We start from the raw sequence: 55,612 nt of genomic DNA on the forward strand, positions 1-55,612 counted from the left end.
CGTGCGCTTCACGCCGCCGCGTTTCTTGAAGCCGGGCGACGTGGTCGAGGTGGAAGTGGCCGGCATTGGCGTGTTGTCCAACCCCGTGGCCGACGAAGTCGCCGCGCACTGATCAGGAGCCTTCCATGCTTAACGACGAAGACCGCGCCCGCGCGGCCAGCCTGCTGCTTGAAGCCGAGCGCAGCGGCGTGCCCACCACGCAGTTGGACCAGGCGTTTCCCGGCATTGAGATTGCCGATGCGTATGCCATCCAGCAACGCAATATCGACCAGAAGATTGCCGACGGCGCGAAGCTGCGCGGCCACAAGATCGGCCTGACATCCAAGGCCATGCAAAGCACCGTGGGCATTGATGAGCCCGACTACGGCCATTTGCTGGACACGATGTTCTTTCAAGATGGGCAGACCATCCCCACCGACAAGCTGATCGTGCCGCGCGTGGAGGTCGAGCTGGCTTTCGTGCTGGGCAAGCCCTTGCGCGGCCCGGATGTGAGCCTGTTCGACGTGCTGGATGCCACGGACTACGTGGTGCCCGCGCTGGAACTGATCGACGGCCGCAGCAAGTACCCGCGCCGCATCGTCGACAACATTGCCGATAACGCTGCGTGCGCCGGCATCGTGCTGGGCGGTCGCCCGGTGCGGCCGATGGATATCGATCTGCGCTGGGTCGCGGCCTTGCTGTTGAAGAATGGCGTGATTGAAGAGTCTGGCGTGTCGGCCGCGGTGCTGGGGCATCCCGCGCTGGGCATCGCCTGGCTGGCGAACAAGCTTGCCCAGCACGACGCCGCGCTGGAAGCCGGGCACATCGTGCTGGCGGGATCTTTCACGCGCACTGTTGCGGTGAAGCGCGGCGATACGCTACATGCTGACTACGGCAAGCTGGGCAGCATCTCGGTGCATTTTTCATAAGGCGGCGCGCATGGAACTCCCCATCAATACGTTTAAACGCGCGCTGCGTGAACAGCGCCATCAGACCGGGCTGTGGGTCACGCTTGGGGCTGCGAACAGTACCGAACTGGTGGCGGCCAGCGGCTTCGATTGGCTGCTGCTGGATACCGAGCACACGCCCGTGGTGCTGCCAACCGTGATGGCGCAGTTGCAGGCGGCAAGCGCGTATAAGAGCCATCCGGTGGTGCGGCCATCGTGGAATGACAAGGTACAGATCAAGCAGTATTTGGATATTGGCGCGCAGACCTTGCTGCTGCCGTATGTGCAAAACGCGGATGAAGCGCAAAGCGCAGTGGCAGGCATGCGCTATGCACCGCGAGGGGTGCGAGGCGTCAGCGGCACGATGCGCGCGACGCGGTATGGGCGCGTGGCGGATTACATGCGGCGCTGCGAAGAGGAACTGTGTTTGCTGGTGCAGGCCGAGACTGGCGAAGCGCTGGAGAACCTGGACGCCATGATTGCGGTGGATGGCGTGGATGGGGTTTTCATTGGCCCTGCGGATCTTGCCGCCAGCCTGGGTTATCCCGGTGAGCCGCAGCATCCGAAGGTGGTTGCCGAGGTCGAACGCGCCATCCAGCGCATACGCGCGGCGGGCAAGGCGCCGGGGGTGTTGACGACGGATGAGACGCTGGCGCGCCGGTATATCGAGGCGGGGAGTTTGTTTACGGCAGTGGGCGTGGATGCGGCGATTCTGGTGCGGCACTGCGATCAGTTGGCGGGGCGGTTTGCGGGGGTTTGACGCTGCATTGAAAGTCCAAACTCACACAGATCCCGATAACTCCTCCAGCACCTTCGGGTCGTAATCCCAACGATGAAGAGAATTCTCTTTGCATTGGATAATGGCTTTCGTCTGTTTGCCGTCTTTGATCTTTCTGAGTCCTAGCGAACCACAGCAAATCGGACATTCGCCGCCAATTTGGGTGAGAAAAACATGACCAGACTTATTCGCTTCCACAGTCAACATTGACGCAACGCGATGGACTCGTTTGTCTCTCAACCCCGTGCCCACGTTGATCGAAAAAAGGCTAGGTAAAAGCAGAACGAGCCACCAAGCCGAAGGGGCGAACATGAAACCAACTACCGAGAAAACCGTTATCGCGACACCATACTCGCGAAACTCTGAAATCCTGGCTGGCCTTCCGCGGAATGTGGCGGCGTAAACGTGTGTCCTCTCGATCCCACCCGCATACAGCCCTCCCTTGGCTCCAAGCGGCTGATCTAGCGGTGCCACGCCGCCTTTKGCAATACCAAATCCACTTTCACCGGCGTTGAATAGGCTGGGGGTCGACGCACCCCGCAACACGCGCTGGCATTCAAGACACAGCCGCTGATTGCCATTGTGCTCAGCCCCACATTGTTGGCAATGCAATTCTTCGTCCTTGAAGTGGGTATCGAAATAAGGGAAGTGATCTGGTAGCAGTCAACGGCTTAACCACAAAGGGCATAGCTATCCGCTGAATGGGTTTGAATACTACACGACTGTTCGCAGGCTCAGAACCGATAAGACAGGTGCCGTGATTTTGGATCTTCCGTGTTTATGAGTCCTTGCGATCCCTGTATTCTCATTGCTCCTCATTGTGCTGCAACTACCCCCATGGCCAACCGTTCGTATCTCTACAGCTTAAGCAACCGCCCCAGCTCCTACGCAGACCGTCCGGACACCGTCTCCGGACTTTCTGAATGGCCATACGACGTGCCGTTCATGTACCGGCTTCTGATGTCAGGTGATCCGCAGCTGTGCGCGTCGTTAATCGCCGACGGCTTCGATAGCGACGAACCCGAGAGCAAGACAGCGCTGTACGCGATCAGCAGTCACTTCGATACGGGTTTTGCGCGCGTCAAACGATTCACGGAAATCATCCGGGCGGCGACGGCGGATTTGCCTTCCGCCGTTGAACCCGCTGCTGCCGCTGCGCCGCACTCTGCTTCCCTGATAAATCGGCTGAAGCACATATTCGCGCCTCGGCTAGACGCGTCTTCAAGCGCTGTGTCTTCAAACGCCGACGCGCAAGCCCCATCGCTATCCGCTCGCGCATCCGCCGACGAACTGCTTGCCAATCTGGACGAAACCATCGAGTTTCTTGAATCGCATCGCGATACGTATCTGCTGCTGGAAACGATTGAGCTAGACACGATGTCCGAATCCGAAGAAGCCGAATTGAAGGCGTGCGTAGAGCAAGAGATTGCGCGATGCGTGCAGGCGGGCGCTGCGGTTGATGCGTTATCGGCTGACTTGGAACAAGCGGGCAAAGCGCTTAGATTGGCCACGCAGCGATCCGGCGCTGCGCCCATGGACGCGTTTTTCGGGCTGCGGCTGGACAACGATTGCGACAGCACGCGAACCGGGGACACGGAGTATCCATTGGGCCTGGTGTGGTACGACACGCTGTACTTCGACGTGATGAATCGAAGCGAGTTTGACGCGCAGCAGAACTAGGCGCCGATGCCCCGCGTTGCTCGCGCTCCGAACCGCGGTGGTTCCTTCCCTGACGTTGCGAGCCCTGCGATGCCACTGAAACGCAGGTTCCTTCCCTGACGTTGCGAGGCCTGCCACGCCACTGAAATAGCGCCACATTTGTTACTCCCGGTTCCCGGCCTCCGGTGCAACACTATCCCTCAGCACATTTACAGCGGGCTGCCACGCAACCCGCCGTTCATCCCAGCCGAGAAGGAATCACCATCGGAGGCATCACCATGACCACCCCCACCCCACCCACCGGCCGCATGCGCACGCCGCCCGTCGTCACCGCCGACGAATGGCAAGCTGCCCGCCAGCAGCTCTTGCTGAAAGAAAAAGCCCAAACCCGCGCCCGAGACGCCCTGGCCGCCGAGCGCCGCCGCATGCCTTGGACGCCCGTCGACAAGGACTACACGTTCGACGGCCCGAACGGCAAGCGAACGCTCCGCGACCTTTTCGACAAGCGCCGCCAGCTAATCGTCTATCGCGCCGTCTTCGAACCCGACGTCTACGGCTGGCCCGAGCACGCGTGCCGAGGCTGTTCAATGGTGGCCGATCAGGTCGCGCATCTGGCGCACTTGAACGCCCGAGACACCACGCTGGTGTTTGCCTCGCGCGCTCCGCAAGCCGACATCGCCCGCTTGAAAGCCAGCATGGGTTGGACGATGCCGTGGTTCACGCTCACCGACAGCTTCGATGCGGACTTTGGCGTGGATGAATGGCACGGAACAAACGTGTTCTTTCGCGATGGCGACCGCATCTTCCGCACGTACTTTCTGAATAATCGTGGTGACGAGCTGATGGGCGGCACGTGGAACTACCTGGACATCACGCCGCTGGGCAGGCAGGAAGCCTGGGAGGATTCCCCCGAAGGGTATCCGCAAACGCCGACGTATAAGTGCTGGAACTGGCACGACAGCTATGTCGCAGACGCACCGCCCGATCAGAAATGGGTGGAGGTGTCTGACGCCGGGGAGAAGGCGTTCAGGGAGCATTGCGACGGGGCGAAACCGTCGGCGTAGCCGTTACACAGTCACTCGGGAAGGACGTTCAGCGTAAACCGAGGGCGCCCTTGACCCACTTGAACGACCGCTAGCGTAATGAGTACGTTCCGCTTGAGCCAGTCTCTGAGAATCACGTCAGGATCTTCAATCGAAGAACCTATCCGGCCTTTGATCAGCCCATCTACGGTCTGAAACTCAAACGTTCGCGAGTTGGGCAGAATGCCCACGAACTCCCCCGCATAGCATTCCGACGCTTCTTTTATGTTCTCTTCGCCAAGCCGGCTAGCGGAGTGAGTCAACTGGTCGAAGCCCTCATATCTAAATATCCTGCCCTTGAATTCCAGCCCGCACCAGGCTTGGTATTGAGACAAGACGGAGAGAAACTCAGAAATTTTCTTTACGGCTCGAGGATGAATGGCATCAACAAATTCCGCCACATCGTCATCACTTCCCGTTGCCGATGCTTCAAGCAAAGACTGCATCTTCTGCAAGGCTTCCTCGGTCTTTTCCTGCTCGGGAAACAGACCACCTGCAGGCAGTTCAAACTCGAATCCAAACGAACCTACCGCCGTACCGGTGATCAAAAGTTGATTCTTCTCGCGATCAGGAATCGGCCCCATAAATTGAAGGTTTTCGTTGAGACCTGCCACCACTGCGGCGAAGGCATCGGCAAACGCGATGGTGGCTTTACCCCCGAAGTCAGCAGCGATTCCGTGGCTGCCGATTGTTGGGCGGCCTCGAAAGGTTAGCTTTAAGCGAGAAGGCTTTGGAGAGGCAAGCTCGCGGTCGAGCGCTACACGAACGGTTTTCAACCGGTTCTGAATCGAGATTCGTTGTATCGCCGCTGACTCGGGAATACCCTCCAGCATCCGCTCCAACTCTCGGATTTCAGAGGCGAGAAACTCGTCGCGTTTAATCATGGCTCGGCTCCAAGATCGGCCTTGGCTTGGGCTAACCCTTGAACAGCGACCACATCTTCGGCCGGTTCCAGTCCCACTTGGATAAAGCCCTTCCACATGCCGTCTCTTCTGTGGGACCACATGCTGTACCAATAGGAGACGGATTGCACCGCCTCTGCTTTCAGCGGGCGCCCCAGAACTTCCCAATAGGCATCCACTTGAAATGCATCTTTCACGTACGCTTGATCAAAAAGACGAGGGTTCCTAGCGACGAGCGCCTCTTGATCCAGCCCCTTGGGAAGTTCCAAAAACGTCACTACATCCACATCACGTGGGTCTCGCGCCTCAACGACCTCGACATTTTCAGAGAAGCTGCCATTCAGCCATTGAAATCCTGTATCGATTCCAATGGTGTGGATCTCAGCGCGAAATTTAAGAAGCCCTTCAAGAATTTGCAATCGAGCACATGATGTCCCCATCGCGCCGACCAGCGATTGAAGGGATGCCTGATACGGAGAACGATCTGGATCGTGACCATGCGCACCTGGACGCACTGGCGGAATAACGCCTTGAAGGTTCCACGCAGGAATCATAAGTATTGCCTTTGGGCCTTATCAAAAGTCACACAGCTGTTCGATACGAACATCGATCATAGACCGTAGGCAAGCGGGAGCATGATCAAAAGCGGCAAACAAAGACAGTGAATGAGTCCTACATTTATAGCGCTGCAACAGCCAGGGGAATTGCCGAGTGCTTTGCCAGAGGCTGCCACAGGCTTTGCAAGAGGCTGCCACGGCGAACCAAGCGTTTAGGCGATACGCCCTATCACCGAAACCTTAACTGCCGTCTCCCCAACTCCCCCACCGTCCTACACCCCATCAACTTCATCGCCCGCTCAATTTCCACGCGCATCTGTTCAAGCGCCCTTTCCACCCCCGGCCGCCCCGCCGCAGCTAGCGGAAACAAGTAATACCGCCCTAACCCCACCGCTTTCGCCCCCAGCGCCAACGCCTTCAGCACATGCGTGCCGCGCTGTACGCCGCCGTCCATCATCACGTCGATGCGGTCCCCGACTGCATCAACGATCTCCGCCAGCTGATCAAACGCACTGCGCGATCCATCCAATTGCCGGCCGCCGTGGTTCGACAGCACGATGCCGGTGCAGCCGATATCCACCGCGCGCTTGGCGTCGTCGACTGACATGATGCCCTTCAGGCAGAACTGGCCGCCCCATTCCTGCACCATGGCTGCGACGTCATCCCAGGTCATGGCTGGGTCGAGCATGTCGGTAAAGTAGCGGCTGATAGACATTGCGCCGCCGCCCATGTCGACGTGGGTGTCCAGCTGCGGCAGCCGGAAGCGTTCGTGCGTCAGGTAGTTGATGGCCCAGGCGGGTTTCGCGGCGAATTGGGCGATGCCGGCCAGGTTCAGCCTGAACGGGATGGCGAAGCCGGTGCGTTTGTCGCGCTCGCGGTTGCCGCCGGTGATGCTGTCGACTGTCAGCATCATGACCTGGACGCCGGCCGTCTTGGCGCGGGCCATCATCTCGCGGTTCAGGCCGCGGTCTTTGTGGAAATAGAACTGGTAAACCTGGGGGCCGCCGCTGATCTGGCGGGCTTCTTCCAGGCTGACGGTGCCTAGCGACGACACGCCGAACATCGTGCCGAACTTGCCCGCGGCGGCGGCCACGGCGCGTTCGCCGTCGTGGTGGAACAGGCGCTGCAAGGCGGTGGGCGAGCAGTACACGGGCAGCGCCAATTTTTGGCCCATGACGGTGACGGACATGTCCACGTTTTCGACGCCGCGCAGCACGTCGGGCACCAGGTCGCAGGACTCGAAGGCGTCGGTATTGCGGCGGTAGGTGGTTTCATCGTCGGCGGCGCCGTCGATGTAATTAAAGATGGGGCCAGGCAGGCGCTGTTGCGCCATGCGGCGAAAGTCGTGGAAATTCTGGCACTGGTTCAGACGCATCGGAAGACCTCTATCAACGTCATACGTACACACTGGATACCGATAGCCGAGTCGTTGAATGACCCAACGCAATGGCCAAAGGGCGAACGCCTGCCCTTACCCGAGAAAAGATGCAGTCTGACACTTTTTATGCAGTCTGACTGCAATATTTACTGCAATATTTATGCTGTCAGACTGCAATATTTCCATCGGCTCGTGCTAAAAAAATGCAGTCTGATTCCKAACTAGGATGCCGATGACAACAATATCGAAACGGTGTGGTGCGGTTAGGCTGACTCACGTGAGGAGCCGGAGAACATGAGCTCGGCCCCCACCCTTGAGCCCGCCCGCTGCGCGTTGTTGGTGATGCATTATCAGACCGACATCATCAACCTGTTCCCCTCGGTCGCGCCCACTTTGCTGGCGAATACGCGCACGCTCTGCGACGCGGCACGGCGTCAAGGGATCAAGATTTATTTCGCGCAGATTCGGTTCAGCCCGGGCTATCCCGAAGTCAGCCCGTTCAATAAAAACGGGCAAGGCATCAAACAACTGGGATTATTCATCGACGATCAGATCTCGCCGGAATTGGGCCGGCAGTCTGATGAGCCGATCATCACCGCCCATCGCGCCAGCGTGTTTTTTGGTACGGACCTTGAACTGCGGCTGTCGGCGCAAAGCATCGATACGCTGCTGATGGTGGGCATTGCGTCCACCGGCGTCATGCTGTCGTCAATTGCTCATGCAAGCGATGCGGACTACCGATTGTTTACCGTCAAAGACTGCTGCTACGACCCGGATTCGATCGTGCACGAGCACCTGTTTTCGACGGCGTTTGCGTCCCGCACCACCRTGCTGTCGCTTGCCGACGCGTTGGCATTGCTGGCGTAGCGCGCGGCCGCACTCGCCGAACCCACGACGCGCCGATCACTTCGGTGGCGCAAATATCACCTTGACTGGGTTATCCGCCTTGTACGAAGCCGAACGCGGCCCGGACTTCGGATCAAACCCGGGATGCCAAGCCCGCAGCTCCGCCTCCGAGAGCCATTCCAGTTGCAGTTGGTCGTCGGGCGAATACGACTGGAACTGCGCCAACGCATTCACCGCAGACTGGCAGTTTTCTGACGTGCCGGACTTCAGGACTGAGACCTGGGTCTGCGCGGTCGATGACATGGAGCCCGGCTGAGGGCATTTGCGGACTTCGACGTGGTATTGGCCTTGGGGCGAAGGCAGATCCACAATGATTTTGTTTGGGCCGCATCCCGTCAAGAGTGCGGTCGTCAGTGCTAGGAGTGCAGTATTTTTTATCATCAAGCCACCTTGTGACTGCCCCGGCAGTCGGACTGTGAACACTTATCCAAGGATTCAGACTGCAATTAACCCGGTTGACTCAACGCCCGGCTGATGCGGTTTCTGGATACCGTCGTCTTTGGCACCTTGAACGGGAACCACGTTCGCACGTCTTCTTCCAGCCCGATGCCGTGCATGTAGTTGTAGATGGCCTTTTTCAGCGCGCGGCCCAGCGCGTCGTGGTCAACGCCCGTCGGGTCATGAAAGCCGATGTCGTTCTTGGCAAACGTAACTTCCGGCAGCGGCTGCAAGGTCACGCCGTATTCCTCAGGGTTCTTTCCCACCGGCGAATGCACCGTACAGGCAAAGCGGTGAAAGAACCCGCTTTGAATACAGCCGTTTTCGAACAGTTGCCGCACGTACTCCAGCGCGTCGACGGTGTCTTGCACGGTCTGCGTGGGAAAGCCGTACATCAGATACGCGTGCACCAGAATGCCGGCGTCGGTGAAGGCGCGCGTGACGCGGGCCACTTGATCCACCGACACGCCTTTTTTCATCAAGCTCAGCAAGCGGTCCGACGCCACTTCCAGGCCGCCCGATACGGCGATGCAGCCGCTGTCGGCCAGCAGTTCGCACAACTCCGGCGTGAAGGTTTTTTCAAAGCGGATATTGCCCCACCAGGAAATGCCCGCGTTGCGGTCGATGAGCTCTGTGGCCAGCGCCTTCAGCGATTTAGGCGGCGCGGCTTCGTCGACAAAGTGGAAACCGGTTTGCCCGGTCTCGCGCACGATGGCTTCGATGCGGTCGGCCAGCACGGTTGCCGATGCGCCTTCGTAGCGGCCGATGTAGTCCAGGCTGACGTCGCAGAAGCTGCACTTCTTCCAATAGCAGCCGTGGGCCACGGTGAGCTTGTTCCAGCGGCCGTCGCTCCAAAGGCGGTGCATGGGGTTCAGCATGTCCAGCAGCGACAGATAGCGGTCCAGCGGCAGGCCGTCCCAGGTGGGCGTGCCCACTTCCGCGAAGGCGACATCGGGTTCGACCAGGTTGACGTACTGGACGGCGCCCGTGTCCTTGTCGCGCAGGAAAGTGCGCACCAGGCGTTGGCGCGAGCGCTTGCCTTGCACGTGATCCAGCAGGGCCAGCAAGGGGCGCTCGCCAGCGTCTAGCGTGACGAAGTCAAAGTAGTCGAAGACCCGCGGGTCTTTCAGTTCGCGCAGTTCGGTGTTGACGAAGCCGCCACCCAGCACGGTGATGATGCTGGGGTCGTGCGCCTTGATGGCCTGAGCGATGCGGAAGGCGGCGTAGACGGCGCCGGGAAATGGCACCGACAGCAGCACCATGGTGGGCGTGTGACGCGCCAGCGCGTCCATCGTCAGCTCGCGCAGCGTCTCGTCGATCAGGTTCAGCGGCGCGGCAAGAGACGCCGCCAAGGGGTCGAACGTGGGCTGGCTGCCCGCCAACGATTCCGCGTAGCGAACGAATTCGAAGCGCGAGTCGATGGCGTCGCGCAGCACGTCGGCCAGGTCATTCAGATACAGCGTGGCCAGATGCTTGGCGCGGTCGTGCAAGCCCAACGCGCCGAACGCCCACCCCAAGGGATCGCCGCCGTCTTCGTCCATATAGACGTCCAGCGAGCTGAAACGCGGACCTTCGGGCAGGAAGTGGCGGCCGACGATGCGGTGCGCCAGCGTCGAATCGCGGCCTTGCAGGAAGGCGATGGCGGGTCCGATGGTGGACAAATACCGCGGCTCCATCGCCACGAAGGCCTGGATGGCGGGGGTGTGCTTTTCAAGCGGCAGCGTGGCGATTTTGTCCGCCACGGCGCGCAGGCCATCGGCAGACAGCAGACGCAGCACCAGCGCCAGCGCCAGATCCTCCTGAAAGGACGTCACCTCGCGCGAGCGCAGGAAGCCCGTCAGATAAGCGGTGGACGGGTAAGGAGTATTCAGCTGCGTCATCGGCGGGATGACCGACAGCACGCGTAGGGGCGAGGTAGACATGAGGCACGGCAGGGTTGCCGTCAAAGCGAAGATTGGGGGAAATACGGGGGAATTATAGGCAGTGTGGCGGCAGGCCCCTGCCGCGCCCTCAAGTATGGCGGTGGCTGCACACCATTGGCTGCCCGGTCAGGTCGCCAATCAGCGTCGCCAGCCCTTCGGCGCTTTCCCGGTCCAGCCCCTCGGCGCGGAGGGTGCGAAACCCCATCGCCAGACTGAAACCCCAATCCAATTCCAGAATCCGATAGCTGCGTCCATTCTGCGCGCAGTGCCATTGGGCGGCGGGGTTCTCATAGGCTTCGCCAATAAAATCCACGTGCGACTCAAAGGGAGGCATGGATTCCAATGGCTCGTCCGTACCCGGCAAACAGGGTTCCGACAGATTCTCGCCCACCGCGACGTGCGGATTTGGCCCGTGATAGGCCAGCAGCATCAGCGCGAAGTGCCTGGGGTCCGCATCATAATCCGCGCGCGACGCGGCGCTAAGGCAAGACCTGGCTGCCGGACCCAGGCAGTATTGGGGGCTGCGCCAATCACTGGATTCATCATCGTTGTACAGCGCGTCGGGTGTGATCCCGTGGCTGGCCAACAGGGCCAGCGTCTCGTCGATGGACGCGTCATGCTGGATCGGCAAATCGGCGGGCAGATAACCCGCCTGCACATATTGCGCAATGACGTCGCCCGCCGTGGCGGTCGAATCTGCATATTGATATGAGCCTTCGTTCAGCGCGGCCAAGCCAAAACTCAGATTCCGCAATGCGCGATACGGAATTTGATTGCCGCGCGGGGGCAGCACAAAGCCGCCGTCCAACAGGCGCGCTTCTAGTGCGGGCCAATCGGGCGGCGCCAGATGAAAATCGCGTGGGCAGATGAATTGGTAGTGTTCGGACATGGGGGGTGGGTGTGGTCAGGACGGCCAAGAGACAATCGGAAACGGCTCGAAGAGTCTAAATGAAAATCTCGGTATGAACGACGCGTCGCCATCCGCCTAAAATGCCCTTCATGCGCAATCCGTCAGATCCTTTCGCCCCGCCCAACAAGCAGCGCCCTGCCCGCCTGAACTCGCTGCTATGGATTCTTGAACCCTTGGAACGTGACGCCGGTTATACGCGCCGCAAAATGTTCGGGTGCGACGCCGCCTATCTGGACGGCCTGCTGTATCTGGTCGTGGCGGATCGTGAAGCGCCATGGAATGGCGTGATGGTGTGCACTTCGCACGAGCGGCAAGCGGCGTTGATGGATGACATGCCCAGCTTGCAGCCGCATCCCGAATTGCCTAAGTGGTTGTACTTGCCGCAAACCGATGAGGCGTTTGAGACGTCGGCGGAAGAGCTGGTGACGCTGGCGCTGGCGCGCGATCCGCGGATGGGCGTGGCGCCCAAGCCGAAGGCATCGCGCCGGACGTCTTGGCGATCAGCAGATTAATCCTCCCAAGCCCGACTCAACACCCGCGCCTCATCGGCCAAGACATACTGCGGCGCGCCCTGCGCCATGGCGGCGAACAACAGCGCGTCGCAGGCTTGTTGCCACAGTGGCGACAGCACTTGTTCTGTTTCGCCGTCTTCTTCTATCAGCACGAACGCATCGTTGCCATCAATGGCTTGGGCGCGTTGCCACAGCTGGGTGTGAATCAGCACAAAACCGGAATGAAGCGGCGACCGCTCCTTGTCGCGCCCACGGGACGCGGCTAGCGTGCCGTGCCATTCGTCGGGGTCGGTAGACCGGGTGTCTCCGCCCGCTTGCGCCCACCGTATCCACGCGTGGCCGTAGGCAGCCGCTGCATTCGGGTCAACATTTTGAGCCAGCGCTTCGGCTTGCGCGCGGGTCAGACCGTTGATGCGCGTCAGGATATTGAGCACGGCGTCCCCATGCGCGCCGAACAACGTCGACAGCGGCAAGGCTTCAAGCAGCTCGATCGCTGCGGCGCGCCAGTAGCCGGGCTGCGCCACCAGCCCCGACATGTCACCCAGTTCCTGCACACGCACCCGCCACAGTTGCCCGGGCCAGCGGCTGCCGATGGTGATAGAGGCAAGCGCTTGATCAACCACCATCCACGGCGGCGCGGCGGTCGCCAGCCTGACGTGATTGCCGTTTCTGATCAGCGTGTCGGACGCGTCAGGAAGGTCGAACCAATAGCCTTCCATGGGGGATGCGGTGGAATGCGGTGATGTCGGCATGAGCCTGTATGAAGTGAAGTCGCCGGGCAGTATAGCGAGGCCGGGCCAGATTTGACCCGAGTGGGCCAAAATTGACTCGACCTAAGTCGTTGATATCGCGGCGTTAATTTTTTATCGGGTCAAATCTGGCTCGATTCTTCGCTGAAACACCGCGTTTTCAAGAATTTATCGCGGGAAGGTTGACGCAGCGGCCGCGTCAAAAATCGCTAAGCCCTTGATAGCACGACGATATTTTTTCTTCTCCCACACATGGCACGGATTTTGCATTAGTCGTGATAGCGCCTCTTTTTAAGATGCCGCCGATCTTTCGGCCCGCTATCGCAACCAGGAATCCGTCATGTTCAAGCCCGCTTCAGTCCGCTGCGGCACCCAGCAAGTTCAGGCGCCACGATGACCACGTACGCGGCGCTATTGAGCCGGTCCCGAATCGCGGACCAGAACTTCTTTCTGCTGATCGATCCCTTGGCGGATTGCGATGACGACCTGCCCGTTCACCCCGACGCCTTGTTGCAGCGGTTTCCATCCGACGCCGTCGAGACCGTCTTGCGCGCCGATCTGGCCTATGCGCCGTCAATCTGCCCGAAGCTGATCACACTAGCCGACGCCGGACACCCCTTTGACGAGGATCTTGTCCGCTTGACGGTGGACGCAGCGCTGGCAGAACCCATCGGCGCGAAACGTTTGATCTGCGGCTGGCTAAGCAGCCCGTCGCCGTTGGACGAACTGGCGCACGATCTGGCCCAACGCTGCCTCGTGCCCGGCGCGCAAGGGCCACGCTTCATCCCGCTGTTCGAGCCCCTGCGTCTGGAACTGCTGGCCACTTGTCTGCAAGACCGCGTTGCGCCTTGGCTGTGGCCCGTCAGCCAATGGATATTGCCCAGCTGCGGCGGCTTGCTGCAACTGTGCGGCAACGCCGCAAGACCCGCCGCGCCGCTGAACGCTCCGGACATTGCGACGCAACACCTTGCGCCACTGGTGGCTAGCGTACTGTCCGCGTGGCAGCGCTTGGCGGCGCAGCCCATGCCGCATGCTGTGCGCGGGTTCGCACCGCGGCTGCGCGACGACGGCGGTCCCGCCAACCTGGCCGTAGCAAAGGTCTTGTCGTCATTGCAGCGCAGCCATGCGCTTGGGCTACGCAACGCGCAGGACCGCATGACGTTTGCGCTACAGCACCTGACCGTGCACGCGCGCCTGGAAACGCACCCGCACATACAGCAGCGCATACACGACGCCGTATCCGGCAAGACGTCGCTTGAAGCTTCGCTTGCACGCATGAGCGATGGGGAATGGCACTACATCCTGAACACCTTAGCCCGCGAGCGGAGTTGAACGATGGGTTCCTTTGCCAATCAGATCAGGCTGGCCGCTCGCGAAACGTCCTCGGTGCCGGCGGGCGCTTGCCGCACTTGTGAGCGAGGCGGCATGCCCGTGCTGTTGCTGCGTCAAGCGCCGTTGCCTCCATCAGCCGACTTCAACCCCGATCGCGACCGCCATCACATCGACGTCCAGCCAGACCGGCATCGCATGCTGCGAGAAGGCTATGTGTATGTGCTGCTGGATCAGGAAATCTGGCACGCCTATCAGGTCAATGCCCAAGGCCATCTGCGGCAATACGATCCCTACGGCATGCCCAAGGGCCCGGCCAAGCCGCTGTCCAAGGCCTGCACCACAGAAGGCCACGACATTCGCGCGTCGTTCATCCACGTTGATACGAAGCAGCACAAGCAAGCGTGGATCGCGTTCTCGCACGACCGTTGGCCGGCGCCCGTGCTGGACGCCTACAAGTCGCAACGCGCACCCTCCTCGCGTTTCTTGAAAGTGGATCTGGCCACGTTGCGCGACACGCCCAATACGCTGGGCCACGGGCTGACGTACGCGGATGGTTATCTGACGGACCAAGTCTGGGAATATCGCTACGACGCGCGCGACTTCGGCAGCCGGCATGGCCTGCACCTGCGGACGAACCGCATCGTGCCGCTGAATGACTACGTCGATAACGCCGCCCGCGCGCACGCGCTCCCGCAAGGCGTGCCCGTCCTGGTGTTGCCCGATCCGGTAGGCACCGTGCTGGAACTGAACCAGCAACGCCAGATTCTGATTCAAGATCGCCTGGCCTGGGCCGGCAATGCCGAACGCCAGTACCTGTTGTTCACGTCGGCCGCGCTGCTGCAAATCAAGGCGCTTGAGAAATCCTGGGCGCAGGCGGAAGCGCAGATCGAGGTAGAAAAAGAAACCGAATATCGCAAGCAGCACAACGATCATCCGGTGCTGGGTACGCGTACACACTTGCCACCCGTAGACGTCGCGCGCGAAACCGAGATCGTCGCCCGGCGCATCACCACCGAATATCACGAGCGTCTTGAACAACGCTACAACGAACCGCTGCGCTTGYGGTTTCAACAAGAGCACGACAAGGAATGGCAACGCCGGCAAGCGCTGATTGATACGGTGGGCAAGCGCTATGCCGAGTGGCTGCATTCTGACAGCTGGCAGCGCATTGCTGAACACGACTACTCGGCCGCAGATTCGTATTCCGCTGCCAGCTTCACGAAGATGGTGGCGGCTTGCCTGGATGGCGGGCCAAGCGAAGCGCCCGTGGCGAACGATGCCACCGAACTGGGCCCCACGCAAAAACTATGGCAAGCGCTGCTCGAGAACCCGGACAGCGTTTTGTACAAAGCCATGTTGGCCAAGAACGACAGCCTGCTCGCCGGGCTGAAGCCGAGTTTCACGCAGGGGTTTCAGGCGAATGATTCCGGCAAGCTCTATGCGGCGGCAAAAGACGTGCTGGGTTCGGCAGAAGGCCAGATATACCTTCGCGCGTCCGTGTCGGAAGCCATCGGCCTGTTGCAGGGCGCGTTGAACAACGCCTTCAACGGCCTGGAAGCGCAGGTGAAGGAACAGCTCCGGCCAGTCGTGACATCTCTGCATCAGGTCGCCTTGTTGTTAGGTAGCCAGATGCAGCTGATCCGGGTCGAAATTGAGCTGACGCTGGGTGAATACCAGCAATTGCTGACACAGCAGATGCGCGAAGAGTTCGATAAGGCCGCGCAACAGGCCAGCAAGAAAGTGCGCGCGATGATCTTCAGCGGAATGATCGCGCTGCCTGGGCCAGCGCAGAAGCAGATATTCAAAGCGTCGTTCTGGGTTTCGGATACGGCTGGGGGGTTGAAGAACAAGCTTGCTGCGATGGCCGCAGGTGCAGGCGCCACGGTGGATGGCGGCTGGCGCAGGATCGTCGTTGGAATAGAGAGTTTGGAGCCGCAGGCGCGCGCGATTGCGGGAGAGCTGCGCGCCACAGCGGCGGAAGCGAAACTGCGCGGCCATCAGGCGTTTGTGGGGTTACGGGGATTGGCCAGCTTGGATCTGGTGCTGTCGATGGGGGCGCTATTTTTTCAGCAGGACGGGCTGGAGCGCAGCTTGAAGGAGCTGGAGCAGACGATCGGAGCGAAGTATCCGGAGGCGGTCGCGGGGGTTGCGGCGAGTGCGGTTGGGGTGCTGGGAGTGGGGATTGAACTGACGGGAGTGGGGATCAAGGGCATGGCTTTGGCGCTTCAGAAAGCTGGCCTGGCGGAGGCGCGAGCGTTGAACGCGGTGGTGCTTGGCAAAGGGTTGATTCGGTATGGGGGAGTAACGAGCGCGCTGGCGGGGGTGATGGAAGGGGTGCAAAGTGGATTTGCTGCGAGTCGGACAGGAAGACAAGGCGATGCGACGGCAAGAAATTACCACTACGTAGCTATGAGCCTTTCGATCGCTTCAGCCGGTATAGCGGTATATGTCGCATATTTCGGCTTGGGGTCGCTTCTAGGCCCCCTCGGTTGGGCCATCGCGTTAGGTCTGCTTGCCTATACGACCTCTGAATACGCCAAGAAAAAACAGTCAACCTTGATCGAGCAATGGGCTCGCCGCTCCTATTTTGGAAAACATGACGAAACGCCACCTATTTGGTGGAATACCGCAAAGACCCTGCCGAGCGTTCCTGTACACGCCAATAGCTCGATAGGCATCGCCAGAAGCGGTGAGGCTAGTGCCGACACGGATGTCGCAATCGGGGCGCTGAACGCCGCGCTACTGGGGCTCGTGGTGGACTTCGACTTTTATTTTCGACCCCGGCTGGCTCTCACGGCAATTGATGGTGCGGGCATGCAGTGGGGGACCACGCTTGAATACAGCGTCGAGCTTCCAAGTTGGTGGCCGGAGCATTCGGGCTATGCCATGTCTGTTGCACTGCAAAGCTACTTGCCCGAACAAATCGTCATCGCCGAGCAGCACAACGCTTTAGCCATTGAGACGGTATCCGCCAGCCTGAAGCGCCCCGGCTTTTGCATTGACTCTGCTGCGAGTCAGCGCCCGACGAGTGAGCGGCCAGTCATCGCCGGATGCCTCCTGCTGGATATCGCAGAAGCAGATATTGAGTCCGCGACACTACATATTAAGTACTGGCCGAATATTCAGGACAAAGAGGGGTATGCGGAAATCACAACCGTCGCATCCCGTTAAACGCGCTCTGATCATTCCAGAACGCAGTCGATCTATTTCCTAAAGGCACAAATTGTCGTCCAACAACAAAAGCCCCCTCCCCCGCAGACCTAGTCTTATTCCCCCATATCGAGGATGGGCGCGCGATTTAAGCCATCCCACCACCGACCCTCCCGCTCTCGGATTTGATGTCCCACCAGCTATCAACGCGATGAATGACACCTATTTGGAGATTAGTCGCCGCCATAACAATATGCGTGGACTCTTGCTTCTCTTTGTGCCGTTTTTCGTCGCCACCCTCATATTCACTGCACCGATGTTTACGATTGGCGAGCTAGATATCGTCTTTCTCTTTCTGGCCATTCCGACCTATACAGGGATACTTTGGCTAACCGCATTGTTTATCCGCGTAGACATTTCAATCCCGCGCGACGAACCCATCCGCTTCAATCGTCTTCGCCGCAAGGTCTACGTCTATAGCTTCCACTTCAGCAAGTGGAACCCCTTCGCCCGCTGGTACGTCACCACCCACACCTACAACTGGGAAGACCTGCGTGCTGAGCTCTGGCGACAGCGTGGCGCCACCCCGCAAGGCGGGCTGCTCATCACGTGGGGAGTTTCCATCGCCGTCGTCAAACCCGGCACCAACGACGTCATCGACAGATTTCCGTTAAGCGTCGGCCAAGACGAGGGCAGTTCATGGGATTACGTTCGAGCCTACATGCAAGTAGGCCCGGAAGCCTTGCCACCGGTCGAAGCGTTCAATGATCCGAACGAGGTCTCGCCGTTGAATCTCGCGCTTCGTTTTGCGCCAAAAGTCGAATGGCCAGCCGCGATAGACCTGGAGTCGCGTAGCGGGAGGTAGCGTTGATGCTCATAATCGCTTCCCCACGCGGAACCCACGCCTCCTAATCCGACTCCCCCGCCCCGCTCAACGACTTCAACACCGTCCATCCCGACTCGATATGTTTGCGCATCGCCAGCATCGCAGCCGACGCGTCGCCTGACGCGAACGCTTGCAAGATCTCTTCGTGCTCTCTTACCGCGTCCTGCCCCCGGCCCGACGCCGAGTTGATCAAGTCGAACGGGTAGCGCGCCCACAGGATCTGCACGAAGTGCAGGGTCTGGGGCAGCTGCGCGATGTCGTAGAGCTGGCGGTGGAAGCGGTAGTTGATGCCGCGTGCGGTGGCGCGGTCGCCGGTTTCGAAGGACTTGGCGAAGTCGTTGGCCAGCACGCGCAGTTCGGTGATGTCTTGGGTGGTGATGCGTTCGATGGCGGCGCGGACCAGTTGCGATTCCAGCAGCAGGCGCAGCTGCAATATTTCGGCCGACGCGCCGGCGTCGAAGGGCACGACGCGCGCGCCGCGGTAGGAGTCGCCGCTGATGTAGCCTTCGGCTTCCAGCAGCTTGAGCGCTTCGCGCACGGGTGTGATGCTTAACTTAAGTTGCTCGGCAATCTCTGCCTGCTTCAAGCGCGACCCGCGCGGAAACACGCCCGAGATGATTCGCTCTCGCAAATAATCCGCGACTTGTTCCTCTTTCGTTCGGTATTCCATTTATTAAGCCTGATTGGCCCGGACTTGCCGGTTAAACCTTGGGTTAAACCCCCTTGGGTCAAACCCTGATTACAGGCCGCGAAGCCCCTGTGGGCCTGATTCTAACCGTTAAGCCATGGCGGCACCCCGGGATTCGGCGGCGATGCGGCGGGCGCGTTCGACGACCGGCTTGTCGATCATTTTTCCGTCCAGCGCGGTGGCCGCGCCGTGGCTGGCGTCAAAGGCGGCCAGCACGCGGCGTGCCCAGTCTTGCTCGTCGGCGGTGGGCAGAAAGGCGGCGTTGACGGCGCCGACTTGGCGGGGGTGGATGCAAAGTTTGCCGCCGAATCCTAGTTGCCGCGCGCGGCGGGCGTCCGCCTGCATCTGTTCCGGGTCGTTGAATTCCAGGCTGACGCCATCGATGGGCGCGGCCAAACCGGCGTGACGGCATGCCAGGACGATCTCGGTGCGGATGGCGGTCATGGCGTCGCCTTCGTCGGCGATGCCGCTGTCAACAGCGAAGTCCACGCTGCCAAAGGCGATGCGCGCCACGCCCGGCAGACGCGCCATCTTGTGCAGATCCATGTAGCCGCGCACGGTTTCCAGCAAGGCGATGATCGGGCGGCCGGGCAAGGCTTGCACGGTCTGCGCCACGGTGGCGGCGTCGGCCTTGGGCAGCATGACGGCCGCGCCGGGCGCCCCTTGCAGCGCTTGCAGTCCTTGCTGTCCTAGCTGCTCTTGCTGGCCTTGTAACCCGTGCAGCGCTCGCACGTCCTCCTGATACCACTCGGTGTCGGCCGCATTGATGCGGACGATGCCGTGGCCGCCTTGGGCCAGCCAGGCCGCGACCTCCGCCCTCGCCTGCGCTTTGGCGGCGGGCGCCACGGCGTCTTCCAGGTCCAGGATCACCGCGTGCGCGCCGCTCGCTACGGCGCGGGCGTAGCGGTCGGGGCGGTCTCCGGGAACGAACAACAGGCTGCGGGCAAGCGGATTCATGGGCGGCTCATTCGAAAACGACGTCTTGGGAATTGGTGATGCGGCAAAAGCGTTGCAGGCTCTTGATCGCGATGTCGTGCTCTTCGGTGGACAGGCCGCAGCAGCAGTCTTCCAGCACGACCATGTCGTAGTCGCGGTCGTGGCCCTCGCGCACGGTGGCTTGCACGACGGCGTTGGTCGAGATGCCCGAGCAATAGATGCGCTTGATGCCGTTGGCGCGCAGGATGGCTTCCAGGCTGGTGCTGTAGAAGGGGCTGACGCGGTGTTTGATGATGTCGAAGTCGCCCGGTTGCTGCCCCAGATCGGGATGCGTCTGCGTGCCCCACTCGCCCAGTTTGAAGATGCCGTTCTTGCGCGCGCCCGAGAAAATCGGCGAACTGGGCGGGCATTCGCGGTAGTCGGGGGAAAAACCCACGCGCACGAAACCGATGTGCAGACCAGCGGCGCGGGCCTTGTCCAGCGCGCGCCGGGTGTGTTCAAGGATGCCGCGGCTGCGCACTTGTTCGCCGTAGGCTGCGCGGCCGTTGGGGCCGTCGGCGTGGACCAGATCATTTTCCATGTCCAGCACCAGATAGATCGCGTCTTTCATCAGGGATTCCTTTGCGTGATGGGGTTGGGATGTCTGATTGCGCTCACAAGATCACCTCGCGCGCTTCGAGGTCGGCGCGTTGCGCCGTGCTCAAGCCCAGTAGTTGCCCGAACACATAATCCTCGTCCTGGCCCAAGGCGGGCGTCAAGCGCCGGATACCCACTTGATCCGACCCGCTGAAACGCGCAGGCGCGCCAACCGCCAGCCGCGGCGCAATGTCGGGCGCTTGCACCGGCGTGACTGCGCCGCGCGCTTGCAGATGCGGGTCCGAGGCGACGTCCTGCATCGTCCAGGACACGTGCGCGCACACCCCCGCCTGTTGCAAGCGCTGCGCCGTGGCTTCGGCGTCACACGTCTTCAGCCACTGGGTCAAGGCTTGGTCCAGCTCGGCGCGGTGCTCGCGGCGCAGAGCTGCCGTGGCGTAGCGTTCACCGCCGTTGCCCTGCCCCAAGGTGTGCGCCAGCGCGCGCCATTCGGTGTCGTCGCGCACGGCCAAGGTCAGCCACCGGTCGGGCTGCGCGGTGGGATAGACGCCATGCGGCGCCATGGCCAGATCGGCGTTGCCCGGGCGTTCGGGCGTGATGCCCAGGCTGGCCAGCACCAGCGCGTCGCCGATCATGGCGGACGCCACTTCGCGCGCTGCCAGGTCGACGTGCTGCGCCTGGCCCGTGCGGCGGCGCTGGTTCAATGCGGCCAAGGTGGCAAGCGCCGCGTGCACGCCCGCGGCGTGGTCCATGACGTGCCGCATTTCAACGGGGGGGCCGTCGCTGTATCCGCTCATCCAGCCCAGCCCGCCCCATGCGCCAAAGAGCGGCGCGTAGCCGGCGAAGTGGGAGTCGGGGCCGCTCTGGCCGCAGGATGACAAGGACAGCAGGACAAGGTCTGGCTTGGCTTCGCGCAGTGCATCGAAGCTCAAGCCCAGACGCGCCATGACGCCGGGGCGAAAGCTCTCGGCGGCCACTTCTGACAGCGCAACGATGCGCTTGGCCAACGCCACGGCTTCAGGCTGTTTCAGGTTCAGGCGCACCGACAGCTTGTTGGCCGACACCTGATCAAACGTTGCGGCCGACATGCGGCCATAGACCGCGTGCGGTTTACGAAACGCGTCGGGCCGGGTGGCGCTTTCAATCTTGATGCACTCGGCGCCCAGTTGGGACAGCAGGTGCGTGCAGAACGGGCCTGCTGCATGAATGGTGAAGTCCGCGATGCGCACGCCGGCAAGCGGCGCACGCAGCGGATCAGTCTGCGGGGAACGTGCCAGAGCCTGGCTCATGCGGTGGCCTCCTGTGCCATCTCGTTCAAGGCGGGCACGGCGCCCGCGCGCGGCAACGGGGTACAGCGGAACTGAAACGGCGCGACCAGAATCTGCGCCTCGCGGCCACTGGCCAGCACGGCGGGTGCGAAGAGGCCGCGTGCGCGCTCTTGTTCCCCTTGGACCACTTCAGCGGGCAAGCGGTATTTGGCGGCAGGCACGCCTAATTCCTGTGCGCGCTGGACGATGTCTTCAACCGTGTGGCGGGCCATCCACTCACGGATATGGCCGTTGATTTCATCGCCCCGGCGGCTGCGTTCCAGGGGGTCGCGCAAACCCGGGTCGGCCGCCCAGGCCGGTTGGCCCAGCAGATCTACCAGCGACCGCCACTGGCGGTCTTCCAGCGTCAGCAATTCAATGAAGCCGTCCTGCGCTTCGAACACGCCGCCATAACGGAAGCGGCGGCTGCTGCGGTGTTCCAGCGACCCGTCGCCCAGCCGTTGCAAAGCGAACGCGCCGACGGACAGCACAGCGTCTTGCACCGACACGTCCACGTATTGTCCGCCGCCGGATGGGGCGGCCCACCAGGCGGACAGCGCGCAAAGCGCCGCCATCGCCCCGCCTTGGTACCCGCCAAAGTGGCCATAGATTTTCAAGGGCGGCCGGTCAGGGAACAGCTCGTGCGACAAGCCGTTAGGCAGCAGGAACCCTTCACCGCCCGCGTGCAGCAGGTTGACCTCTTCGCCATCCCAATCCGCTTTGGGCCCCGTCGCCCCGAAAGGCAGGACGCTGACGTGGACCAGCGCGGGCCAGTCGCGGGCGATCTGCGCGGGCGACATGCCCTGCGCCTCGCGCTGGCGCACGGGCGTGTCGTCGATCAGGATGTCTGCGTCCGCCAGCTCGCGCACTAGCAAGGCGCGGCCGTCGGGCGATGTCAGGTCAGCTTCCAGGCTGCGCTTGCCCACCGCCAGATAGGCGAACAGCGCGCTTTCATCGCTGTCGCCAATCAACGGCGGCGCGCGCCGCAGCCGCGAGCCGCCAGGCGGCTCCAGCATGACGACCTGCGCGCCCATGACGGCCAGCATTCGTCCGGCGTAGGCGGCCGCGACCGTGTTCGAGCGCTCCAGCACACGGCAGCCGGACAAGGGCAGCATGGCGGTTTGTTGCGTATCGTTGGACTGCATAGGGGCTGTCTCACAAGGTTGCGGCCGCGGGCCGGTCAGCGGGTCACGGGCAGTTCAAGGTCCACGCCCGACCCATCCAGGAAGGCCGGCAGGCGCACGTCCCGCGAGGGCAAGGCTACGGTGGCGATCCCCGGCGTGGTCAGTTCACCGCGCTGGTTTTCGGCGGCCAGTTCGATGTCGACCAGCCCCGTGTTGTCTTTCACGTACTTGCGCAGGACTTTGCCTTTGCAGAACGTGGTGTCGCCCATGATGTTGAAGCGCCGCATTTCGGTACGCACGCGCTTGATGACGCCCGCGTCGCCCATCCAGTTGGTCACCAGCGAGCACATCCACGACGAACGCTGCGGGCCGTAGTCATAGGTGCCGGGCACGCCCACTTCCTTGGCGACCGATTCGCGGTGGTGGCCGATGCCGGTGTATTCCACGCCGCCGCCCGCCTCCGGGTTGCGAAAGAAGTGGCCGGGATGTTTGACCGCCGCTTGCAGCACCACGCCGTGCGTATGGCCGCGTCCGCAACCCACCAGAAAGCCCATCGTGTCCATCAGCGACAAGGGGCCGCGCGCAATCGTCGGCAGTTCTTCGCCTTCCTGCACCTCTTCCCAATAGCGCACGTTGGCGCCACGGATGTTCTTCGGCTCGTCCAGCACCATCTGGTCGATGCGGTCGCGTTCCTGATCGGCGTATTCGTGCTGCACGATTTCCTTGTACTTGCCGGTATCGCGCGCAGCCTTGCGTTCGTGGCGCGTGCACGTGCCCAGCGCGCGCGCAACGAGCTCACCGCGCTGGTTGTAGTAGCTGGCTTCCACGTACTGCAACACCAGGCGGCCCGAGAACTTGCTCTCTTTTTCTTCCACGCCCACCACGCGTTCGATGGCGGTAATGCGGTCGCCCGGACGCACGTGGCGGAACAGCTCCCAATCGTTGCCGGCATAAAAGCCGTGCACGCCCGGCAGGCCCCAGCGGGTGCGGCCCAGCCAGCCAAACGCCATCGGGAACATGGGATGGCCCAGCAGCGTGCCGTAACGCGTGCCCGAGGCGTAGCCGGCATCGCGGTACAGCGGGTTCAAGTCGCCAATGCCATTGCACCAATTGCGCAGCGTGTCCGCGGTGGCGTCTTGCAGGTACGGCCCTTCGGGACGCAGGTGCAAGCCGATCATGGCGCGCGCGGCGGCGACGGCTTCGTCGGTGATACGGCCTTCGGCGGGTGCGTTGCCGACATCGGCTTGGGGAAGATTCATGACATTGCTCACGGTTGCGACTCCTCTACCTATAAAGAGAATGCAGAATGCATTCTTTGAGAACGTAAAAAAACGCGTTGATCGCGGGGGTAATTCCAAACTGTCTATTCGATACGGATGCCTGCCGCCTGGATGATGGCGCCCCACTTCTGGCGCTCGTCTTTCACGAATGCATCCAGTTGCGCCGGCCCCATCACGAGCGGTTCCACGCCGATGTCCAGCATCTTGCGGCGCGTCTCGGGTTGCTCAAGCACGTAGCGCACGTGCTCGCTCATTTGTTGAATGATCTGCGGCGGCGTGCCGCGCGGCGCAAACAAGGCGTCCCAGGCCACGACGTCAAAGCCCGGCACGCCCTGCTCCGACACGGGCAGCACGCCGGGCAGCATGTCGCTGGCCTTCAATGACGTAATGCCCACGGCGCGCAACTTGCCGCTGGTCAGGTAGGGCCGCGCGGCGGTCACGGTGTCGATCACCAGCGGAATCTGCCCGCCCATCGTGTCGGTCAACGATTGGCCCGACGCCTTGTACTTCACGGCGAACAACGGCGCCTGCGCTGACTTCACGAATTCCGCGAACACCACTTGCGCCGTCGTGCTGGGCAGCCCGACGTTCAGCGTGTCGGGCCGGGCGCGCGCCCGCTTGACCAATTCGCCCACGCTGTTGGCGGGCAGGTCGGCCGCGGACGTGACGATCACCATCGGCAACAAGCCGACCATCGCCACGCCTGAAAAATCAGCGGTGGCGTCGTAGCCTTGGCTGGCGTACAGGAATTCGTTGGCGGCGTTGGTGGCGTTGGTGCCGAACAGAAAGGTGTAGCCGTCATTAGCGGATCGGGCGGCGGCAGACGAACCGATATTGCCGCCCGCGCCAGCGCGGTTTTCGATCACGATGGGCTGATTCAAACGCTTGGCCAATTCCTGCGACACCAGACGCGCGAGCAAGTCGGCGCCCTGCCCGGCCGCATACGGCACGATGATGCGCACGGGTTTGTCGGGCCAGCTGGCGGCCTGGGCCTGCGGCATGATGCCGATGCAGATGGCGATGGCGGCGCTGATGCCGGACCAAGCCACCCTTAACCCCCTACGCAACCCCGTGCGCAGTCCGATGGGCGACCCCGCGCGCAACCCCATTCGTAACCCCGAGCGCCAGGCGGGCATCGAGCCCGGGCGGGAAATCGTCAGCGTGTCATTCGTAGGCAGCGTCATGATGATCACCCGTTCAGCGCCAAGCCCGCACGCGGCCAGCGCGCCGCGAACAACTGCCCGTAGCCCGACAGCGTGATGTATGCCGTACGGCGGTCACTGCCGCCAAAGCAGAGGTTGGTGCAATAGCCTTCGGGCGCTTCGTGGAATTCAATGAGCTCGCCCTCGGGTGAAAACACGCTGATGCCGCCGCGCACCAAGGTGGCCACGCAGATGTTGCCGCCCGCCTCCACCGCCAAGGAATCAAAGCGTTGATACCCGGGCAAGCCGTGCACCAACTGCCCGCCGTTGGGCGACGGCCACGCCGCCAACTGCAATTCACCGGGCGCAGACGCAGGACGCGGGATCGGGTACGACCACAGCCGGCTGGTTTCCGTTTCAGACACATAGAGCCGCGAACCGTCGGGCGACAAGCCCACGCCGTTGGGCGTCAGCACCGGATGCGCCGCGCGGCGGATGGCGCTGCCGTCCGTGCGGGCGTAGTACAGCGCGCCGCGCAAGATCTTGTCTTCGAACGTCTTGCCGAAGTCCGTGAACCAGAAGCCGCCGTGCGCATCGAAGACGATGTCGTTCGGGCCGTGCAGCGGCACGCCGTCGCAGTGGGTATATAGCGTCTGCACGGCGCCGGTTGCGACATCCACGCGCTGGATGCTGCCGCCGTCGTAGCCGTCTGCCGGGCCAGTGGGCCGCGTGAAGCCCGCATCGGTGCGCCAGCTGAAGCCGCCGTTGTTGCAGACGTAGCAATGGCCGTCGGGCCCCAGCGCCGCGCCGTTGGGGCCACCGCCCAAGTCCGCTACGTTGCGCAGTTCGCCATTGGGCAGCACACGGGTCAGGCGGCCGCCTGCAATCTCCACGACCAGCACACTGCCGTCGGGCATCGCCACGGGGCCTTCGGGAAATTCCAGCCCGCTTGCCAAGACTTCACCTTGCAGCTTCAGTTGCTTCATGCCCAGGTTCCTTTTCTATGCGTGAATGGCGGAAGACGGCGCTTGCGCGGTCTGGCGGGCGCCCAGGTACGCGTCGATGGCTTGCTGCCGGCCTTCGCGGCTTCGCAGCGCCTGTTCATCGAGCTCGCCCACGATATGGCCGTGACGCAGCACCCACGCGTGCGCCGCCAACTTGGCCGCCACATGAAAACTCTGTTCGACCAGCAACGCCGCCAGTTGCTGTTCACGTTGAATCACCGCCAGCCGTTCGTACACCCGCGAGACCAGCAACGGCGCCAAGCCCAGCGACGGTTCATCCAGCAACAGCAGGCGCGGCGCGGACATCAGCCCCCGCCCGATCGCCAGCATCTGCTGTTCACCGCCACTGAGCAGACCGGCGGGCGCATTACGGCGCCCGGCGATCTCGGGGAAGAAATCCATCACCATCTGTTCGCGGCGCGCTCGCGTGCGCGCATCCACAAAGTACGAGCCCAGCACCAGGTTTTCAGCCACGGTCAGGTCCGTCACGATGGCGCGCCCTTCCGGCACGTACACAATGCCCCGGCGAAAGCGCTGCGCGGCCGACAGCCCGGAGATGTCTTCCCCGTCCAGCCGGATACGCCCTTGCGCCGGTTCCAGCCCAGCAATCGCGCGCAGCGTGCTCGACTTGCCCGCGCCATTGGCGCCCAGCAACGCCACCACGGTCGCGGCGGCGACCGACAGGCCGATGCCGTGCACGACCGGCCCCGCGCCATAGCGCACCGTCAAGCCCTCGACCTCCAGCAAGCGCGGCGATGCGTCATTCATCTTCGTCTCCCAGATAGACGCGCACCACTTCCGGGTTCAGCCGAATCTGTTCCGGGCCGCCCGATGCCAGCAGGCGGCCCACGTTCAGCACATGAATGGTGTCGCAAACTTCCATGATCAGGTCCATGTCGTGTTCGACCACTACCAACACCAGGTCGGGCGCGCGCAGCCGCAACAAGGCGGACGACAAATCGGCGGTCTCGATGGAATTCAAGCCCGCGGCCGGTTCATCCAGCAACAGCACCCGGGGGTTGCCCGCAATGGCGCGCGCGATCTCGGTCAGGCGCAGCACGCCGGGCGGCAGTTGCGACGGAAATTCGTCAGCCACCTCGGCCACGCCCAGCCGTTCCAGCGCGGTCAAGGCGCGTTGCCGGTTGAGCGCGCGTTCCGCCTTGCCGCGCGGCAGTGGCAGAAAGGCGTCGAACCAACCGGCCGACGACTGCCGGTCCAGCCCCACCATCACGTTCTCAGCCACGGTCAGTTCCGGGCACAAGGCCACATGCTGAAAGCTGCGCGAAAAGCCCAGCGCGGCGCGGCCCGTGGGCGGCATCCCTTCCAGACGGCGGCCGCCAAACTGGATGCTGCCCTGCTGCGGCGAATACAAGCCCGTCAGGCAATTGAAGAAACTGGTTTTGCCTGCGCCGTTGGGGCCGATCAAGCCCGTGATTTCACCGGCCTTCAGATGCAGCCCGATGTGTTGCAGCACCTGGATGCCGCCAAACGACAGCGACAGGTCGTCAACCACCAGGGCATCCGTGTCAGGCATAGCGAGCGCCGTCGTCATGGATTGCCTCCGTGCAAACGGGCGCGCAGCGAAGCCGGCAGCGCATTGAAGCCCAGCACCACGATCAGCAGTGCCGACCCGTACAGAATGGGTACCCAGTCACCCGCCCCCGCCAACAACAAGGGCATCAGCGTCAGGAACAGGCCGCCCAGCAAGCTGCCCAGAATCGACAGCGAGTACAGGCTGACCACGGAACCCACCAGCAGGAAAATCGACGTCCACAACGTAAAGCTATTGGGTGATACGGTGGATGAGCTGAACGACAGCATGGCGCCCGCGATGGCGGCAATGGCGCCGCTCAAGGCCATGCACGACAGCCGCGCCCAGCTGCGGCGCACGCCGAACGATTCGGCCGCATGCGGCGACGTGCGGATCAGCAGCAAGGCCATCGCCTGACGCGAGCGGCGGAAATGGCGCAGCAACAGCGCCACCGCCACCAGCCCGGCCAGCGGCAGGTAGTAGCGCTGGGTTTCCTTGGCTAGCCCAGGCAGCGCGTCCAGCTTCACGTACAGGCCTTCATAGCCGCCCGATACCGACGAAAAATGCAGCAGCACTTCGGGCAAGGCCAAGGCCAGCGCCATCGTGGCCACCGCCAGATAAATGCCCGACAGAAAGCGCGACGGGAAGGCGAAGGCCATGCCCAACACGGCGCCGGCAAGCGCCGCCACCGGCAAGCTGGCCAGCAGCGACACGCCTACGTACCTTTCCATCAAGGCGACGGTGTACGCCCCCGCCGCAACGAAGACGCCGTGGCCGATCGAGACCTCGCCCGCATAGCGCACCAGAAAGCTCACCGACATGATGGCAATGGCGTTGGCAAAGCACAGCCCCAGCGTGTAAGTCCAGTAGCCGCCCGCCGCCATCGGCAAGAGCATCAGCGCCAGCAGACCCGCCGCGCCGATACCCGCAGACCAGCGCTTGAACGGCGACGCGGCGGCACGGCCCGCAGCCGCAGACGCAGGCAACGCATTGGTGGATAGCATCACACTAGACACGGGCACCTCCGCGTATGGCCAGCACGCCCTTGGGGAAGACATTGAGCACCAGCAGAATCGTCAGCAGCAGATAGCTGTTGTTGAATTCGGCGGCGACGTAGAACGACAGCAGGTTCATGATCACGCCGATGAAGATGCCGCCCAGCACCGCGCCCGGCAGGCTGTTGAACCCGCCCACCACCGCCGCCGCAAAGGCTTGCAGCATGAAGGACGACACGCTGGTCGAAGACAGAAAGGTGGTGGGCACAATCAGCAGCGACGCCACCAGGCCGAGCAGGCCCGCCACCACCCACGAAAACAAATGCACGCGGCGCAGATTCAATCCGCATACGCGGCTGGCGAAGGGGTTGGCCGACACCGCCCGAAACGCGATGCCGATGCGGGTGCGTTCGATCAGCAGATACAGCAGGCCAATCGCCACCGCCGTCGTGCCCAGCACGGCCAGGTCATACGCGGTGACGATCACCGGCCCCATCTCGCCACGCCACTTGGGCAGCGGCAAGTCCAGCGACACCACGTTCGACCCGAACAGCAGCTGGGTGGCGCCCTGGGCGATCAGCCCCACGCCCAACGTGGCGATGGTGCTGGTCAGGTCCGACTTGAACACCAGCGGCGCAATCAGAAAGTAGCTKACCGCCATTACCGCCACCATGATGGCCAGCGTCAGCAGCACCGCCGCGCCCCAGGCCATGTTGGCGAACAGGCCTGCCGTGAAGCCGAACACCAGAAACGCGGCCAGCCCCGCCAGATTGCCGTGCGCGAAGTTCACGACGTTGGAGCTTTTGTAGATCAGCACAATGCCGATGGCGCCCATGGCGTACAGGCAACCGCTGACAACGCCCGCCCAGATCAGGCCGATCAGGTCATCCATGAGCCCGGCTCCTTTGCGTTGACGCATCGGGTTGAGCGGACTGGCCGGGTTCAGATTCCGCTGCCGCCGGCCCGTCGCCGCGGTCGATCAGTTCGATCACCGATGGGAAATACCGCCCCGAGAAACCGCCGCTGGCGGCGGCCGCGTAATACCGGCGGGCAAGCTCGGCCACATGCGCCGTCAGCTCGCTTTGCGCGGCCAGCTCCAACACGTAGCTCAAGTCTTTCAACACGTATTCCGGCGGGAATGATTTGTCGGGAAACTGGCGCGGCAACATGGCCTTGCGGCCGTGATTGCGCAGCACGAAGCTGTCGCCCGACCCCTTGGACACGGCGTCCAGCAGCACATCGGGCTGCACGCCGGCGCGTTCGCCCAGCACCATCATTTCAGCCAGCGCCACGGTGTTCTCGAACACCAGCGCGTTGTTGATCAGCTTGACCACCTGGCCGCAGCCTACGTCGCCGCAACGCGTCACGTCCGAGCCGATGTAGCGCAGCAGCGGTTCAATGCGCGGGTACAGCGTTTCGTCTGCGCCCACCATGATGCTGAGCTCTCCACGCTGGGCCGCTTCGCGGGTGCGCGCCACCGGCGCATCCACAAAGGCGACGCCGCGCGCGGCAAGCTGTTCGGCCACGCCACGGGCCGACGCAACGGTAGTGGTGCTCAGGTCGACAATCACGGCGGGCCGGCGCGCCCCATCAGTCACGCCGCCGGGCGCCACGCACACTTGCTCAACCTGCGGCCCGCCCGGTAACGACAGGAACACCACGTCCGCCTGCGCCGCTACGTCGGCAACGGACGCGGCACGGCGCGCTTTGGTGCCGTCCAATAAGCGGAATGCGTCGGCGTTCATGTCAAACGCGATCACGTCCGCCGGATGCTTAAGCGCAATGTTGCGGCACATCGGGCCACCCATCACGCCTAGTCCGATAAAGCCGATCACGGGGTGCTTGTCTGCTGTCATGGCGCGCTCCTGGCTTCAGTCCATCCACATGCCGCCGCTGATATCCAGCGACGTGCCTGTGATCCAGTTGGAAGCCGGCGAACACAGAAACAGCGCCGCCTGCGCAATGTCATCCGGGTTGCCGTAGCGGCCCAGCGGCACGGTGCCGTTGGCCGACGGCGCGCCGCCGCCCGTGACGCTGGCCCACATGGCGGTCTCGACCGGCCCGGGCGCCAGCGTGTTGGCGTACACGCCATGGGGCGCGCCGGCCTTGGCAATCCACCGCATCATGCCGTGCACGGCCGCCTTGGACGCCACATAGGCCGGCCCCGACGCCACGCCGCCGTTCTTGGCCGCAATGGAGCCCGCCGCCAGAATCTTGCCAAAGCCCTGCTTGCACATCAGCGGAAACAGTTTGCGCGCCGGGTTCACCACGCCGCGCACGTTGACGGACATCACGGCGTCCCACTCATCGTCGGTGCTCTCGGCAAGCGGCGTGCGGGCGATGATGCCGGCGCACAGCACCAGGATGTCGACGCGGCCGTAGTCCTCGATGATCTTGTCGATGACCTGATCCGTTTCGGCGCGCGAGGTCACGTCGTAGCGCCGGTAATCAATGCCACCGCCTATCTCTTGCTGCTCGACGCGGTCGGTTGCGATGACGCGCGCGCCCGCTTGCCGGAACGCCTTCGATATCGCCTGCCCCATCGCGCCCGCGCCGCCCGTAATCAACGCAACCTGGCCTTCAAGACTTGCTGGGCCGCTCAAATGCTGTGCCATCTTTTCTTGTCTCCTGATCGTTTTTTTCTTGGGGTGCGCGCTGGCGGTCAGCGCAGCGTCGCGGTGGCGGACATCGCCAATTCTCCGTCCGGTCCGCGCGCCCACAGCGCAAGCGATCCGTCTTCATTCGTATGCCCTTCCAGGCGGAACGGGCGCGACACAAACAAGGGGCTGACGCCGCGAAACTCAAAGCTGGCCAGCGCCCGGCCTTCGCCATGGTCCAGCGCCAGCTGCTGCAACAGCGTGGCGGTCAGCGGGCCATGCACCACCAGATCGGGATAGCCCTCTTCGTTGCGCGCATAGGCCTGGTCGTAGTGAATGCGGTGGCCGTTGAACGTCAACGCCGAATAGCGGAACAGCAGCGTCGTGTCGGGTTGCACCTCACGGCCCCACCGCGCCTGGCCGGCATAGGGCTCAGGCGGGCTTGCCGCTGCCGCGCCGGGCGGCGTGGCCTCGCGGTAGACGATGTCTTGCTCTTCGATGATGCAGTCCGCGCCGTCGCACCGCGTGGTGTGTTGCACGGTCACAAACCACAGCGATCCGCGCTTGCCGACCTTGTTCTCGACTTTCAGGATGCGGCTGCGGCGCGTGGCGTCAGCGCCAATCTTCACGTCCTCCAGATAGCGCACCCGGCTGCCCGCCCACATGCGGCGCGGCAACTCAATCGGCGGCAGAAAACCGCCGCGTTGCGGATGCCCATCCGTACCCAAGCCGCTACAGCGCGCCACCGGATTGAAGAACAGCCACTGCCAGCCCGGCGGCAGCGGTTCGCCCGCGCCGGGCGCAGCGTCCCGGTCCAGCGTGGCCGCCATGGCCGCAACCGCCGTCGCGTCGATGTGCTGCGTGCGCGATTCTTCGCGGCCGATCCATTCGTCATAGATATTGGTCACGCCCTGACTCCTAGGCTAGTTTTGCGTCGAACACGTCGGCGGGATAGGGTTTGAAGTCCCGCACCAGCCTGAAGCCGCCGCCGGACACCGCCTGAATGATTCCTTCCTGGCGCGCGCCGCGATGGTCGCCCGCCTTGAACGTGACCTGGCGCGCGCCGCCTACGGTTTCGTTGGTCATGGTTTCCATCACGTCGACAAGATTGGCGCGGGTCAGCGGCTTGCCGCTGGCCAACAGCATCTGGAAGCCCTTGACGAACAAGGCCGCGTTGCTCCAGCCATTCAGGCCGAACACGCCGATGGGGTCATTGGGATAAAGCTTGGCCACCGTATCGCGATACGCCTTGATGTTGGCGTCGTCGGCATCCACGGGCATCAGCCACGATGAAAAGTACGCACCATCCAGCAAGGGGCCGGCCAGTTTGTAGGTGGTGGGGTCGGCCGTGAAGAACGGCGCCATCCACTTGCCCTGAAAGCCCAGGCGGTCGGCGGTTTTCAAGGCGGCGGCCAGATTCGCGTTGGACCCGAACAGGATCACGACGTCTGCCTTGGCATTGGCGATGCGGCGAATATGCGGCGTGAAGTCGGTGCTGCGCACTTCAAACGGAATTGATTCCGCCGGCTGCTTCTTGTTGGCCGCCATCAGCAGGTCAAAGCCGCGCTTGGCGGACCGCCCCAGTTCGTCGTTTTCCCAGAGCAGCGCGACGCGGCTGGCGTTCAGCCCGCCAAACGCGTAGTCCAGGTTGGATGCGGCAGACCAGCCGTAGTCCGGCAACAGCGGGAACACGAGCCGTTCGGCGAACAGCGCCGTCGCGCCGCCAATCGGCCCGATCATCGGCAGGCCCACTTCCTTGGCGTAGGGAATCACCGCCACGGATTGCGCCGTACCAACGGGCGCGGCCAAGGCGAAGATCTTGTTCTCTTCCACCAGGCGGCGGGTTACCGCCACGCTGCGCGCCGGCTCGTAGCCATCGTCGTAGCTGACGGACTTGATCTTCCAGCCCTTCAGCGCGTCGGTTTCATTCACCCACTTGAAGCAGGCATCGGCGGCGCGCGAAAGAATGGCATAGAACGGCACCGGGCCGGTGATGGGCGTGAACGCGCCAACGGTGACCGTCTTGCTGGCCACGTCGATGCCTGGAGAAACGGATTGCGCGCGCGCCCAGCCTGGAAGCGAGATCGAGGCTGCCGCAGCACAGCCGGAAAGAAATGTCCTTCTGAGCACGGTGATGTCTCCTGGTTGTTCTTCGACGGCCGCTGTCTGATGCGCGACTAAGAATGCATTCTATATTTTTAACTGACGCGCAAAATACGGGCTTTCCCTAGGAAAAAGACTATCTCTGCGCAATCCTTACCCATATAGAATGCATTCTTTTAAGAAAACAGCCAGGAGACATCATGCCGAACGCACCGCTTTCCGGCCGCAAGGTCATTGAACTGGGCACCATGCTGGCCGCGCCCTTTGCCTCGCACATCCTGGCGCAGCTGGGCGCCGAGGTAATCAAGGTGGAACCCCCGCGCGGCGACCCCACCCGCAGCCTGGTGCGCGGCGGCCCCAGTGGCACGTTCATTGCGTACAGCCACGGCAAGAAAAGCGTGTGCATCGACCTGGCCCACCCCGACGGCCATGCCGCGTTCCTGAAGATGCTGGAAACGGCCGACGCGCTGGTTCATAACCTGGCGCCCAAGGCGGCGCGCAAACTGAAGCTGACGCGCGCGGACTGCCAGGCCGTCAACCCCCGGCTGATCTACTGCCACATCCGCGGCTATGCCGATGGCCCGCAGGCGGACGATCTGGCCTCGAACCCCGTGGCCGAAGCGTCCACCGGCGTGATGGAAGCCAACCGCATCAATGGCCGCCCCAGCCGCTTGGGGCCGTCGTATCACGACCAGTTTGCGGGCGCGTATGCCGTCATTGGCATCCTGGCGTCTTTGCTGCAACCCCAGACCGCTACAGATGGCGGACACGTCGAAATCGGCTTGTATGAAACCGGTTTGCACGTGGCGTCACGCGATCTTGTCGGCGTGCAACTGAAGACGCAACTGCTGGGCCGCCCCGAACGCGAACCGCATGGGGAATTCAGCATGCCGGGGTATGGTGCGTACCTGACCTCGGACGAACGCTGGATGTACCTGCTGATGCTGACGGACGCACACTGGCTGAAGTTCTGCCAGGCATTGGCGCTGCCACAGGCGGCCGATGCGTCGCTTGCGTCGTTGAAAGACCGGAAGAAGGCGCGCGAACAGGTGGAGGAAATCGTCAAGGCAGCGGTGGGCGCGCATCGCTTTGACGACCTGGTTGCACGCTTGAAAGCGGCGGGGGTGGGCTGCACGGAAGTGTTGCCGCTGGAACGCGTGCTGGATGCCGAACAGGCGCGGCAGGCAGGCACGCTGCGCAGCGTGCGCTATCGCGATCTGGCGTTCGATGTGCCGGAGTTTCCGCGTTTGCATGCGAATGATGACGGGGTGCAGACGCTGCCCCCGCCTGATTTGGGAGAGCACACGCTGGACGTATTGCAGGCGGCAGGCTTGTCGCCGGATGAATGCGAGGCCTTGATGGAAAGCGGCGCAGTATCCGCGATTCGTTCGGGCGATTTTGCGTGGGCGCCGGTACGGCGGCAGGCATAAAGCACCAGTTGTTCAGGCACAAATACCAAAACAAGGGCGCACAGATCGCCCGACAATAAATCAAGGAGACTGCAAGTGAAACAGCTCAACATGATGTCGGGCCTGATCAAGGCCAGGGCTGGGGCAATGACGTCTGCGGGAATGGCGTCTGCAGCAATAACGTCTGCGGCAATGATGGGCGTGGCCGTGATGGGTGCGGCCGTGCTTTGCGCGGCGCCGGCGTCGGCCTTGGCCGGCTCTGCGACGGGATATCCCGACAAACCGATCCGGCTGATCGTGGGATTTCCGCCGGGCGGCGGTGCGGATTTCGTGGCGCGACAGGTCGCGCAACGGCTGGGTGAAGCGCTGAACGCCAGCGTCGTGGTCGATAACAAGGCGGGCGCCAATGGCATCATCGCTGCCGCTGAAGTGGCGCGCGCGCCCGCCGATGGCTACACGCTGCTGCTGGGCGTAACGGCGTCGCAATCCATCAGCCCTGCGCTATCGCCCAAGCTGCCGTATGACCCGCAACGCGATTTCACGCCMATCACCGAAGTGGGCTACACCCCGCTGGTGCTGGTCGTGAACCCCAAGCTGCCCGTCAAAACGCTGGATGAATTCCTGCGCTACGCCAAGGCCAGCAAGACGCCCATTCCGTATGGCTCCGCCGGCATCGGCAACATCACCCACATGGCCGCCGAGCTGTTCGTGCAATCGTCCGGCGTATCAAACTTCCAGCATGTGCCTTACAAAGGCAGCAGCCAGGTCATGACCGATCTCATCGGCGGACGCGTCGATGCCTATTTCGACACCCTGCCTTCGTCGCTGCCCTTGATTCAAAGCGGTCAGGTGCGGGCGCTGGCCGTGACCAGCGCCGTGCGCTCCGGCACCGCAACCGATATTCCGACCGTGCAAGAGGCCGGCGTGCCGGGGTTCCAGACCACCACCTGGTTTGGCGTGCTGGCCCCGCCCAATTTAAGCGCCGAGCTGACAAACCGCCTCTACGACGCGTTGCGCAAGGGTTTGAGCACGCCCGACGCGCGCCAGGCGCTGGTGTCGCGCGGGGTGGAACCGGTGCTGGATTCGCCCGCCCAGTTCACGGCGGAATTGCGGACGGATCTGCAACGCTGGCGCGAGGTGGCGCGCAAGGCGAACATCAAGCTCGAATAGGCGGGAGCGTCCGTGGGGCGGTTTGGCGCTCTGGCGGTTTGGCGCTCTGGCGGTTTGGCGGTCCGGCGATCTGGCGCTCCGGCGGTCCGGCGATTTGCCCGTCCTGTAGTCAGGCGGTCAGCCTGTCATGCGGCGACATCGGCTCCGCAATGCCGGCACACGCGAGCATCGCGCAAGATGCGCCCGTCGCAGTGCAGGCAGACCAGATGCGTCGGGGGAACCGGCTCGCGGGCGTGGGGCGACCGGTCGGCAATGGCGAACAAAAACGCAGCGGCAAGCGGCGGGCTGATCAGGCAGGCCAGTATCGTCCAGCCAAATCCCTTGCGCCCCCGGCCGACTGCCAATACGCCCACCACCAGGGCCAGCACGATCCAGAACAAGATGAACAAGAACATGGCGCGATAGTAAACCGCCTCACGCCACCAGATTTTTACCCCGATGCGCAAAGAAGGTTGCGCCAATGCGCGCCAACGAGAGTAATCTGCTTTGCAGGGCGTGCCGCCCGGGCATGACCCATCCAAAAGATCCGTCTGCATCCAAAAGGAAACGCTTATGAACAAGATCCCTTCAACATGGCGTAGGACCACTCTGGCGGCAGTAGCGTTGGGCGTGTCGAGCGTGCTGTTCGCCGGTTGCACGACGAGTGGGTCCAAATCGACGGCCACTCAAGCTGAAAAGCGCCAGGAAATTAACGCCGCCACCAACGCCACCTTGACCCGGCTTTACGAAGCCTCTCCCCAGTCCAAGCAGTTGGTTCAACGCGCGCGCGGCGTGCTGGTGTTTCCGTCAGTGCTCAGCGCCAGCTTCATCGTGGGTGGCCAATCCGGGTCTGGCGTACTGCGGGTGAATGGCCAAGACACCAGCTACTACAGCATCTCGGGGGGCTCCATCGGCTTTCAGGCGGGCGCCCAGTCCAAGGCCATGGTGTTGTTGTTCATGACGGATGAAGCATTGGCCAAGTTCCGCGCCAGCAGCGGCTGGACGATCGGCGCCGACGCCACCGTGGCCGTTGCAACGATCGGCGCCAACGGCGCCATCGATTCCAACTCCGTTCAACAACCCATCGTGAGCTTCGTCATGAACAACAGTGGGTTGATGGCGGGTGTGTCGATCGACGGCAACAAGATCTCGCCGCTGGTGCTGTAGCCCGCCCTCGCTTCAGGTCAGCATCGGCGTCATGTCCGGGTCGCCTTTCTTCATGGCCCGGCGATACGCATCACGGGCGCCGATGCGCTGAAGATACGCCAGGATATTCGGGTAAGGCGACAGATCGAACGAATAGAACATCCGCATCGTCGTCAGCGAGAACACCGCGATGATGTCGGCGGCGGTCAGCGCGTTGCCGGCCAGATAATCCGTTTTACCCAACTGCGTGTCGATCAGGCTCAACGCCTGCTTGCGCCGCGCCTGGGCGAACTGCATGGTCGGCTTGTCGTCAGCCACCTCGGCGCGCGACAGCACCATGCAGCGCATCAGGCTCGGTTGCAGCGAGCCGTTGGCGAAATGGAACCAATAAAGATAGTCGGCAAACGCCGCGTCGGTGGCGGGCACCGTCAGGCTGCCGTTGCCGTACTTCGCCAGAATGTACTCAACGATAGCGGTGGACTCCGCCAGCACGATATCGCCATCGGTGATGATCGGCGCGGTGCCTAGCGGATGCAGCGTCTTGTATTCAACCGGCGCCAAGCGCGTGACCGGGTCCCGGTCGTAGACCTTCAGCTCGTAGGGGATGGCGAGTTCTTCGCACAGCCAGACGATGCGCTCGGATTGTGATTTTCCCAGATGATGGACGATCAACATTCGGACTCCTGGTTTAGCGGCCCGGCGACGCCATCGGTTAACCGATGGATACATAACACCGAAAACCGGCATTAATTGGATGCAAGCTGCGTGCTATTTTATGCGCCCGTAGCTGCCCTCGTACGACGGCGGCGCTGTCCTTAGCCACTTCATTCATGACCCTGCACATGACGCCTGATCGCGATACGACTACGCCCAAGAAAACGCCGCGCATTTCCCGGCTGGTTCCGCTGATGTTCGGCCTTGCTCTTGCCTCGGCCTCGCCGATCATCGCCGCGCAGAAGGACGGCTCGCTGCGGGCGCATTCCCCCGTCCAGCAAAACAGCCCCACGGCGCTGGTCCCGGTGCAAAAAACCGAAATCAAGAACCAGGCCGCCTACGAACGCCTGCTGAACAACAGCGGCGTCACGGTGCAATGGCTGTGGTCCGCCCAGCGCGGCAAGCTGAACGCCAAGGACGTGAATGACGTCGTTCGCATCGATGGCGAGCAGGCCAACTTCGAAGGCACGCTGAAGATCAACGGTGAAATCGTCTCGATCGACAGCGACCGCTTCATCTTCCGCGGCACCATCCTGATTCTGGACGCCCCGGACAAAGGCCGCCGCTGCGAACGCACCGGCGACTACGAATTCCGCGCCACCGGCAAACGCAAATACTGGCGCCTGCAGCAGATGGAAAGCTGCGATCGTCTGACGGATTACGTGGATATTTTTTATTGATCCGTGATGGGTTGCATACGTTAAGGCCCCGCATGGCGGGGCCTTAAGCACGTGTACACAGATCGTCGTATTCACGCATCGTTTTCTGACCGATCCCGCCAACCTCGCACAAAGCCCGGGCAATGCGGTGGATGGCCGCCAGGGCAGGCAAATCGTTAACCGTCGCTTCACCCCGTGGCTTATTGACATTCCGTTTCGCCGTCTCAGATGCCGCAAACGACGAGGAATGAAACGGACGGACGGCGGCATCGTTGGTCAATTCAAGACTCTCCAGGACATTCGATTGGCAGATCTGGCGTAAAACGCCGCTTGTGCCATGCGCTGCAAACATAGCACCCAGTGCTATATCAAAATCGCTTCCAGGCTCGAAATCAGACGAAGTCCCGGCCAGGCAACGAGCGTCCGGCGAACCGCGCATGACTTCGCCGGACGGCTCTTGCCTTGCCCATTTACACCACCCGCAGCTTCAACACCTGCTCGGTCGTCATCACATCGCCGAACGTGTCTTCGATGCTGACGAGTGCTGCGCGGTGCAGGTTGTCGTGGCTGACGACGCTGCCGTCGGCGCGGTCCAGGTCGCGGGTGGCGCAGGCGTCTTCGGCCACGATCACGTCATAGCCCAGCGGCACGGCGTCGCGGGCGGCGCCGGCGACGCAGGCGTGCGTCATCAGGCCGGTGATGACCAGCGTTTTGACGCCGGCGGCTTTCAATTGCTGGTCCAGGTCTGTGGTGGGGAACACGCTGACTGATGTTTTGCGGACCACGTTGTGGTGCGTGGCCGGTTGCAATTCGGGATGGAACTCGCCGGTCTGGCTTTGATCGGCGAACACCGGCGCGCCGGCGGGCGTGACGTGCTGCACGTGGAAAACCGGGATCTTGGCCGCGTCGGCGTGCGCGATCAGGCGTTGCGCGTTGCCCAATGCCGTCTTGCCGGCGGGGATGGGCAGCTTGCCGCTGAAGTATTCGTTCTGGAAATCGATAACCAGCAAGGCGGTGCTGGACACATCGAGCGATGCCGGGGCGGTGGCGCCGGCCAGGGTGCGAATGGTGGGATGGCTCATGGCTTGTCTCTTGTCGGTTGGGGAAAGAACACCCAGTGTCACGCCGATGCGGGTTTCTTGATAGTGGCCCGATGGACAACTATTGCTAGAATCGGGCCAACTTATGGCCCGTTTGTTGGCCCTTTTGTTGGCCCTTTTGTTGGCCCTTTTGTTGGCCCTTTTGTTGGCCCGTTTGTTCTGGACCTTTAGCTCGGGGCCGTTTGTTCTGGTCCATACTCCCTGGCCATCCATAGCCCAATCCGCACGCCCGCCATGCACACCGTCGCCGTCATCGCCTTCGAAGACATCAGCCCCTTTCACCTGTCCGTGCCTTGCATGGTGTTTGGCGACGATCTGGCGCGGCTGGGCGTGCCGCGCTATCGCTTGCTGATCTGCGCAGAAAAGGCCGGGCTGATTGCCACCCTGTCAGGCTTCAAGATCGAAGTCGAACATGATCTGTCGGTGCTAGCCCAGGCCGACACCGTCATCATGCCCGCCTGGACCGACCCCGAAGCCGCCGCCTCCCCTGCCCTGTTGCGGGCCTTGCGCGCCGCGCACGCCCGGGGCGCGCGCATCGCGGGGCTGTGCCTGGGCACCTTTGTGTTGGCTGAAGCCGGCTTGCTGGACGGGCGCACGGCCGCCACGCATTGGGTCTGGGGCGACGACTTCGAACGCCGCTATCCCAAGGTCAAGCTGGACCGCAAATCGTTGTACATCGACGATGGCGACATCCTGACCTCCGCCGGCACCGCCGCCGCCATTGACTGCTGCCTGCATCTGCTGCGCCGCGATCATGGCGCGGAAGTGGCCAACCGCATCGCCCGCCGCATGGTGGTTGCGCCGCACCGGCACGGCGGACAGGCGCAATACATCGAGCAACCGCTGCCCGAACGCAGCGGCTCGGACAAGCTCAGCGCCACGCTGGACTGGGCCATCGAAAACCTGCGGCTGCCGCTGTCGCTGGACCTGTTGGCGGAGAAAACCGGCATGAGCCGGCGCACATTCACCCGCCACTTCAAGGCGAAGACAGGCGCCACCGTGTCCGAATGGCTGTTGAACCACCGGCTGGCCGCCGCGCAACGCCTGCTGGAAACCGGTCGGCTTGCCGTCGACCGCATCGCCGAAGACGTAGGGTTCGGATCTTCGGTATCGTTTCGCCAACACTTCACCCATGCCTTTGCGATTTCACCGTCGGCCTACCGCAAGCAATTCTGCGCAAGCGCCACAACCCTACAAGGAGACACCGCATGATCAATGACCTGGACAAGAAACACCTGGCCCGTTGCGTGGACCTGGCCAAGCGCGCGTTGGAGCTGGGCGACCAGCCCTTCGGTTCCGTGCTGGTGTCCGCGACGGGCGAGGTCCTGTTCGAAGACCACAACCACGTCTCGGGTGGAGACCACACGCAGCATCCGGAATTCGAAATCGCGCGCTGGGCGGCCAACAATGTGCCGCAAGCCGAGCGCGCATCGTGCACCGTGTATACCTCCGGCGAGCACTGCGCGATGTGTTCGGCGGCGCATGGCTGGGTGGGCTTGGGCCGCATCGTGTATGCGGCGTCGTCAAAGCAGTATGCGCAGTGGATGCGCGAATGGGGCGTCGCGCCATCGCGCGTAAAACCGTTGGCGATTCAAGACGTGATTGATGGCGCAACCGTAGACGGCCCGGTGCCGGAGTTTGCGGAGCAGATCAAGCTGCTGCACCAGGAGAACGTGCGCCGCCGGGCGTAGGCGATGCCGTGTTATTTTTCCCGGTGCAAGATCACTACTTGATTAATGGCTAAGCGTCCAAACGGCTCAATCGCCCAATGGACAAACCGCCTAACGGCCAGGACCTTCGGCATGCCCTCAAACACCGTCAAATGGATTGTCAGCATCGTCTTGGGATTGCTCATCGGCAGAGTCAGCTACGGCGTGCTGCTGCCGGTAATCCTGGCCCTAAGCCCCCGCGAGCAAGCCGCCACGTCAGGCGACCCGGACACGATGATCGTTGCCGGACTCGTCATCTGGCTCGTCGTCACCGTCATCGCCAGCGTCCTGCTGGCGCGCATTGCCAACCTGCGCCGCCTGATCGGCTGGGGTTGTGTGGCGCTGGGCGCCGCCATGGTGCTGACGATTCCCGCCACGCTGCTGACGATGGACGTTGGCGCACACGCCACCAGCGCCGCAGACACCCGCGACGCCAACACCGCCCTCTTCTTCTGGGCGCTTATTTTTGGTCTGCCCTATGTCGGCGGCGGGCTGGTGCTGGCGATTTTGGGCACGGTGCTGGTGCGTAAGCACCCGGCGTCAAAAGACCCCGTCCTTAACTAATCCGCCAATCTGCCGTTGTAATAAGAATGCGGCCCCCGCATGCGCCCTGCGCTGCCGGCGTGGGTTCGCCTTTTCCTGAACCCACCTGCGTAGCGAATGACTTCATCCCCCGACACGATCGATACCCATCTTGCGCGCCGCGCGGAACTTCGGCAGCGGCTGCAAAGCGGCCAGTTTGATGAACTGGACGCCATCCTGGAACCCGCCGCGCTGCGGTGGCTGGATAGCAAAGGCGAATCGTTCGGATATCGGTGGTTGTTGGACCAGATCAGCGACCCGCAACTGTCAGCGGCAGAAAATCTTGCCCGCCTGCGCGCGTGGCGCGAGGCGCGGCCTGCGTCGTATCACGCGCATCTTGCCTACGGCAACCAGTGGGAGACCATTGCCGGCAACATCCGCAGCAGCAACACCGCCGACTACGTGGACGATGAGCAATGGGCCGGCGCAATGATGGCGCGCGACCATGCCGTCGGGGCCTTCCTGCAAGCGATGGCACTGCATGAGCGGCCCGTGGTGGCCGTGCAGAGAACCATGCGCGTCTGCGCCTACCTGGGCGAACCGGAATGGCTGGCGGCGCTGGCCGCCGGCGCGCCGGCTTCGCACGATGCGTTGCAGGCACGCTGGCCCGCCGAGGTCTGGGAACAAGGCTTGAGCCTACTCGCCGAACACAGCGGCATGGGCCTGGCCGAGCTGCCCGCGTCCTTGCCCGCCGGCCTGCCCGCGCGCCAGACGGGCGACAGCGACGATCCAAAAACCTATTGGCTGCGGACCTCGTTAGCCTTGCGCCCCAATGATGTGGGCGTGCTCACCACGTACCTGTACTTCCTGTATCCGCGCTGGGGCGGCAGCCACGACGAGATGGACGCGTTCATCAACGGCCCCGTATGCGCCGGTTTGACCGACGCCGAGCGCGATGAACTGCGGTTCCACAAAGAATTCGATTACCTGGGCTGCTCCGCCTTCTATCCGGACGTGGACGACGACGCGCAGAACGCCGCGTTTCGCGACGCGTTCGAGCAATGGCTGACTTTGCAGCTTTCCGCCGAGCAGCGCGCCGTGGCCCTGTGCCATTACGCCAACTTTGAAACCATGCGCGCCCGCCATGTCGATGATGACGGTGACGTGCATTGGGACGCCGCGCTGCTGCAACACGCTTACGACCTGCTGGCGCAGGCCTGCGCCGTGGCGCCTGCGGATATCGACCTATCGGACGAGGCCTACCCCGGCACGGTGTTCACCTTGCAAGCGTGCCTGTGGTTCAAGGGCATGCCCGACACGCACGGCCTGTTCCGGCAGATTCTGCTGCGCGGCGCGCGCTGGGGCGACGATGTGGAAGCCGTGCTGCTGGCGGCGGTGGGCAGCCAGTTCGGCCTGTTCGGTTTGCAGACCGGCGAGCTTGATACGCAAGCGCTGCTGGAACGCGGCTTCGCGCTGGACGGCAAGGACCGCTCGTTCAACCTGCCGCAGCTGGGCCGCAACCTGTGGGGCGACGTGTCGCCTGAGGCCGCGATGTTCTTGTGGCAGGAAGGCGCCGCGCGCGAACGGTCGGATGCGCTGATGTCGCTAAGCGAGCTGTATGCAGGCAAGATCGACGTCGACTACGCGGGTATCGACAAGACCGCCGCGCGCGATTGGCTCACACGTGCCGCCGAAGCCGGCCATCTGGTGGCCCGCAACAATTTGGCCTATGCCGCCATCGACGAAGGCCGCGACCTTGCCCAAGGCGAATACCAGACCTACCGGCTCTGGCTGGAAAACAACTGGCGCGTGGCCGATCGCGGTTCCCGCATGGAAGCCATGGCCGCCCGCAACCTGAGCTGGCTGATGCTGATGCACAGCGGGTCAGATGAGGACCAGCGCGCGGCGCTCGACCGCGTGCTGCCCTGGATGTGGGACCAAAGCGATGACGGCGACCGCGAAACCGCCGCACGCAGCTACGCCATCGCGTTCATGGAAGGGCGCGGTTGCGAGCCCAATGCGTATCTGGCCAAGGTGTGGATTGCGCGCGCCTGCGCGCTATCGCCCGAAGACGAATACTTGCAGCGACTAAGCGGCGAAATCAATAACGACAGCGGCTGGTTCGGCGGCTGGCGTTTGCGGCGGCGCATGGAACAGGCCCGCCTGCGAGTGGATGGGCGCGGACGCGAGCTGACGTTTGGCCGCGGCGAAACGGACGTCTGAGACACTGCGGGGCTGTCTTAGCTTGCTGTCTCAGCTTGCTGTCTTGGTTTGATTGCCCACGCTCGCCGCGTCCCATTGCAGCATCAGCTGCGTGATCGCGGCGTCGAACACCGGGTAACGCACGCCGTCCCGCGCCGCGAGCGACACGCCCAACAGAAAGCTGTTGAACAAGGTGCCCAGCACTTTGGCGTCTGTGGTTGCGGCAAGCTCGCCGCTGGCGATGCCGCGCTCCACGCAGCGGATGAAGCCCGAATGCGTGCGCTGGCGCGATGCCGCCAAGGGCTTGGCGACGTCGGCATGTTCTGGGGTGGGCGCGCTCATGACGCCCAGCGCCACCATGCAGCCTTTAGGATGCGTGCGTTCGCACTGCATCTTCGCCGACCGGCGCAGCGCCAGTTCTATGGCGGCTTTGGGCGGGGTGTTGTCGTCCCACAGGCTGTCGTTCACGCGGGCGTAGGTGTCCAGATAGCGTTGAACGGCTTCGGCATACAGCGCCTCTTTCGACCCGAACGCCGCATAAAAACTGGGCGCTGAAATGCCGCCGCCAATGCCGGCCTTCAACTGGCTGAGCGACGTTGATTCATAGCCCTGTTCCCAAAATAAATGCATCGCCTGTTCGACCGCTTGATCGCGGTCAAACGCGCGCGGCCTGCCCATTTGCGCCATAGCAGTCTCCCTTTTTCGAACGCGACATCAATACTAATCGATACAAAAGTCGTTGACAACGCGAAAGCTGCGCGCCTACATTTATACCGATCGGTATATAACTAGCGGCCCTCAATCGTGGCCCCCATGGCGCCCGTCCCCCGCGCCCGGCCCGCCGCAGATATCGATCCGGCACTCTCTACAAAAGGACTTTTGCGTGAATCACTCAACGACTTCAACCGGGCAGCCCGCGTCTGACCGCCTGCCTGTCTCCGGGCTGCTGGCGCTGGCCATGACCGGCTTTCTTTGCATCGTCACCGAAACCCTGCCCGCGGGGCTGTTGCCCCAGATCAGCGCCGGGCTGGACGTCAGCCAGGCGCTGGCCGGGCAGACCGTCACCGCTTATGCGCTGGGCTCTTTACTGGCGGCCATTCCGCTCACGATCGCCACCCGCGGCTGGCGCCGCCGCAACGTGTTGCTGATGACGATCATCGGCTTTCTACTCTTCAATTCCGCCACGGCGCTGTCAACGAACTATGGGCTGACCCTGGTGGCGCGCTTCTTCGCGGGCATGGCGGCGGGGCTGGCTTGGAGCCTGCTGGCGGGCTACGCGCGGCGCATGGTCGCCCCCTGGCAACAAGGGCGGGCGATGGCGTTGGCGATGGTGGGCACGCCGATCGCGCTGTCTCTGGGTGTGCCGCTAGGCACCTTGCTGGGCGCTACGGTGGGATGGCGCGTCGCGTTCTGGATCATGTCGGCGCTGACGCTCGCGCTGATCGTCTGGGTGCTGGCCAAGGTGCCTGATTACCCGGGGCAGTCCGCCCATGAACGCATGCCGCTGCGCCGGGTGTTCACGACGCCGGGTGTGCGGCCCGTGCTGGCGGTGGTGGTGGCATGGATGCTGGCGCACAACATTCTGTACACGTATATCGCGCCCTTTGTCGCCCCTGCCGGCCTGTCTGAACGGGTGGACCTGGTGTTGCTGGTGTTTGGCACGGCGGCGCTTGCTGGCATCTGGATCACCGGCAGATTGGTCGACCGCCATTTGCGCGTGACGGTGCTGGCGAGCCTGGCCGCCTTCGCCGTCACGGCGCTGGTCTTCGCCCTGGCGCCTGCCAACCCCACCGTGATCTATCTGGGCGTGGCGGTCTGGGGCGTGAGCTTCGGCGGGGCCGCCACCTTGCTGCAAACCGCGTTGGCCGATGCGGCCGGCAGCGGCGCAGATGTGGCGCTGTCCATGAACGTGGTGGCGTGGAATGGCGCAATCGCCGGCGCCGGGGTGGCGGGCGGCATGCTGCTTGAGGCCTGGGGCGTTGGGGCCTTTCCGTGGGCGCTGGTCGTGCTGGTCGCCCTGGCGTTCGTCATGGCGTGGTCGGCGCACGCGCATGCGTTCCGGCCCGGATTACGGAGCTCGGGGCTGGCCGTGGTGGGGCATTGACCCCGCGCTACAGGGCGTAGGGGGTACGCCCGAGGAGGATTCCACCCAGGGCGGCCACGTCAATTTGCAGTTTGAAACGTTTCATCACCGGGCTGGCCGGCCGCCCTATGGCGACAACAGTACAATTCCCGCCACTCCTCGCTACAAAACCCCTTCCCCGCCGCCTCACCCATGTCCAACCTCATCGTCCACGGTGGCACGCCTTTGCGTGGCCGCGTCATTCCTTCGGCCAACAAGAACGCCGTGCTGCCGATCTTGTGCGCCACGTTGCTGACCGACCAGCCCCTGACGCTGCACGGCGTGCCGGACATTACCGATGTCCGCAAGATTCTCGACATCTTCCGCACGCTGGGCAGCGACGTGAAGCTGGACGAAACCACGCGCACGCTGAACCTGCATCACCGCCACACCACGTTCGACGCCACGTCGCACCGGCTGCCGGAAGAGATGCGTTCGTCGATCATGCTGGTGCCGCCGCTGCTGGCGCGCTTTGGCGTGGCGCGACTGGAAGACAACGTGAAGGGTTGCACGCTGGGCGTGCGCGAGATTGATCCGCACGTGGACATCTTCCGCTCGTTCGGCGGCGAAGTGGAACGCGCCAGCGGTTCCCTGCTGGTGCGCAGCAGCGGCCCGCTGAAAGCGACGCACCACTGGCTGGACTACGCGTCGGTCACCACCACCGAGAACTTCGTGCTGTGCGCGGCGGCAGCCGTTGGCGAATCGTCGTTGACCAACGCTGCGTCCGAGCCGCACGTGCAGGAGTTCTGCCGCTTCATGGTGATGATGGGCGCAGATATCGACGGCATCGGCACGTCGCGCCTGACGGTGCGCGGCGGCGCCACGTTGACCGGCGGCGATTTCACTTTTGAAGAAGACTTCCACGAGATCACGACCTTTCTGGCGTTGGGCGCCATCACGGGCGGCGACGTCGTGGTGCGCAACCGCACGCCGGGCAACTTCCCGCTGATCGACCGCACGTTCGCCAAGTTCGGCGTGCAGATCGAGCACAAGGACGGCTGGTCGCGCGCGCTGCGTTCCGGCCCACTGAAGGTACAAACGCCCTTCACCAGCAATGTGCTGACCAAGGTCGAAGCCGCGCCGTGGCCGTACTTTCCCGTGGACCTGCTGCCGATTTTCATTGCGCTGGGCGTGTGCGCCGAGGGCAACGCGATGTTCTGGAACAAGGTCTATGACGGCGCGCTGGGCTGGACGGGCGAACTGTCGAAGTTCGGCGCGCACGTATTCTCGTCCGACCCGCACCGCGTGGTGACGTTTGGCGGCATGCCGCTCACGCCCGCCGTGGTTGAAAGCCCCTACATCATCCGCGTGGCGATCGCGCTGTTCATGGTGGCCAGCAGCATCAAGGGCCGCTCGGAAATCCGCAACGCCACGCCGATTCGCCGCGCCCATCCCCAGTTTGTGGAAAACCTGCGCAGCCTGGGCGTGCAGGTGGAATGGACCAGCGAAGAATAAGCCTGCGATAGCGCGCGGCAACCGGTGGCGGGCCTGCCACCGGATAGGCGCGCTTGGCCGCGGCTGCGGCGGGAACGCAACGGCTTACGCCTTGCCTGCCGCCCGCCCCAAAAATTCCAGCACAGCCACATACGAGCCTTCATTGCCCGCCGCATTCGCGGCCGGCGTGCCGCCCGCATCCAGCAGCAAGCCCGACATTGCATGCGGTTTGCTGATCAGCGTGGCCGGCAGGTAGGGGTAATGCACGTGGTGCCCCGCCCCCATGCAGACGTGATGAAACGTGGGCAGACCGTGCGCCTGGCGTTGGCGCATCACAATTTCCGAATACGCAGTGCTGGGCCAGAAGCCGTCGTCTGACGCACTGACCAGCATGACCGGGCCCGGATAGTTTTCCACCGGAATCCGCGCGCGCTCGAACGCAGCGCTATCGCGCGTGGCGCTTAAGAACGCGTGCGTCTGCCGATACGGCGGCTCGGAGGCGTAGGCGGCTTCCCAATCAGCGCTGACGTTGTTTTCCCATAGATGCGGCAAGGGTTCGCCGCCCTTGGTCCAAACCTGGGCATTGCGGCCGGTGCCGGGTGAACCGGCGCTGACAACGCCGTGCATGACGGGCGACGGCACATAGGCCACCACCGCGCTGACCAGATCGGGATAGTGCGAGGCCACCAGCAGCGACGTTTCCCCGCCACGGCTGATGCCCGACAGCGCCACAAAGCCGTCGCGCGGCGCCAGCGTGTCGTGCGCCCAGCGCAGCGCGTGCTCGAAATATTCCAGCGGCATGTCGTTCAAGTACTTGGGCCGGCCTTCGTAATTGAAGATGGCCAGCGCCAGGCACTGGAAGCCGCGCGCGGCAAAGAGCGCGGCGCGCGGCGCGTTGACGCCGCCCGACGAGCCATTCATGTAGATCACGAGCGGATGCGGGCCGGGGCCGGCGGGCGTATAGAGCTCGCCCGACACCGTCATGCCGCCCACGGTTTCGCGGACTGCGCGGTGCGTGACGCCGTCTTCCAGAAAGTCTTGCACCAGCCGCGCCGACGCGTGGCGCACGCCATCGGTGGCTTCGATCTGAATCACCAGCGGCTCGGTGCGGTCGGGCGGGAACACCACGCGGCTCATGTCTTCGCAGACCATGGACCACACAATGCCCATGGCCGAGGGCTCGGCGTAGCTGCCCGACACGGGGCTGTCGCGCCCCAAGTCCAGGCTGCCATCGAAGCCGGCCACGAACACGGCCTGCGAGCGCCACGGCGCGCCGCACATCTGCATGCTGGCGGTAACGGTGATGAAGGCATAGGCCGGAAAGCCGTCGATGCGGATCTCGCGTGCGACGTCGATCAGGGCGAATTCGGGGGTGACGGTGATGCGGGCTTGTTCAGTCACGGGGTGTCCTTGAAGGTGTCCTTGACGGTGGCGTTAGGCTTTCAGATCGGTCTTGGGCACGCCATTGGCCTTGATGACCTGCGCCCACATGGCGGACTCATCGGCGATGACTTTGTCCAGATCGGCCGACGACGTGAATTCCACGGCCACGCCCTGCTCCGCGAATTGCTGGATCAGGCCGGGGTCGCTCGTGCCTTCGCGCACGGCGTTTTCCAGCACGGCCACCACGTTCGCGGGCATGGCGGCGGGGCCAGAGATCATCATGCGCGTGTACAGCTCGAAGCCGTCGACGCCCGCTTCCTTCATGGTGGGCACGTCGGGCAGGCTGGACAGGCGCTTGTCGGCCGTCACGGCCAGCACCTGCAACTTGCCCGCCTTGATGTTGGGCAGCGCGGAAGTCGGAAAGTCGAACGTGCTTTGCACCGTGCCGGCCATCAGGTCCAGCAGCGCGGGGCCGCTGCCTTTGTAGGGCACGTCCTGGAATTGCGTGCCCGTCTTGGATTGAAAGTGCAGCAGCGCCAGGTGATTGATGACGCCGCGCCCCGCGTGGGCGCAGGTGATGTCGCCCGGCTTCTTCTTGGCCAGCGCAATGAATTCCTGCACGTTCTTCACGCCCAGGTCCGGGTGCACGATCAGCAGCATGGGCGACTTGCCCATCGACCCCAGCTGTTTGAAGTCAGACTGCTGGTACGGCAGATTGTTGTAGAGCAAGGGGTTCAGGATCATGCCGTTGGTGCCGGCAAAGCCCAGCGTATAGCCATCGGGCTCTGCACGCGCCACCGCCACGGTGGCGATGATGGCCTGCCCGCCCGGGCGGTTTTCAACAACCACGTTCTGCTTGAGCGTCTTGCCCATGCGTTCGGCCAAGGCGCGCGCGGCGATGTCGGTCAGGCCGCCGGGGGCAAAGCCCACCAGCAGGCGCACGGGGCGGGTCGGAAAGGTGTTCTGCGCCCAGACCGGGCGCGAGCTCAGGGACATCAGGGGCAGCGCGGCAAGCGCACCCAGGGCGTGACGGCGGGACAATCGCATACGGCTCTCCGAGCAAGGGCAAAGGCACCAGCCCCGCGCGCGCCCAGGCAAGCGCCGCGTGGCAAGACGAGGAAACGGGGAAGGACGCACAGGCCGCCAGCCGAACAGCAGCGGTCACAATGGCCGTATGTTGTATGCAATACCGCCGATGGGCTATCTAGGGATATCCCGGTGCGCCGGGGGAGCCCCAGGCGTGTGATGCGCGTGGGGCGAGGTTAATTCCGCCGGGTGGTATTTGGTATGCGATCACTAGCGCGGGCGGGCCGCAGGTTCCGGCCATTGTTGCGGCACCACGCGCAGCTGGCTGGTGTCATAACCCAGCTCGCCAACCTTGGCGACCAGACGCGCGTAATCGGCTTCAGGCAGCGTGGGCGTGCGCGCCATGATCCACACGTAGTCACGCTTGGAGCGGCCGATGATGGTTTGCTGATAGGCGTCGTCCACATAAGCGATGACGTATTCCGCCTGAATCGGCCAGATGAACTGCATGCCCCAGATGGCGTTGCCCGTGCCCGGCTGCACGGTGCCTACCGGGTGCATGGTTTCCACATCAGCGTCAAAGCTGCCGTGGCGGTAGCGGAAGGTGGTCTGGATGCGGCCGTCGGGCATCAAGGCGTACGACTCCACCGCATTGAATGACTTGCGTTCGGGCCAGCTGGGGATGCCGGCAATCACGTACCAGTCGCCCATGAAGCGCGGGATGTCGACCTGCGCCACGGGCGGCATCGGCGGCGGGCTGCTGCAACCGGCCAGCACGGCCGCCAATGCCAACGCAGAACTTCGGAAGATGTGGCGCATGGCATTCCTCTCTTATCAAGGCCGCGTAAAGCGGTAATGGGCGACCATCCATTGCCGCCCGCGTTCATAGCCAAACAGTTCGGCGCACGCCATCCAGAACATGCGCCAGCGCTGAAACCACAATGCCGCTAGCGCCGGGCCATAGGCGTGCTCCAGCACCTGCATGGCGGCGGCGCGGTTGGCGTCCTGGTTCGCCAGCCAGTGATTTGCCGTGCGTTCGTAATGGCTGCCGTCGATCAGCCAGCGCGCTTCGATGTGCAGATCGCGCTGGAACCACAGCAAGGTGTCCGCCGCAGGCATGATGCCGCCCGTGAAGAAGTGCCGGCCCAGCCAGTTGTCGGCGCCCTCGGTTTCGAACGGGTACATCAGGCTGCGGTGCGCAAAGATGTGTACGAACAGCTTGCCCGCGGGCCGCAGCCACGTGCCGATACGCGCCAGCAGGTCCTGATAGTTGCGCATGTGCTCGAACATTTCGACGGACACGCAGCGGTCAAATTCCGCGGGCGGCAGTTGCAGCGTGTTGACGTCGCAGGTGATGACGTCCACATTGCCCATGCCGCGCAGTTGGCATTGCTGCTGGATGTGCTGGCGCTGAGACGCGGAATTGGACACGGCCGTGATGCGCGCATTCGGATAGCGTTCCGCCATCCACAGCGTCAGCGAGCCCCAGCCGCAGCCCAGCTCCAGAATGCGCTGGCCGTCGGCCAGTTCGGCGCGCATGCCGGTCAGCTCCAGCATGGCGGCTTCGGCCTGGTCCAGGGTTTCGCGGCCGGTGGCGTAGTAGCAGCCTGAATACTTCAAGCGCCCGCCCAGGCACAGCTTGAAAAAGTCGGCAGGCAATTCGTAGTGCTGGGCGTTGGCGTCGTCGGTGTGGATGGCCAGCGGGCTATCCTGCAGCTCGTTCATCAAATGCTGATAGCGCCTTGCCTGCGCCGCCGGGCCGCCCGCCCTTTCGTCGCGCAGCCGGTCGGCGCACAGGCGCCGGATGCCCTGGCGCACCAGCGCATCGGGCACCCATCCGCGTTCGGCCCAGCCCAGCAAGCCCGGGGCAGGACGATCCGAGGGAAGTTGGACGTCGCTAAGAATGGCGGTGTTCATGATTTGCCCTTTGCATGGCGTGGCGGGGAGCCGGCGGCGGAGGCCGGTTTCGGAAACCAGGGGAACAGCATCGGCGTCGTGCGCTGATACTCGCGGTAGGCGTCGCCGCGCGTGCGCAGCGATTGCGCTTCGGTGTAGGGGATGCCACTGATCCATCGCAGAAAGATGAACATCACGACGGGCCCCACCCACGCCAGCCACGCGAAGCTGGCGCCCACGGCCAGCGCCACGTAGGTGAACCAGTGGAGCCATTCGAAGAAGTAGTTGGGATGGCGGGACACGCGCCACAAGCCCACTTGGCACACGCGCCCGGCGTTGGCCGCGTCCGCGCGAAAGGCCGCCAGTTGCCGGTCAGCCAGCGATTCGCCAGCAACCGCCACAATCCAGATCAGCAGCCCCAGCCACAACCACGGCGTCATGCCGGGGACCGGGTTGGCGGCAACCGCGATGAAGGGCAAGGTGAACAGCACGATCAAGCCGGCCTGCGCCAGAAAAAACAGCGCGAATTTGGTTTGGCTGCCGTTCCAGTGGGCGCGCAGCGCGCGGTAGCGGCCGTCTTCTTCGCCGTCCCGCACTCGGCGCCAGATATGCAGCGCAAGCCGGCCCGCCCACACGCCGCCCAGCACCGCCAGCAGCAGCCTTGGCATGATGGCGCCCGGCCCCGTCAGCGCAGTCAGCACCGCGCCCAGCCCAACACCCGCCGTCCACATCACATCGACAATGCCGGCATTGCGATGGCGGCGCTGCCACTGCCACCCGGCAGCCATCAGCACCACCCCCATCACCGCCACCATCAGAATCTGCATACCCGGGCTCATGTTGCGCCCCCTGTGATCGAAGCGGATGGCCTCCGCAAATTGCGTTCCCAACGCCGGGCCAGCCGGCAGAGCCCCCACATCGCCAGCGCCCAGCCGATGACCAGCCACGTCAGGCTGCGCCAGACGGGCGGCACAAACACCATCGCGCCCCACCCTCGCGCGGCGCCCCAATACGCCAGCGGCCCGCCAACAAGCCCCAACGCTGCGCCCAGCGCGGGGCGGTCGCGCAGGTAAGCCAGCGAATGGTTGAAGGTCATGGCGAAGGCAGCCCAGAGCGCCAAGATCCAGATGGGTGCGCCCCCCATCGGCAAGGCGGGCCGTGGCGTGACGTACAGCGCCCAGCCGCTGGCGGCCAGCACACCGTCCAGCACCATGCCCAAGTACAGCGCCACGGCAACCAGCCGCAAGTCGGCGCGGCGGCTGTCGGACACCCAGGCCTGGATCAGCACGAAGCCCGCCGACAGCGCGACGCCCCACCACGGGTTGCCCCGGCTGGCGCCGATCACCGCGCCAAACCAGACGATCTGGTAGCCGATGAGGTTGGCCCAGAATGTCATGTGGACTCCCTCGCCTACCCGGCGGTCCAGCGCGCCGCGCCGGGCATGGCTGCGGGGCGCGCCAGCAGCAGATGCGATACGCCAATGGCGCGTTCGCGAAATCCGCCTTCGCAGTAGGCCAGGTAGAACTCCCACAGGCGGATGAAGCGTTCATCAAACCCCTGCGCCCGCACCGCGTCAAGCCGCGCCATGAAGCGCTGGCGCCACGCTTGCAGCGTGCGCGCGTAAGACAGGCCGAAGTCTTCCAGATGCACCAGGCTCAGGTCGCTGGCGCGCGTTTTGGCGTTAAGCATCGCCTGGATCGACGGCATGAAGCTGCCCGGGAAGACATGGCGCTTGATGAAGTCCACGGCTTTCAACGCCTGCGCGTAGCGGTGGTCTTCGATGGTGATGGCCTGGATCAGCGCCACGCCCGCCGGCTTGAGCAGTTCACCCACTTTGGCGAAGTACGTGGGCAGATAAGCCGCGCCGATGGCCTCGATCATTTCTATCGAGACGAGCTTGTCGAACTGGCCATGCAGGTCGCGATAGTCCTGTAGCAACACGTCCACCCGGAACTGCAACCCGGCGCGGCGGATGCGCTCAGAAGCCAGCGCATGCTGCTCGCGCGAAATCGTGGTGGTGGTGACGCGGCAACCGTAATGGCGAGCGGCATGCAGCGCGAAGCCGCCCCAGCCGGTACCGATTTCGACCACGTGATCACCCGGTTGCAAGTCCAGCTTGCGGCAAATCACATCCAGCTTGCGCGTGGACGCCTGCTCCAGCGTGTCGTCCTCCCCTTCCCACATGGCCGACGAATACATCATGTCGTCTGACAGGAAAAGCTGGAAGAACGCATTGCCCAGGTCGTAGTGCGCGGCGATGTTGCGGCGGCTGCCGGCGCGGGTGTTGCGGCGCAGCGCATGCAGCGCGCGCATAGCCAGGCCGCCCAGGCGCGCACTGCCGGTTTCCATGCTGTCCAGCCAATCGCGGTTGCGCACCAGCAGGCGGATCAGGCCGACCAGATCATCGCATTCCCAATGGCCGTCGCCATACGCCTCGCCGCCGCCCACGCTGCCGTTGCACGCCAGCGCCCGGTAAAAGGCCGGGTCGCGCACGCGCAAGTGCACGTGGCGGGTTTGGGCTGAGCCGGTGACGCCTGCCTGCATCTGGCCCATGGCGTCTTCGATGGTCAGCGATCCGCCTCGCAAATCGCCTAAGCGGCTCTGCAAGTGCTGACGCAGCAGGCGGTCGGCAAACGACATCGGCGGCGCGGCGGGCTCGGGCGCATAGGGCTCGGAAGACGTAGAGGCAGAGTGCGGCGTCATAGTGGGCTTCTCTCGGCATATCTGGCAGGGACACTGCCATATACGAAGCCCGACGCCCGTCAGATGCCTAGGGAAAACCCTAGATCAAACCGTGCGATTGCCGGTCAGCCAACACAAGGTGGCGACCAGGTCGTCTTGCCACGTGTAATGCATCCACACCGCCGTCCCTGCCTCCCAGCCGCCCGGCCCCCAACTGCGCGTCAGGGTCAGCTGCAAACGGGTGGGCGTGATCGACGTCAATTCCGCGCCATCAAAATCCTGAAATGTGCGCACCAGCGGATGCAGCGCCTTGTAGAGCGATTCCTTGGCGGAGAACAACAGCGTCAGCGCGCTGCGGCGTTCGAAGTAAGGGCTGGCGCGGGCCAATTCGGCGGTGTTCGCGATCAAGGGCATGACCTCGGTCATGACGCGCGGGCTGACCCGTTCCTGGATATCGAATCCCAGCGCCACGCAATGGCGGGACGCCGCCACCGCCGCAGCCGCCCATGCCGTGCTGTGGCTGATGCTGCCGTGCCAGCCTGCCGGCCACACGGGCAGCTTGTCTTCGCCGCGCGGCACGTAGCCGATGCGCCCGGCGCCGGCGGCTTCCAGGGCGCGCGCCGCGCACACTCTGCCCGCCAGGAATTCGCCGCGCCGTTTGGCGCCCATGGGCTGCATGTCGGCTTCCAGACGCCGGGCGTCGGCATCGGTACGCGCAATATCGCTTGCCTGTGCTTGTGCAATCGGTATCAGCGCCATCGAGATCCAGTCTGGTGCATCCAACGCCAAGCGCATGTCTTGCGGCACGACTTACCCCTCTATGCTGGTCAACACGACCCGTGGTCGCAAATAATGCCCGATTGCGGCGAGCCTTGCATCAGCCCCGGGGAAGTGGGCGGAATGGAACGCCCAAGATCAGGGCTGGGATTGGGCGGCCGCGGCCTTCGCGGGGGGCTGGCCCGCCCGGGCCGTCTGCCAGACAAAGGCCGCCAGGTCGTCCAGCACCGGCGCGCGCCAGCGCAGCGGACGCGCCAAGGCGCCCGCCAGCAGCGCATGGCCCAGCCGGTCATA

General features: G+C 63.5%; 57 protein-coding genes (2 of these 57 cut by a window edge). 20 read left to right on the forward strand and 37 right to left on the reverse strand.

Annotated elements, in window-relative coordinates; genetic code table 11:
- The 5 genes from AC1DB0_RS02380 to AC1DB0_RS02400 all read left to right on the forward strand — a co-directional run.
- Positions 1–112: the 3' portion of a fumarylacetoacetate hydrolase family protein gene (locus tag AC1DB0_RS02380; protein ID WP_476758587.1), read on the forward strand. It extends 770 nt beyond the left edge of the window; the window shows 112 of its 882 coding nt (coding positions 771–882); its start codon lies beyond the left edge, outside the window; its stop codon occupies positions 110–112.
- Between the two features lie 13 nt (positions 113–125).
- A complete protein-coding gene (hpaH, locus tag AC1DB0_RS02385; protein WP_476756667.1) occupies positions 126–908 on the forward strand; it encodes a 2-oxo-hept-4-ene-1,7-dioate hydratase in 783 nt (260 codons plus the stop codon).
- Between the two features lie 10 nt (positions 909–918).
- Entirely contained in the window at positions 919–1,686 is a 768-nt protein-coding gene (locus tag AC1DB0_RS02390; protein ID WP_476756666.1) for an HpcH/HpaI aldolase family protein, read from the forward strand.
- Positions 1,687–2,541: 855 nt separating this feature from the next.
- Positions 2,542–3,384 carry a DUF7822 domain-containing protein gene (locus AC1DB0_RS02395; protein WP_476756664.1) on the forward strand — a complete coding sequence of 281 codons (843 nt, stop codon included), beginning with the start codon at positions 2,542–2,544 and terminating at the stop codon, positions 3,382–3,384.
- 257 nt (positions 3,385–3,641) lie between these two features.
- Positions 3,642–4,427 (forward strand): DUF899 domain-containing protein, encoded by a 786-nt coding sequence (locus AC1DB0_RS02400; RefSeq protein WP_476758588.1) that lies wholly within the window; start codon positions 3,642–3,644, stop codon positions 4,425–4,427.
- Positions 4,428–4,438: 11 nt separating this feature from the next.
- Here AC1DB0_RS02400 and AC1DB0_RS02405 read toward each other — a convergent pair whose 3' ends face one another.
- From AC1DB0_RS02405 to AC1DB0_RS02415, 3 genes are all read right to left on the reverse strand, one after another.
- Positions 4,439–5,329, reverse strand: coding sequence for a hypothetical protein (locus AC1DB0_RS02405; protein ID WP_476756662.1), 891 nt, complete (start codon positions 5,327–5,329; stop codon positions 4,439–4,441).
- Positions 5,326–5,901, reverse strand: coding sequence for a DUF6932 family protein (locus AC1DB0_RS02410; RefSeq protein ID WP_476756661.1), 576 nt, complete (start codon positions 5,899–5,901; stop codon positions 5,326–5,328). The genes AC1DB0_RS02405 and AC1DB0_RS02410 overlap by 4 nt, the downstream gene beginning before the upstream one ends.
- A 232-nt stretch (positions 5,902–6,133) precedes the next feature.
- The gene (locus AC1DB0_RS02415; protein ID WP_054425382.1) at positions 6,134–7,279 is read right to left on the reverse strand and encodes an alpha-hydroxy acid oxidase; all 1,146 of its coding nucleotides are present in this window, start codon (positions 7,277–7,279) and stop codon (positions 6,134–6,136) included.
- Between the two features lie 297 nt (positions 7,280–7,576).
- On the opposite strand from AC1DB0_RS02415, the gene AC1DB0_RS02420 reads away from it, so the two are divergent.
- Positions 7,577–8,149: a cysteine hydrolase family protein gene (locus tag AC1DB0_RS02420; protein ID WP_476758589.1), complete on the forward strand. Its 573-nt coding sequence runs from the start codon at positions 7,577–7,579 to the stop codon at positions 8,147–8,149.
- A 36-nt stretch (positions 8,150–8,185) separates the two neighbouring features.
- Here the strand turns inward: AC1DB0_RS02420 and AC1DB0_RS02425 are convergent, their stop codons facing one another.
- The 3 genes from AC1DB0_RS02425 to AC1DB0_RS02435 all read right to left on the reverse strand — a co-directional run bounded on the left by AC1DB0_RS02425 (position 8,186) and on the right by AC1DB0_RS02435 (position 11,281).
- Complete coding sequence (locus AC1DB0_RS02425) at positions 8,186–8,431, reverse strand: hypothetical protein (RefSeq protein WP_476756659.1); 246 nt, start codon at positions 8,429–8,431, stop codon at positions 8,186–8,188.
- Positions 8,432–8,634: 203 nt separating this feature from the next.
- The gene (locus AC1DB0_RS02430; RefSeq protein WP_476756658.1) at positions 8,635–10,548 is read right to left on the reverse strand and encodes a B12-binding domain-containing radical SAM protein; all 1,914 of its coding nucleotides are present in this window, start codon (positions 10,546–10,548) and stop codon (positions 8,635–8,637) included.
- 88 nt (positions 10,549–10,636) lie between these two features.
- The gene (locus AC1DB0_RS02435) at positions 10,637–11,281 is read right to left on the reverse strand and encodes a hypothetical protein (RefSeq protein WP_476756657.1); all 645 of its coding nucleotides are present in this window, start codon (positions 11,279–11,281) and stop codon (positions 10,637–10,639) included.
- A 266-nt stretch (positions 11,282–11,547) separates the two neighbouring features.
- On the opposite strand from AC1DB0_RS02435, the gene AC1DB0_RS02440 reads away from it, so the two are divergent.
- On the forward strand, positions 11,548–11,970 hold the full coding sequence (locus tag AC1DB0_RS02440) for a hypothetical protein (protein WP_476756656.1): 423 nt from the start codon (positions 11,548–11,550) through the stop codon (positions 11,968–11,970).
- On the opposite strand, the gene AC1DB0_RS02445 is transcribed toward AC1DB0_RS02440, so the two are convergent.
- A complete protein-coding gene (locus AC1DB0_RS02445; RefSeq protein WP_476756655.1) occupies positions 11,967–12,722 on the reverse strand; it encodes a hypothetical protein in 756 nt (251 codons plus the stop codon). The two genes, AC1DB0_RS02440 and AC1DB0_RS02445, sit on opposite strands and share 4 nt — an antisense overlap.
- 390 nt (positions 12,723–13,112) lie before the next feature.
- Between AC1DB0_RS02445 and AC1DB0_RS02450 the strand changes: the two genes are divergently transcribed.
- From AC1DB0_RS02450 to AC1DB0_RS02460, 3 genes are all read left to right on the forward strand, one after another.
- Positions 13,113–14,051, forward strand: coding sequence for a hypothetical protein (locus AC1DB0_RS02450; RefSeq protein ID WP_476756654.1), 939 nt, complete (start codon positions 13,113–13,115; stop codon positions 14,049–14,051).
- Positions 14,052–14,054: 3 nt separating this feature from the next.
- The gene (locus AC1DB0_RS02455; protein ID WP_476758590.1) at positions 14,055–17,222 is read left to right on the forward strand and encodes a T6SS effector BTH_I2691 family protein; all 3,168 of its coding nucleotides are present in this window, start codon (positions 14,055–14,057) and stop codon (positions 17,220–17,222) included.
- Positions 17,223–17,412: 190 nt separating this feature from the next.
- Positions 17,413–18,066: a DUF6708 domain-containing protein gene (locus AC1DB0_RS02460; protein WP_346550385.1), complete on the forward strand. Its 654-nt coding sequence runs from the start codon at positions 17,413–17,415 to the stop codon at positions 18,064–18,066.
- A 43-nt stretch (positions 18,067–18,109) separates the two neighbouring features.
- Here the strand turns inward: AC1DB0_RS02460 and AC1DB0_RS02465 are convergent, their stop codons facing one another.
- The 16 genes from AC1DB0_RS02465 to AC1DB0_RS02540 all read right to left on the reverse strand — a co-directional run bounded on the left by AC1DB0_RS02465 (position 18,110) and on the right by AC1DB0_RS02540 (position 33,319).
- Positions 18,110–18,757: a GntR family transcriptional regulator gene (locus AC1DB0_RS02465; protein WP_054425367.1), complete on the reverse strand. Its 648-nt coding sequence runs from the start codon at positions 18,755–18,757 to the stop codon at positions 18,110–18,112.
- A gap of 108 nt (positions 18,758–18,865) precedes the next feature.
- Positions 18,866–19,732 carry an HpcH/HpaI aldolase/citrate lyase family protein gene (locus tag AC1DB0_RS02470; protein ID WP_476756652.1) on the reverse strand — a complete coding sequence of 289 codons (867 nt, stop codon included), beginning with the start codon at positions 19,730–19,732 and terminating at the stop codon, positions 18,866–18,868.
- 7 nt (positions 19,733–19,739) lie between these two features.
- The gene (locus AC1DB0_RS02475) at positions 19,740–20,321 is read right to left on the reverse strand and encodes a cysteine hydrolase family protein (protein ID WP_476756651.1); all 582 of its coding nucleotides are present in this window, start codon (positions 20,319–20,321) and stop codon (positions 19,740–19,742) included.
- A gap of 43 nt (positions 20,322–20,364) precedes the next feature.
- Positions 20,365–21,594, reverse strand: coding sequence for a CaiB/BaiF CoA transferase family protein (locus tag AC1DB0_RS02480; RefSeq protein WP_476756650.1), 1,230 nt, complete (start codon positions 21,592–21,594; stop codon positions 20,365–20,367).
- A complete protein-coding gene (locus tag AC1DB0_RS02485; RefSeq protein WP_476756649.1) occupies positions 21,591–22,757 on the reverse strand; it encodes a CaiB/BaiF CoA transferase family protein in 1,167 nt (388 codons plus the stop codon). The genes AC1DB0_RS02480 and AC1DB0_RS02485 overlap by 4 nt, the downstream gene beginning before the upstream one ends.
- A gap of 35 nt (positions 22,758–22,792) precedes the next feature.
- Complete coding sequence (locus AC1DB0_RS02490; RefSeq protein WP_054425359.1) at positions 22,793–23,995, reverse strand: FAS1-like dehydratase domain-containing protein; 1,203 nt, start codon at positions 23,993–23,995, stop codon at positions 22,793–22,795.
- A 104-nt stretch (positions 23,996–24,099) separates the two neighbouring features.
- Complete coding sequence (locus AC1DB0_RS02495; RefSeq protein WP_476756648.1) at positions 24,100–25,200, reverse strand: Bug family tripartite tricarboxylate transporter substrate binding protein; 1,101 nt, start codon at positions 25,198–25,200, stop codon at positions 24,100–24,102.
- A gap of 5 nt (positions 25,201–25,205) precedes the next feature.
- Complete coding sequence (locus AC1DB0_RS02500) at positions 25,206–26,144, reverse strand: SMP-30/gluconolactonase/LRE family protein (RefSeq protein ID WP_447981979.1); 939 nt, start codon at positions 26,142–26,144, stop codon at positions 25,206–25,208.
- A gap of 15 nt (positions 26,145–26,159) precedes the next feature.
- Entirely contained in the window at positions 26,160–26,930 is a 771-nt protein-coding gene (locus AC1DB0_RS02505) for an ABC transporter ATP-binding protein (protein ID WP_054425354.1), read from the reverse strand.
- The gene (locus tag AC1DB0_RS02510) at positions 26,923–27,714 is read right to left on the reverse strand and encodes an ABC transporter ATP-binding protein (RefSeq protein ID WP_054425352.1); all 792 of its coding nucleotides are present in this window, start codon (positions 27,712–27,714) and stop codon (positions 26,923–26,925) included. The genes AC1DB0_RS02505 and AC1DB0_RS02510 overlap by 8 nt, the downstream gene beginning before the upstream one ends.
- Positions 27,711–28,709: a branched-chain amino acid ABC transporter permease gene (locus AC1DB0_RS02515; protein ID WP_476756647.1), complete on the reverse strand. Its 999-nt coding sequence runs from the start codon at positions 28,707–28,709 to the stop codon at positions 27,711–27,713. The genes AC1DB0_RS02510 and AC1DB0_RS02515 overlap by 4 nt, the downstream gene beginning before the upstream one ends.
- Positions 28,702–29,580 carry a branched-chain amino acid ABC transporter permease gene (locus AC1DB0_RS02520; RefSeq protein WP_054425348.1) on the reverse strand — a complete coding sequence of 293 codons (879 nt, stop codon included), beginning with the start codon at positions 29,578–29,580 and terminating at the stop codon, positions 28,702–28,704. Before AC1DB0_RS02520 ends, AC1DB0_RS02515 begins: the two co-directional genes overlap by 8 nt.
- Positions 29,573–30,544 (reverse strand): NAD(P)-dependent oxidoreductase, encoded by a 972-nt coding sequence (locus AC1DB0_RS02525; RefSeq protein WP_476756646.1) that lies wholly within the window; start codon positions 30,542–30,544, stop codon positions 29,573–29,575. Before AC1DB0_RS02525 ends, AC1DB0_RS02520 begins: the two co-directional genes overlap by 8 nt.
- A gap of 15 nt (positions 30,545–30,559) precedes the next feature.
- On the reverse strand, positions 30,560–31,303 hold the full coding sequence (locus AC1DB0_RS02530; protein ID WP_342065824.1) for an SDR family NAD(P)-dependent oxidoreductase: 744 nt from the start codon (positions 31,301–31,303) through the stop codon (positions 30,560–30,562).
- Between the two features lie 47 nt (positions 31,304–31,350).
- Positions 31,351–32,193 (reverse strand): HTD2 family dehydratase, encoded by an 843-nt coding sequence (locus AC1DB0_RS02535; protein ID WP_476756645.1) that lies wholly within the window; start codon positions 32,191–32,193, stop codon positions 31,351–31,353.
- Positions 32,194–32,203: 10 nt separating this feature from the next.
- Positions 32,204–33,319, reverse strand: a complete 1,116-nt coding sequence (locus AC1DB0_RS02540) for an ABC transporter substrate-binding protein (RefSeq protein WP_476756644.1) — start codon at positions 33,317–33,319, stop codon at positions 32,204–32,206.
- A gap of 269 nt (positions 33,320–33,588) precedes the next feature.
- Between AC1DB0_RS02540 and AC1DB0_RS02545 the strand changes: the two genes are divergently transcribed.
- Both AC1DB0_RS02545 and AC1DB0_RS02550 read left to right on the forward strand, forming a co-directional pair.
- Complete coding sequence (locus AC1DB0_RS02545) at positions 33,589–34,818, forward strand: CaiB/BaiF CoA transferase family protein (protein ID WP_476756643.1); 1,230 nt, start codon at positions 33,589–33,591, stop codon at positions 34,816–34,818.
- Between the two features lie 75 nt (positions 34,819–34,893).
- Entirely contained in the window at positions 34,894–35,967 is a 1,074-nt protein-coding gene (locus AC1DB0_RS02550) for a Bug family tripartite tricarboxylate transporter substrate binding protein (protein ID WP_476756642.1), read from the forward strand.
- Positions 35,968–36,092: 125 nt separating this feature from the next.
- Here the strand turns inward: AC1DB0_RS02550 and AC1DB0_RS02555 are convergent, their stop codons facing one another.
- On the reverse strand, positions 36,093–36,527 hold the full coding sequence (locus AC1DB0_RS02555; RefSeq protein ID WP_476758591.1) for a hypothetical protein: 435 nt from the start codon (positions 36,525–36,527) through the stop codon (positions 36,093–36,095).
- Here AC1DB0_RS02555 and AC1DB0_RS02560 point away from each other — a divergent pair.
- The gene (locus tag AC1DB0_RS02560; protein WP_175169215.1) at positions 36,520–37,113 is read left to right on the forward strand and encodes a BPSL1445 family SYLF domain-containing lipoprotein; all 594 of its coding nucleotides are present in this window, start codon (positions 36,520–36,522) and stop codon (positions 37,111–37,113) included. The genes AC1DB0_RS02555 and AC1DB0_RS02560 overlap by 8 nt on opposite strands.
- A gap of 12 nt (positions 37,114–37,125) precedes the next feature.
- Here the strand turns inward: AC1DB0_RS02560 and AC1DB0_RS02565 are convergent, their stop codons facing one another.
- Positions 37,126–37,767, reverse strand: coding sequence for a glutathione S-transferase family protein (locus AC1DB0_RS02565; RefSeq protein WP_476756641.1), 642 nt, complete (start codon positions 37,765–37,767; stop codon positions 37,126–37,128).
- Between the two features lie 155 nt (positions 37,768–37,922).
- Between AC1DB0_RS02565 and AC1DB0_RS02570 the strand changes: the two genes are divergently transcribed.
- Positions 37,923–38,486, forward strand: coding sequence for a hypothetical protein (locus tag AC1DB0_RS02570; protein WP_476756640.1), 564 nt, complete (start codon positions 37,923–37,925; stop codon positions 38,484–38,486).
- 43 nt (positions 38,487–38,529) lie between these two features.
- On the opposite strand, the gene AC1DB0_RS02575 is transcribed toward AC1DB0_RS02570, so the two are convergent.
- Together AC1DB0_RS02575 and AC1DB0_RS02580 are read right to left on the reverse strand one after the other, a co-directional pair.
- The gene (locus tag AC1DB0_RS02575; protein ID WP_476756639.1) at positions 38,530–38,904 is read right to left on the reverse strand and encodes a hypothetical protein; all 375 of its coding nucleotides are present in this window, start codon (positions 38,902–38,904) and stop codon (positions 38,530–38,532) included.
- Between the two features lie 31 nt (positions 38,905–38,935).
- Complete coding sequence (locus AC1DB0_RS02580) at positions 38,936–39,547, reverse strand: cysteine hydrolase family protein (RefSeq protein ID WP_476756638.1); 612 nt, start codon at positions 39,545–39,547, stop codon at positions 38,936–38,938.
- Between the two features lie 252 nt (positions 39,548–39,799).
- Between AC1DB0_RS02580 and AC1DB0_RS02585 the strand changes: the two genes are divergently transcribed.
- The 4 genes from AC1DB0_RS02585 to AC1DB0_RS02600 all read left to right on the forward strand — a co-directional run bounded on the left by AC1DB0_RS02585 (position 39,800) and on the right by AC1DB0_RS02600 (position 44,019).
- Positions 39,800–40,777 (forward strand): GlxA family transcriptional regulator, encoded by a 978-nt coding sequence (locus tag AC1DB0_RS02585; RefSeq protein ID WP_476756637.1) that lies wholly within the window; start codon positions 39,800–39,802, stop codon positions 40,775–40,777.
- Complete coding sequence (locus tag AC1DB0_RS02590) at positions 40,774–41,256, forward strand: nucleoside deaminase (protein ID WP_054425322.1); 483 nt, start codon at positions 40,774–40,776, stop codon at positions 41,254–41,256. The genes AC1DB0_RS02585 and AC1DB0_RS02590 overlap by 4 nt, the downstream gene beginning before the upstream one ends.
- A gap of 111 nt (positions 41,257–41,367) precedes the next feature.
- Positions 41,368–41,838, forward strand: coding sequence for a hypothetical protein (locus AC1DB0_RS02595; protein ID WP_476756636.1), 471 nt, complete (start codon positions 41,368–41,370; stop codon positions 41,836–41,838).
- 96 nt (positions 41,839–41,934) lie between these two features.
- Positions 41,935–44,019: a DUF4034 domain-containing protein gene (locus AC1DB0_RS02600; RefSeq protein WP_476756635.1), complete on the forward strand. Its 2,085-nt coding sequence runs from the start codon at positions 41,935–41,937 to the stop codon at positions 44,017–44,019.
- A gap of 30 nt (positions 44,020–44,049) precedes the next feature.
- Here AC1DB0_RS02600 and AC1DB0_RS02605 read toward each other — a convergent pair whose 3' ends face one another.
- The gene (locus tag AC1DB0_RS02605; RefSeq protein ID WP_476756634.1) at positions 44,050–44,628 is read right to left on the reverse strand and encodes a TetR/AcrR family transcriptional regulator; all 579 of its coding nucleotides are present in this window, start codon (positions 44,626–44,628) and stop codon (positions 44,050–44,052) included.
- Positions 44,629–44,956: 328 nt separating this feature from the next.
- On the opposite strand from AC1DB0_RS02605, the gene AC1DB0_RS02610 reads away from it, so the two are divergent.
- Together AC1DB0_RS02610 and AC1DB0_RS02615 are read left to right on the forward strand one after the other, a co-directional pair.
- Positions 44,957–46,102, forward strand: a complete 1,146-nt coding sequence (locus AC1DB0_RS02610; protein WP_175169544.1) for an MFS transporter — start codon at positions 44,957–44,959, stop codon at positions 46,100–46,102.
- Between the two features lie 171 nt (positions 46,103–46,273).
- Complete coding sequence (locus AC1DB0_RS02615) at positions 46,274–47,575, forward strand: UDP-N-acetylglucosamine 1-carboxyvinyltransferase (RefSeq protein ID WP_054425311.1); 1,302 nt, start codon at positions 46,274–46,276, stop codon at positions 47,573–47,575.
- An 84-nt stretch (positions 47,576–47,659) separates the two neighbouring features.
- On the opposite strand, the gene AC1DB0_RS02620 is transcribed toward AC1DB0_RS02615, so the two are convergent.
- From AC1DB0_RS02620 to AC1DB0_RS02660, 9 genes are all read right to left on the reverse strand, one after another.
- Positions 47,660–48,955: an acyl-CoA thioester hydrolase/BAAT C-terminal domain-containing protein gene (locus tag AC1DB0_RS02620; RefSeq protein ID WP_476756633.1), complete on the reverse strand. Its 1,296-nt coding sequence runs from the start codon at positions 48,953–48,955 to the stop codon at positions 47,660–47,662.
- A 33-nt stretch (positions 48,956–48,988) separates the two neighbouring features.
- Entirely contained in the window at positions 48,989–49,984 is a 996-nt protein-coding gene (locus tag AC1DB0_RS02625) for a Bug family tripartite tricarboxylate transporter substrate binding protein (RefSeq protein ID WP_342065837.1), read from the reverse strand.
- A 249-nt stretch (positions 49,985–50,233) separates the two neighbouring features.
- Positions 50,234–50,782 (reverse strand): lipocalin family protein, encoded by a 549-nt coding sequence (locus AC1DB0_RS02630; protein ID WP_175169224.1) that lies wholly within the window; start codon positions 50,780–50,782, stop codon positions 50,234–50,236.
- Positions 50,783–50,797: 15 nt separating this feature from the next.
- On the reverse strand, positions 50,798–51,880 hold the full coding sequence (locus AC1DB0_RS02635; RefSeq protein ID WP_476756632.1) for an SAM-dependent methyltransferase: 1,083 nt from the start codon (positions 51,878–51,880) through the stop codon (positions 50,798–50,800).
- Entirely contained in the window at positions 51,877–52,698 is an 822-nt protein-coding gene (locus AC1DB0_RS02640) for a DUF1295 domain-containing protein (protein ID WP_476756631.1), read from the reverse strand. The genes AC1DB0_RS02635 and AC1DB0_RS02640 overlap by 4 nt, the downstream gene beginning before the upstream one ends.
- Positions 52,695–53,255 carry a DUF2878 domain-containing protein gene (locus tag AC1DB0_RS02645; protein ID WP_476756630.1) on the reverse strand — a complete coding sequence of 187 codons (561 nt, stop codon included), beginning with the start codon at positions 53,253–53,255 and terminating at the stop codon, positions 52,695–52,697. Before AC1DB0_RS02645 ends, AC1DB0_RS02640 begins: the two co-directional genes overlap by 4 nt.
- A gap of 14 nt (positions 53,256–53,269) precedes the next feature.
- Entirely contained in the window at positions 53,270–54,562 is a 1,293-nt protein-coding gene (locus tag AC1DB0_RS02650) for a class I SAM-dependent methyltransferase (protein ID WP_476756629.1), read from the reverse strand.
- Between the two features lie 84 nt (positions 54,563–54,646).
- Entirely contained in the window at positions 54,647–55,348 is a 702-nt protein-coding gene (locus tag AC1DB0_RS02655; RefSeq protein WP_156336740.1) for a 4'-phosphopantetheinyl transferase family protein, read from the reverse strand.
- A gap of 108 nt (positions 55,349–55,456) precedes the next feature.
- Positions 55,457–55,612, reverse strand: the end of a protein-coding gene (locus tag AC1DB0_RS02660) for an alpha/beta hydrolase (protein ID WP_476756628.1). The gene runs 750 nt beyond the window's last position; only the last 156 of its 906 coding nucleotides appear in the window; the start codon falls outside the window, past its right edge; the stop codon is at positions 55,457–55,459.

Source organism: Achromobacter sp. 10T422 (genome assembly GCF_056394065.1).

Bases quoted from the DNA above. Each gene is read 5' to 3' on its own strand.
- AC1DB0_RS02390 (WP_476756666.1), top strand. From the start codon at position 919: ATGGAACTCCCCATCAATACGTTTAAACGCGCGCTGCGTGAACAGCGC.
- AC1DB0_RS02400 (WP_476758588.1), top strand. From the start codon at position 3,642: ATGACCACCCCCACCCCACCCACCGGCCGCATGCGCACGCCGCCCGTC.
- AC1DB0_RS02630 (WP_175169224.1), bottom strand. From the start codon at position 50,782: ATGCGCCACATCTTCCGAAGTTCTGCGTTGGCATTGGCGGCCGTGCTG.
- hpaH (WP_476756667.1), top strand. From the start codon at position 126: ATGCTTAACGACGAAGACCGCGCCCGCGCGGCCAGCCTGCTGCTTGAA.
- AC1DB0_RS02425 (WP_476756659.1), bottom strand. From the start codon at position 8,431: ATGTCATCGACCGCGCAGACCCAGGTCTCAGTCCTGAAGTCCGGCACG.
- AC1DB0_RS02475 (WP_476756651.1), bottom strand. From the start codon at position 20,321: ATGAAAGACGCGATCTATCTGGTGCTGGACATGGAAAATGATCTGGTC.
- AC1DB0_RS02430 (WP_476756658.1), bottom strand. From the start codon at position 10,548: ATGTCTACCTCGCCCCTACGCGTGCTGTCGGTCATCCCGCCGATGACG.
- AC1DB0_RS02615 (WP_054425311.1), top strand. From the start codon at position 46,274: ATGTCCAACCTCATCGTCCACGGTGGCACGCCTTTGCGTGGCCGCGTC.
- AC1DB0_RS02495 (WP_476756648.1), bottom strand. From the start codon at position 25,200: ATGACGCTGCCTACGAATGACACGCTGACGATTTCCCGCCCGGGCTCG.
- AC1DB0_RS02500 (WP_447981979.1), bottom strand. From the start codon at position 26,144: ATGAAGCAACTGAAGCTGCAAGGTGAAGTCTTGGCAAGCGGGCTGGAA.
- AC1DB0_RS02645 (WP_476756630.1), bottom strand. From the start codon at position 53,255: ATGACATTCTGGGCCAACCTCATCGGCTACCAGATCGTCTGGTTTGGC.
- AC1DB0_RS02440 (WP_476756656.1), top strand. From the start codon at position 11,548: ATGCGCAATCCGTCAGATCCTTTCGCCCCGCCCAACAAGCAGCGCCCT.
- AC1DB0_RS02490 (WP_054425359.1), bottom strand. From the start codon at position 23,995: ATGAATCTTCCCCAAGCCGATGTCGGCAACGCACCCGCCGAAGGCCGT.
- AC1DB0_RS02605 (WP_476756634.1), bottom strand. From the start codon at position 44,628: ATGCATTTATTTTGGGAACAGGGCTATGAATCAACGTCGCTCAGCCAG.
- AC1DB0_RS02590 (WP_054425322.1), top strand. From the start codon at position 40,774: ATGATCAATGACCTGGACAAGAAACACCTGGCCCGTTGCGTGGACCTG.
- AC1DB0_RS02410 (WP_476756661.1), bottom strand. From the start codon at position 5,901: ATGATTCCTGCGTGGAACCTTCAAGGCGTTATTCCGCCAGTGCGTCCA.
- AC1DB0_RS02445 (WP_476756655.1), bottom strand. From the start codon at position 12,722: ATGCCGACATCACCGCATTCCACCGCATCCCCCATGGAAGGCTATTGG.
- AC1DB0_RS02510 (WP_054425352.1), bottom strand. From the start codon at position 27,714: ATGACGACGGCGCTCGCTATGCCTGACACGGATGCCCTGGTGGTTGAC.
- AC1DB0_RS02560 (WP_175169215.1), top strand. From the start codon at position 36,520: ATGAACAAGATCCCTTCAACATGGCGTAGGACCACTCTGGCGGCAGTA.
- AC1DB0_RS02530 (WP_342065824.1), bottom strand. From the start codon at position 31,303: ATGGCACAGCATTTGAGCGGCCCAGCAAGTCTTGAAGGCCAGGTTGCG.
- AC1DB0_RS02640 (WP_476756631.1), bottom strand. From the start codon at position 52,698: ATGAGCCCGGGTATGCAGATTCTGATGGTGGCGGTGATGGGGGTGGTG.
- AC1DB0_RS02465 (WP_054425367.1), bottom strand. From the start codon at position 18,757: ATGGAATACCGAACGAAAGAGGAACAAGTCGCGGATTATTTGCGAGAG.
- AC1DB0_RS02570 (WP_476756640.1), top strand. From the start codon at position 37,923: ATGACCCTGCACATGACGCCTGATCGCGATACGACTACGCCCAAGAAA.
- AC1DB0_RS02480 (WP_476756650.1), bottom strand. From the start codon at position 21,594: ATGAGCCAGGCTCTGGCACGTTCCCCGCAGACTGATCCGCTGCGTGCG.
- AC1DB0_RS02485 (WP_476756649.1), bottom strand. From the start codon at position 22,757: ATGCAGTCCAACGATACGCAACAAACCGCCATGCTGCCCTTGTCCGGC.
- AC1DB0_RS02650 (WP_476756629.1), bottom strand. From the start codon at position 54,562: ATGACGCCGCACTCTGCCTCTACGTCTTCCGAGCCCTATGCGCCCGAG.
- AC1DB0_RS02580 (WP_476756638.1), bottom strand. From the start codon at position 39,547: ATGAGCCATCCCACCATTCGCACCCTGGCCGGCGCCACCGCCCCGGCA.
- AC1DB0_RS02505 (WP_054425354.1), bottom strand. From the start codon at position 26,930: ATGAATGACGCATCGCCGCGCTTGCTGGAGGTCGAGGGCTTGACGGTG.
- AC1DB0_RS02405 (WP_476756662.1), bottom strand. From the start codon at position 5,329: ATGATTAAACGCGACGAGTTTCTCGCCTCTGAAATCCGAGAGTTGGAG.
- AC1DB0_RS02610 (WP_175169544.1), top strand. From the start codon at position 44,957: ATGACCGGCTTTCTTTGCATCGTCACCGAAACCCTGCCCGCGGGGCTG.
- AC1DB0_RS02600 (WP_476756635.1), top strand. From the start codon at position 41,935: ATGACTTCATCCCCCGACACGATCGATACCCATCTTGCGCGCCGCGCG.
- AC1DB0_RS02575 (WP_476756639.1), bottom strand. From the start codon at position 38,904: ATGCGCGGTTCGCCGGACGCTCGTTGCCTGGCCGGGACTTCGTCTGAT.
- AC1DB0_RS02545 (WP_476756643.1), top strand. From the start codon at position 33,589: ATGCCGAACGCACCGCTTTCCGGCCGCAAGGTCATTGAACTGGGCACC.
- AC1DB0_RS02470 (WP_476756652.1), bottom strand. From the start codon at position 19,732: ATGAATCCGCTTGCCCGCAGCCTGTTGTTCGTTCCCGGAGACCGCCCC.
- AC1DB0_RS02450 (WP_476756654.1), top strand. From the start codon at position 13,113: ATGACCACGTACGCGGCGCTATTGAGCCGGTCCCGAATCGCGGACCAG.
- AC1DB0_RS02415 (WP_054425382.1), bottom strand. From the start codon at position 7,279: ATGCGTCTGAACCAGTGCCAGAATTTCCACGACTTTCGCCGCATGGCG.
- AC1DB0_RS02595 (WP_476756636.1), top strand. From the start codon at position 41,368: ATGCCCTCAAACACCGTCAAATGGATTGTCAGCATCGTCTTGGGATTG.
- AC1DB0_RS02460 (WP_346550385.1), top strand. From the start codon at position 17,413: ATGAATGACACCTATTTGGAGATTAGTCGCCGCCATAACAATATGCGT.
- AC1DB0_RS02395 (WP_476756664.1), top strand. From the start codon at position 2,542: ATGGCCAACCGTTCGTATCTCTACAGCTTAAGCAACCGCCCCAGCTCC.
- AC1DB0_RS02565 (WP_476756641.1), bottom strand. From the start codon at position 37,767: ATGTTGATCGTCCATCATCTGGGAAAATCACAATCCGAGCGCATCGTC.
- AC1DB0_RS02635 (WP_476756632.1), bottom strand. From the start codon at position 51,880: ATGAACACCGCCATTCTTAGCGACGTCCAACTTCCCTCGGATCGTCCT.
- AC1DB0_RS02585 (WP_476756637.1), top strand. From the start codon at position 39,800: ATGCACACCGTCGCCGTCATCGCCTTCGAAGACATCAGCCCCTTTCAC.
- AC1DB0_RS02625 (WP_342065837.1), bottom strand. From the start codon at position 49,984: ATGCGATTGTCCCGCCGTCACGCCCTGGGTGCGCTTGCCGCGCTGCCC.
- AC1DB0_RS02525 (WP_476756646.1), bottom strand. From the start codon at position 30,544: ATGACAGCAGACAAGCACCCCGTGATCGGCTTTATCGGACTAGGCGTG.